The sequence below is a fragment of the Phyllobacterium trifolii genome (genome assembly GCF_014192095.1).
In the GTDB taxonomy this organism is placed as follows: domain Bacteria; phylum Pseudomonadota; class Alphaproteobacteria; order Rhizobiales; family Rhizobiaceae; genus Phyllobacterium; species Phyllobacterium trifolii.
Genome location: NZ_JACHXN010000027.1, coordinates 1 through 56144 on the forward strand (window position 1 = coordinate 1; position 56144 = coordinate 56144).

Here is a 56144-nt window from a genome sequence, read left to right on the forward strand (position 1 = left end):
CGCTCATAAACGGCTCATCGGCTCATCCGCCGGCATGAGCCTTAACCCCGGAAAATTCCAGCTCCGGGTGGCCTAAAGACGGGTAGCACGTCAAAACCAAACATGCACTAACAGTAACCCTGGATCACCCGATGGGGGCAGACCACCAGCAATCCGGTTTGAAAGAAGTTTGACACATCGTATGCCGTTTATAAGAATAATGATACGGCGATAAGAATATTGACACGGTCAAATATCAGCGAGAGTCGGACTTATGCCTAAGCTTCGGAAGAGCGCGAAGAAGTTCTGGGGGCGACGCTAATTGCAGCCACGGCATTCTCACGGTCGCCTATGCCACTATAGGCGCGGCGCCATCGTTCCAGTATCAGGTCTGTCGCGACCAAGGTTCCACACGGTGAATTCGTGGACTTATTATCACCCTTCTAGTAATTCGCAAATTGAAAAATTTCGGCTTCATTTGTTCCGAATAAAACGCATAGAAATCGTTTTACCTCATTGTGGCGGATGCTCGGGGACGGAATCGATATAAAAAATCCGGAATTTATTTACTTCAGGCATTGCCTTTCTCAAACTTCCGGAAAATCATTGTTGAGGAATTAGATTGGCGAAGAAGGAATTGATAATGAATCCACTAGATAACTTATACCTATCAAACACTACTCTGGCTTGTTTCCATGGCTTTGGTGATCTTATTGAGGCGTGCGGTGAAGAGTACCGTGGTACACAGTCGGCGACAGAACACTTCATAGTTATAGACGATACAATTGAATTTGCTAAGGGATGTTTCCGTTGCCTTTTAGAGGATCCATCTTGTGAGGTCGATCTAAGATTGATGCCCCATACATCGACCATAGCTCTCAAAGTGTTTTTAGGCGCAGTAAACTGGGTTGGAGAAGTGCTCCTGGAAAAAACAGTTGGGTTCATCCAGAGCGCCAGTCAGTATAAAGATGAGGCTAAGCCGAGCCCTAATCATATCAAGCGTCACAAGGAATTTCTTGTACGCCTGTATCGATTTGTCGACCAAGCCATTGACTATCACACCAAAGCCCAAGGCCTTGAGAAAGATCGGTTGGAGCGTGAAATAGTGAGGATGATAATGGACCGCTTGGCGGATAACAGACCTTCACCGTAAATCGGCAACATGACTCATCAAGCAAGCTGAAAATGTAATCGTTGCAACAAACGCTCGCCGTTGAGCGAATCGAAAACTAAATGGAGGAAAAATTGAGTAATATGAAAACGATTGCAAAAACGACCCACAATCTACTCGAAATAGCGGATGCTTATCCGTCCCGTGTATGGTGGAAGTTGGCAGAGCCGGATCAAGATAAAATCCGGGATCTGTTGAACGCTTGCCATGTAATGTTAGCTGACTATGACACATACACAATTGATGACGCCCCGTTTTCGCGTCGCGCCTTGTATTTCAACGAGCGACGCGATGGATTGCGATAAGGCGGTGTCAGACCAACGAGAGAGCACTTGATTAGTGGGCGTAAGTCGCGGACACCGAGCCACCTTTGCCGCCGAGAAAGGTTCATGCTTTGCTGGGCCTGCGACGGTCGCAATCATCTAATTAGCTATCTGCCATGACATTCAGCTGAACGCTCGCGCAACACTCTCCGCAGCGTCGATGACTTTGACACCTTGGCCTTTATGAAAAGCGTCGTTGTCCGACAATCCGTCAAGTTCCGCGTGTCGTTGCATAAGGATTTGTACGCCTCCCACGCGTCACTACCGAGTCGGTCAAACAGGTCTGGTGCAAGTGAAGGCGGCAGCTGATTGCAAGCAACTTACCACACAACACGTTGCGCATGGACCCATTCCCGTATTATTGCAAGATCGGATATTTCTCCGCAGAGCATCACGTCGATGGCTGATTTGCCGCCGAAGCGGCGTTGGGTTTGCGCATCCAGGAATAGCTGCGGGCTGGTTCCTTTAACAGATAGCGCAAACCCATGTAGATTCCGATCAGGTGAGCCATCCTCATCCGCAGATCACGATCGGTCCTGCCGATGGTCCCTTCCTTCCAGCGTGCCCATGTGCGGGCGGACATGCCGCCAAGCAAGATGCACGCCTCCGCATCGGTAAGATTCCACACTTTTAAAAGGTTGACCGTCGCACGCGCCAAGGCATCCGCGTCAGTCGCATGCATACTATTTTGCGCGCGGCGACTAGCGCACATGCCTTCCCTGCCTAATATGTCTCGCCATCTTGATCGGGACCAGGTTCGCCCAGGGCGTAAAAGTTCACGAAGGTGCGCGCAAAGGCCCTGGCTGGCGCGTGCACCCAAAGATCCAACGTTAAATGGCCAGTCTGATTTCCAGTGCCGGGGTCAACAAGTGTACCAAGTAGGCACGGCACTGTCCGCCGGGAGAGGACCCAATTCTCCAGCTTCGGAAAGGTAGCTAGTTCCTTCTGATCTGGAAAAATTCCGTCACGTATGTTTTCCAGATCTTTCAAAAGCCTCTTTAGCCATTCGATGTCTGAATCGATGTCGCCTGGTACGTGATGCTTTTTACGGATGGTAATGGCGCTGTTCAATTGTTTCATCTCCGGAATTTTCGGAGGCGATCGTGCATGCTCGAATAACTGGAATGGCTGGCTTCAAGACTTGAATTTGGAGTTTGTCCCTATCGCACCATTGATCGCGAACTCCCTTCCGCTCAAGCGCTATCTGAAGGCGATGGCTCCAAGGCATGGTGATCTTTGGCCAGCAGTACTTGAGTGTATACTGAACGGCTTCGCGCCGATCACAAGGGTCGATGGCGTCCGACCTACCATCGACAGCCTCCACGTTAGCAACTTTGATGAATGGACTGTGTATTTAAATTCTGCTCAACCCCTCACAGCAAGTTCCACGCTTCCATTGAGGGTACGTGATGTTTGCTTCTATCTCAATTACTCGAGAAGCAGGTTGTCCCACATGTTCCCGAACCTTAGTACGCTAGCAATGAACCTCACAGACGTCTACAACTTCAGTTGCGCATCATCATCTGTTCAAGAGATTTCAGACCGGCTCCTTATCGAAGGGGAACACGTCCACGCAAATCGCGTATATTTCGAATTACTTGAAGCCGGCATAAAGCCCTTACACCGCCATTATTTCTCCCGGTTAGAGGCCCAACAGCATTTCGGACTCTCGACATGTACGTGAAGAGTGAATCGGATTTTCGGTCCGAGAATCGATTTTCTGTTTCTTCATGAATCAAATTTTTTTCAAATCGAGATTTTACAGGTGGTTAGCTGAATCGTTTTGAACTGATTGCATAAGATGGCAGGAACCTCTGCCGCCGCAATGGTATCGCCAGCTGACCTGCTATAAGATATGGCTGGAGCCGTCGTGCTCCTTGTTTTTACGCAATTCCGGACAGAAAATCACTGGAATTGTTCTGAGGGGCCCGGGGCATGGAGCGCCGTCTTGCAGCCGTTTTGATTGCTGATGTCGTCGGTTACAGCCATTTGAGCCAGATCGACGAGGAGGGAACGCGCGCCCGTTTTCAGGATGACCTCAGCGAAGTCTTCCAGCCAAAGATCGCCGAGTATAATGGACGTCTGGTCAAGACAATGGGTGACGGCCTGCTAGTCGAGTTCCAGAGCGTGGTCGCCGCATTGCGTTGTGCCGTCGAGGTGCAGCGCGAAAAGGCTGAACGCAATGCTGCCGCTCCACAGGAAAAGCGTCTGGTTTTTCGCATTGGTGTCAATCTCGGGGACATCATGGTCGAGGGCGAGGATATTCACGGCGACGGTGTCAATATTGCCGACCGGATACAAACGCTCGCGGAACCTGGCGGCATTGCGATTTCAGGAACGACCTACGATCAGGTGAAATCGAAGCTCCCGGTTGGCTATGTCTCGCTCGGCGAGCAAAGAGTTAAAAACATCGCCGAGCCGATCCGGATATATCGCGTCGTGCTCGACCCTGCCGGAGCGGGCAAGACAGTCGGCGCACGCAGACGCTTGCGCCGATGGCGCGTGCCGGCCGTCGCAGCCCTTGTTTTGATGGTGCTCGGTGCAGGATTGCTGTGGTGGAGACCTGCGCAATTGTTCCAGCCTGCGTCACTTGTCGAGCGATTTGCCTATCCGCTGCCGGACAAGCCTTCGGTGGCAGTGCTGCCCTTCATCAACGTGAGCGGTGACACGGATCATGACCACCTTGCGGCGGGGCTGACAGACGATCTCATCACCGAACTCTCAAAGGTGTCGGGCCTGTTCGTGATCGCCCGTCATTCGGTTTTCGCCATCCACGATACGGCCGGAAAGATTCAGGATGTGGCGGCGGAACTCGGCGTCCATTACGTTCTCGAGGGGACATTGCAGCGTGCAGATTCCCGGCTGCGCATCAACGTCAAGCTGATCGATGCGCTTACCGGTCTTTCCTTGTGGGCTGAGCGATATGATCGCCAATATGCCGACCTTTTCGCGGTTCAGGACGACGTCATCGGCAAGATCATCTCTGCGCTTGAAGTCAAGCTTAGCGAAGGCGAGCGCGACCAGCTGGCGCGCATTCCGACCGAGAATCTCGAGGCCTATGATTATTATCTTCGCGCGGAACAGGAAGGCTTTTATTACAGTGACGTCGAGACTTACCGGAGAACGCTGTCATACTACCAGAAGGCACTCGATCTCGATCCGAGTTTTGCCAATGCTCATGCCGGGATCGCCCGCGTGGCGGTGGATGTCTGGCGCAACGATTACAACTATCTCTGGTCCGCAGCGGTAGCACGAAAGATTGCCTATGACGCGGCGGGGCAGGCGCTGAAACTGGACCCAAACAACGCTCGTGCCCATACGGTGCTCGCGCTTCTTCAACTGGTCGATGGGCGCGAAGTTGAAGCGAGAGATTCTGCCAACAGGGCGGTTGCGGCACAGCCGAACGACGCGGAGATTGTCGGCAATCTTGCCCTCATCCTGGCACAGACCGGGAGCCACGCGCAGGCGGTTACCGAGATGGAAAAGGCGTTGCGGCTCGATCCCACGCCGCCACCAAGCCTTCAGTTGCTTGCCGGCATTGTTTTTTACACCGCGCGCGACAGCGAACGGGCGGTTCCCCTGATGGAGACCGCGCGCGACGCTCTTCCCAAAGCAGAGCCCGCACGTGAATATCTTGCTGCAGCCTATGTGGATCGCGGCGACCAAACACTTGCATCCCGGGAAACGGGAAAATTGCTGGAACTGTTTCCAGACAGCAATCTGACATATTACGGCTATCTCTATGATTATTGGCGGGAAGACGATCTGCGCCATCATATGGACGGGCTGCGCGCTGCCGGGGTGCCCGAGTGGCCGTTTGGCTTTGAAGCCAATCCAGCCGACCAGATCGGCGAGGCGGAATTGAGGGCGATGGTCAACGACAAGACCTGGACGGGCAAGCACAAGAACGGCACCGAGTTCATCCAGTATTTCGACACGGCAGGCAACACCGCATACCGCAGCGCCAATACGAATATAACCGGCTTGATCGAAGTTCGCGGCAATCGCCTATGCGAGCGATTCGGGGGGTATTTCCTGGATCGGATGGTCTGCGGCTATGTTTACCGCAATACGGCGCCGGAGCAGCGCGACGCGAAATATGTTCATGTCACGCCACGCGCCTTGATGTATTTTTCCATTACCCCTTGAGGTACCTGTCAGTTCGCGGGGGCCTTCTGCCAATCCGTCTGCAACTTCTCTGCAACGAGCGTGTGCTCCACATCCGACCAGTGCTTACGCGAGTCGGTGAGCTTGGTCGGGTTCTTTTCAAACCCATCCGCGGCTCCCGGATCATAGCTTATGTACAGTTTGCCTTCGATGATCCGCCAGGCTTTTGGGTCGACATTGGTCGTGACCGTCCCGAACGAAACGCCGTCTGCGCAATAGCCGCCATATTGCGGGGCATATTTTGCAGGTTCTGCGATGAAGAGGGCGCGATTTTCTGCGCTCGCAAACTGCCATGTCGCGCCAAGCCAGCGGTATGAGTACTTATCGGATCCCTGGACGGCCTGGTTCTGCGTGAAATAGGCGACCGGGTCATAGCCCTTGATTGCCACATCGCCAAAATAGCCGGTGTTGACGAGTTCTTCGGCCCCGGCAGGCGGCGTGAAGGAGAGCAGCATTACGGCCGCAGCCATAGATGCAGCAATTTGAAACTTGCGTTTCAAGCGGTGTTCCAGCATTTCAGTTTCTCCCTTAGTTCCGGTGCGGTGTTACCGGCGACCAGCAGTCATTTGCGCTTGGTGCACTCGGTAAAAAGCCATTGGCCAACCAGATCGGCCTTCTGGCATTCAGCGCCCGCCTTCATTAGCAGGGCAGCCGCATCCCAATGTTCCCGCCATCCAGCCTGGGTGAGTGGCGTATAACCGTTGCGTTCTTTTGGTTCGACTTCAGCCTTGTTGGTCAATAGAAATGCGACCACATCGGCATGGCCCTCTTCGGCCGCAGCGTGCAGAGGTGTCATGTGATAGAAGTTCTTTTCGTCATTGACTGCTGCGCCCTTCTCGACCAGCAACTTTACCGTATCGAGATTTCCGCCATAGGCAGCAGCATGCAAAGCCGTCAGCCCGCCTTTGTTGCGAATTTCGATGTTCGAGCCGCGTTCGAGCAGAAGTGCCACCACGTCCGGCTTTCCGGCCAGCGAGGCGATAAGGAGAACCGGCTCGCCGGCATCATCCGGTTGCGCGATGTCGGCGCCCTGATCCAGCAATTGTTTAACGGTCGCGACATCGCCGTTTTTGGCCGCGTCATGCAGCGGCCCCGCCAGCGCGGACGAGACCCCCAACATTCCCCCGATAAATGCAACGCAAAAAAAGTTCACCGAACGTCCCCCGTCTCAGCATCCATGAGCGGAACGCGGGAAAGTATCACATTGGGCCTTGGACCGGAATTAACCCGTAGGGATTAGGATGTGTTGATATTCACGCCATGACGGCCTGCAAACGGCATTTTTCTGCGATACGGTGCTCACGTACTATAAGTACGCTCCGCTCCGCTTCTCGAAAACCACCGTTTTCGCCTCGTCATGATCGCGAATTTCGACACATCCGGCATTCAACTTGCATGCGCGCTGATAATGGCATCGGCTTCTTTTCCATAAAGTTCTTCGAAATGATCGAAGTTCTTCGAAAATGTACCAATGCCCTGTGTAGCGGAGCGCAGCGAGCGCGCCAGTTCGTCGAGCGCGCTGCCGGGAATGAGCGCGCGGAAGACATCCCATCCCTTGGCGGTGTCGTCCCGATCGAAGCCCAGAACCTGCCCCTTGAAAGCGGAGACGATCGGCACGAGACTGCCGGAGTAAATGGAGGGGATGTGGATCTCCACACGGAAGATCGGCTGCATCAGCACGGCGGACGCCTGGGCCAGCGCGTCCCGCACCCCCATTTTCCCCGCTGCCCGGAATGCGAATTCGGAACTGTCGACGGAATGATGCTGGCCGTCGGTCAATGTCACGCCGACATCGATGACCCGAAGACCCAGCGGGCCTTTTTCCATCGCTTCGCGAGCTCCGGCCTCGACTGCGGGAATGAAATTGCGCGGAACAGCACCACCCTTGACCGTTTCGCCGAAGCTGAAGCCTTCGCCGCGTTCATTCGGGTGTATGCTTAGTTTCACATCGGCAAATTGTCCGGCACCGCCGGTCTGCTTGCGGTGACGGTAGTGAACATCCGATGTTTTCGAGATCGTCTCACGGTAAACCGGGCTTGGTTGCCGGTCGGTTACGTTGACATGAAAGACTTCCGCCAGGGTCTTGCAGAGATCGCGCAAATGTACCGGCCCCTGAACGCAGATCAGTTGGGCGCCGGTCCCTTCCTCCTGCGTGACCTTGAGGCCGTGATCGGTCTCCGCGAGCTTTGCCAGCGTTTCGGAGAGCTTCGTTTCGTCCCGTTCGCTGTCGGGTACCAATATGCGTTCCAGCATGGGGGTAGGCGGCTTTGTCCATGCCGGTGATGCGACAGCAGTGTCGGCTGTCAGCAGCGACGGAACAGGCAAATGATCGGATTTTACCGTGGCGAAAACGTCGCCGGGGAGTATCGCCGTTGTAACAGGTTTGCCGGTCCCGGTATCCTGCACTGGTCCCAAACGCGAGCCGGCAAGCAGAGATCCCTGCTTGAGGCCATCGCCGAGAGCACGCACAAGCACCGTTTTGCCGACGTTCTGGCGGTGATAGGCGTGGAAGCTCACGCCGACCAACGCCGCCTCTTTGAGGCTGACGGCCGCTGCAAGGCGCGCGCGAAGGACATCATTTTGCGGGGCTTCGTGACGCAGGGCCTTCATCAGGCGCATGATGCCGTTGCTATGGCTTGCGGCCCCGACAAGAACGGGGATGATACGATTTTCCCGCAGGACGCGCGAAGAGATGGCATAAATGGCATCGCTGGCTGGCTCGCGGTCTTCGATAAGTTCCTCCAGCAGCCAGTCGTCGAATTCGGAGAGAGATTCGAGAAGTTCCGCCCGTGCTTCATGCTCGCGCTCCACAACATCGGTGGGAATTTCGACAAGGGCCGATGTCTGGCCCTCGCGGTAGCGCCAGGCACGCTCCGAAATAAGGTCGCAGCTGCCGACGATATTGTCGCCTTCGCGGATGGGGATCTGCCGCAGTAGCAACGTGTGGCTGGCAAAGTCCTGAAGCGAGGCTATGACGTCTCGGAGTCGGCCCCTCGGTTCGTCCATCCGGTTCACGAACACGATACACGGTGTTCCCGAAGCTTCGATCACTCGCAGATAGGGAGCCGCAAGTACAGCTTCCTCGGGGTTTGGCGACACACACAGGATGCAGGCGTCACTGGCCAAAAGTGCATGCTGGGCGTGGACGAGAGCCTCACCCGAGCCAGGCGCATCCAGCGCACACCATGCTTCGTTGCCGAACTCGAATTCCGTCAGGCCCAATCCGTATGGAGAGATGGATTTTTTTGATGCACCTTCCAGTGCGGCCAGTTTTTCCACGAGCGTGGATTTCCCGGCCTGCGAGGGACCGAGTACCGTAAAGCAGCGCATGGCGTTCCTCCCTGCCACGAACAATCTCTACCATCAGGATGCCCCAGACTGGCGCAAAGCGCTAGAGCGGCTTTGTCTTATGGAGCCAGTTTAAAGCTCGATTGTTTTCGCGCCAACGTGGATCGATCGCCCGGCGCCCCAACCGAACAGAGCCGCTCCAAGCCCGAGAAGGACGAATAGCACAGCTGTGGCGGCAAAACTCCCCGTGAGGCTGTGAATGAGCCCGACCAGAAGCGGACCCGTCGCGGCAAGCATGTAGCCGATGCATTGCGCCATGCCGGAAAGATGCGAGGCCACATGTGCATTCGGCGATCGCAAAACGATAATAGTCATCGCTATGGCAATCAGTCCGCCTTGACCAAGCCCTTGGACGACAGCCCACACCCAGACTGTTGACAGCGGAGCGAACAGAAAACCGAGCAGACCGATGACCGCCAGCGCAACGAGCGTCAGATTGAGGAACCGTTGGTCCCTGCAGCGCACTGCGATCGACGGAACGAGGAGGCAGGCAAAGACCTGCGCCATGACCGACACGGATACCACGACGCCCGCTGTGACGCCGTCGAGCCCGCGCTCGCGCAGAATCGGCGATAGCCAGCCGAAGACGCAGTAAGCCAAAGCCGATTGCAGTCCCATAAACAAGGTGACCTGCCAGGCAAGGCGATCGCGCCAGAGACCTTCAACCCTGAAGCCGGCATGTTTTGTGCGGACTTTCCTGAAGAAGGCATGCGGGAACCAGATCACCGCGACGAGTATCGCCGGTATCGCCCATGCACCAAGCGCCAGGGACCAGTTGCCGCCGAGCACGCGCTGCAAGGGCAGGGTGAAACCGGCTGCGCTGGCTGCTCCTGCACAAAGTGCCATAGTGTAAAGGCCGGTCATCATGCCGGTTCTCGAGGCGAAGTCGCGTTTCACAAGGCCCGGAAGCAGAACATTGCCGACAGCGATACAGGAACCGGCAAGGGCAGTCCCGAAGAATAGCAATGGCAGCGAGCCGAAGCCGCGCAACGCGGTACCCAATGCAAGAAGCAGCAGCACGGCCAGCAGCGTTCGTTCCGCGCCGATGCGCTGTGCCAGCCTTGGCGCGAGCGGGGCGAAGACGCCAAGGCAGACGACGGGCAGGGTTGTCAGAACGCCGGCGCCGAAAGAGGACAGCCCCGTCTGTTCGATGATCTCCGGCAAAAGCGCAGACGCACTGGAGAAGACCGGACGAAGATTGAAGGCGATGAGGACGAGGCTCAACCCCGTGACGATCTGCGCGGCACGGCTTGCAAAAACCGGAGGCCTGGGCTTTGGAACGCTGTCGGCTTCGGCATCGATCAATTGTTCGCTGGCGATATCCTGTGGTCCGGAGCTGGGGGATATATGCTGGTTCATGATGCGAGAAGCCGATCGAGTTCAAGAAGAATGGGAGCCATGAAAGCCCGGGTGGTGAGAGTTGCTTTCTCCGGATCGCCCGAGGCGATGGCATCGATGATCGCGGAATGAGCAGCCATGTCGGGTTCGGGGAGTTCGCCGGTCACCGTGGCCTTGATGATTTCCTGGGTCGAAGTCGAGAAGAACTCGTAGACCTCAATGAGTGCGCTGTTTCCGGAAGCGGCAACAACCGCCTTGTGAAATGCAAGGTCCTGTTCGACATAGCGATCATGATCGGCGGGGTTGTACTCGCCGCGATCGCTAAGCATTTGCCGAAGTTCTGCGACGACCTCCGGTGTATGGCGTGTTGCCGCAAGGCGTGCGGCCTCTACTTCGAGCGCACAACGCGTCTCGACCTGATCCCGAAGCCCGGTCCGCCGGATTCGGAGCAGACTGTCCTCCGCATCGATCGCCGAGCGGACATAGGTGCCAGAGCCCTGTCTGGTTTCAAGGATGCCCTGGGAAACGAGGACGCGAACAGCTTCCCGCACGGTGCCGCGACTGACCCCCAGCATGTCGGCAAGCGTCGCTTCATTCGGAATGCGCTCTCCTATCTGCCAGCGGCTGACGGTGATTTCAGCGCGAATATTCTGAATCGCGGTGTCTGCAAGATTGGTCCGCACGGCGGGCTGCATGAGGATAATTCCTAAAGTCATCTGATGACTTAATGAATAATCTTGACGTTTAGCTTTGTCAACCGAACGACATATCACTGCCTAAGGCGCGAAAGACTTGCCTCATCCGGCGGATTGCACTAGCCAGTATGGAGATATTTTTTAGCCAGGAATTACACACCAGCATGACTCTCGTTGATACGCGTACGCCGGAACCCAAGCGTTTTGTTTCAGGTGCCACAGGTGATTGGGAGATCGTCGTCGGCATGGAAGTCCATGCGCAGGTCACCTCGAATTCGAAATTGTTTTCCGGTGCGTCGACCACTTTCGGCGCTGAACCGAACGAGAATGTCTCGCTGGTCGATGCCGCCATGCCGGGGATGCTGCCGGTAATCAACGAATGGTGCGTGCGCCAGGCAATCCGTACAGGGCTCGGGCTCAAGGCGCAGATCAACCTGAAGTCGGTTTTCGACCGCAAGAATTATTTCTATCCCGACCTGCCACAGGGTTACCAGATATCCCAGTTCAAGCAGCCTATCGTCGGTGAAGGCAAGATGATCATCTCGGTCGGCCCCGATAAAAAGGGCGAGTTCGAGGATATCGAAATCGGCATCGAGCGTCTGCATCTGGAACAGGATGCCGGCAAATCACTGCACGACCAGAATCCGACGATGTCCTATGTGGATCTGAACCGGTCCGGCGTGGCGCTGATGGAGATCGTCTCGAAGCCGGATATGCGTTCTTCCGATGAAGCGAAGGCGTACCTCACCAAGCTGCGGACCATCGTACGCTATCTCGGCACGTGCGACGGCAATATGGATGAGGGCTCGATGCGCGCTGACGTCAATGTCTCGGTGCGCAAGCCCGGTGGTGAATTCGGCACACGCTGCGAGATCAAAAACGTAAACTCGATCCGCTTTGTCGGCCAAGCTATTGAATATGAGGCGCGCCGCCAGATCGCCGTCCTTGAAGATGGCGGCTCCATCGATCAGGAAACACGGCTCTTCGATCCGGTAAAGGGCGAGACACGCTCGATGCGCTCCAAGGAAGAGGCGCATGACTATCGCTACTTCCCCGATCCCGATTTGCTTCCGCTGGAATTCGAACTGTCCTATGTCGAAGAGCTGAAGGCTGACCTGCCGGAACTGCCGGACGATAAGAAGGCGCGCCTTGTCTCGGAGCTGGGGCTCTCGGTCTATGATGCATCTATACTCGTCACAGAAAAGGCGATTGCCGATTATTATGAGGCTGTCGCCAAGGGCCGCGATGGCAAGCTTTCCGCCAACTGGGTGATCAATGATCTGCTTGGGGCACTGAACAAGGCAGGCAAGGGCATAGAGGAATCGCCTGTGTCGCCGGAACAGCTCGGCGCTGTGATCGATTTGATCAAGGAAGGTACGATTTCCGGCAAGATCGCCAAGGATCTTTTCGAGATCGTCTGGAACGAAGGTGGCGATCCCCGCGAACTCGTGGAAAGCCGCGGCATGAAGCAGGTCACGGATACCGGTGCCATCGAAAAAGCCATCGATGATGTCATCGCCGCCAACCCTGACAAGGTGGATCAGGCCAAGGCAAAGCCAAGCCTTGCCGGCTGGTTCGTCGGACAGGTGATGAAATCGACAGGCGGCAAGGCCAATCCTCAGGTTCTCAGCGACATGGTCAAGGCAAAACTCGGGATAACCGAATAGATGTGGGTTCGCAGCGCAACGAAGGAAGATCTGGATGCGGTGCGCGACATGCTCGCCCTGACCTGGCACGCGACCTATGACGATGTTTACGGCGTCGAAAAAGTGAAGGCGATCACTGATCGCTATCATTCGCTTGATGCGTTGAAGAAGCAGTTGGCAAAACCTTATTCGGAATTCATCATCGCCGATGATGGCGCCGATATCATGGGAATGGCCTATGCGTCACAGAAGGATCACAAGCTTTCGATCCTCAACCAGCTCTATGTGCATCCGGAACATCAGAAGAAGGGTGTGGGTTCGTTGCTGCTGGCGGAAATGGAGAGCGCCTTTCCCGGTGTCTACGCGCTGCAGCTCGAAGTTATCGAATCGAATCAAAGAGCTCTGAGCTTTTATGAAAGCAGGGGATTCGAGCGTACCAATAACCGGATCGAAAACTGGGGTGAGCCGAATTCCGGTATTTCCGTGGTGGTGCTGGAGAAATCCCTGACTGGATTTGAGCTCGCACCGTGACAACAGAAGTTGATGTGACGTTTCGGCAGGCAACGATCGATGACCTGCGAGCGGTGATCTCGCTGTTTGCCGATGATGCGGTCGGAGGCCATGGCGATACAAACGATTCGTCGGCGTTGCCACTTTACGAAAGTGCCTTTGCCACGATCGAAGCCAGTCCAAACGATCTGCTCTTCGTCGGCGTTCTCAAGGATGAGGTGGTTGCCACCGCACAAGTGACCTTCATTACGTCGCTCACGGGTCGGGGAACGAAGCGCATGGCTATCGAAGCGGTGCAGACACGAACCGACATGCGCGGCAAGGGAATTGGCGCGAAGTTGATCCAGCATTGCCTTGATGTTGCGCGCGAGCGGGACATTGCGCTGGTGCAGTTGACATCGAACGCCAAGCGCCAGGACGCGCACCGTTTTTACGAGCGGCTTGGTTTCGAGAAGAGCCACGCGGGATTCAAAATGCGCTTGGCTCCAGCGTCAACTTGACCCTTGCTATCGGGCAGTGATACGGCCATAAACCCATGAGTTGCTAATGGCAACATTCCAAGCAGGATTGCTATGAAGACCTTCATGACCCAGTTTTTCACGTGGTGGAATGGACCGACACTCGGTACCCGCTTCTTCACATGGCGCAAAGGCACGAAAGTTGGCGAAGATCAGTTCGGCAACGTCTATTACGAGGGCACCTTCGATTCGGAAGGGCGCAAGCGACGCTGGGTAATCTACAACGGCTATGCGGAAGCTTCGGCTATTCCTGCCGGCTGGCACGGCTGGATACACCACAGGGTTGACACTGCGCCGTCGCAGGAAAACTATAAGCCGTATCCTTGGGAAAAGAATCACCAGGCGAATCTCACCGGTTCTGCCGCTGCCTATCGACCGCAGGGTTCGATTGCGCATGGCGATAACCGGCCGACTGTGACCGGCGATTACGATGCCTGGACACCGGGCGCCTAGTCGGATCTTCTTCTGCCACATTTGCTCTTTATCGACAGGCTGGAATCGAAATCCTCTTGTGCGCGCTTAACCGGAAATGACATGATCAGTCGGAAATTTCGCTCTCTTGCCGTCGGGCTGATCACTGCTGGTCTATGCAGTGCTGTCTCCGGCGCATCAGCCCAATCGACCGAGAAGATTTCAAATCCGATTGCCGTCTTTTCCGGCCTCGACAAGATCACCGGACGAATCACCACCTTCGACGTCTACATCAACGAGACGGTGCAATTCGGCGCGCTGCAATTGACGCCGCATGTCTGCTACACACGTCCCGATACGGAGACGCCGAAGACTGATACGTTTGTCGAAGTCGATGAGATCACGCTGGACCGCAAAATCCGCAAGATCTTTTCCGGCTGGATGTTTGCCGATAGCCCCGGCCTCAATGCGGTCGAGCACCCGGTGTACGATGTGTGGCTGAAGGCCTGCAAACAGAAGTCGGACGTTCCAGCCCCGGATGCCGCCCAGACGGGCGGAACCCAGAACTAATTTCAGCAAAGCTGATAGCCTACATTGGCTTCGAGCAGTTGATCATCCAGGGTGTGCCATAGCGGTCGACGAACATGGCAAACCGTGTGGCCCAGGATGTTTCTCCGATCGGCATCATGATGCTGGTCGCGCCTTCAGAGAGTTCGGCAAACACACGGTCTGCTTCATCAGGTTTATCCGTGTTGATGCTTACGGTCATGCCCTGTGCCTTCTGAAAATAAGGCGGCGGTGCATCTGATCCCATCAGCATGGTATCTCCGACTTTCATGCTGACATGCATGATATTTTTGGCCAGTTCCGGCGCCGACGTGTTGCCTTCGGGCATCTCGTCATAGCGGACCATGAACTCGATCTTTCCGCCCAGCACTTTCTCGTAGAATTTGAAGGCTTCCTCACATTGACCGTCGAAGTTCAAATAAGCATTGAGTCTCACGAAAGTTCTCCTTGTGGCTTTGGGTTGTTCCGTTTCAAGGACGAACGGAATTGCAGCTCCCCGACATTCTTCTCAGGAATGTTTTGAACATTGGTCGGGTTCCAACAAAGGAGCATACGACCGGATCTGCGACGGTTTTTAGAATTCAGCCGGCTGTGCCAAGGCATTTTCCAGCATCTTCTGGTATTGGCGCCGGGGCACCTCAACTGCGCCGAAGGTTTCCAGATGATTGGTGGTGAACTGGGTGTCGAGCAGCGTAAAATTTTTTTCGATCAGATGACCGACCAGATGGACGAGGCAGACTTTCGACGCATCCCGCTCGCGCGAGAACATGCTTTCGCCAAAAAATGCCGATCCCAGCGCGATGCCGTAAAGGCCGCCGACAAGGTTTCCGTCACGCCAGGCTTCGACGGTGTGGCAATAGCCAAGGTCGAACAGCTTGCCATAGGCTTCGCGGATCGGGCGATTGATCCATGTGCGGGCGCGTTCGCCGCTGCCGCTGGCACAGCCGGTAATAACGCCCGTGAAATCGGTATCGTAGCGAATATCGAAACGGCCTTGGCGCACTGTCTTGCGCAGGCTGCGCGAAACGTGGAAATTCTCGAAGGGGAGGACTCCGCGCTTTTCCGGACGTACCCAGAAAATTTCCGGATTGTCCGCCTCTTCGGCCATGGGAAAAACCCCGGTTGCATAGGCGCGCAGCAACAATTCGGGGTCTATTCTGAATGCTTCTTGCGGGTTCTTACCCGTCATGCCTTATTCTTCTGCAGCGTCTGCTGCGTCACCAGCCAGATAATGTTCCAGCCAATGGATATCATAATCGCCATTGGCAATGTCAGGATTGTTGATCAGATCCTGAAACAGCGGCAGCGTCGTCTTGATACCGTCGACAACGAACTCGTCGAGCGCCCGGCGCAACCGCATCATGCATTCGACGCGGTTACGGCCGTGAACGATGAGCTTACCGATGAGGCTGTCATAATAGGGCGGAATCTTGTAGCCCGTATAGACGCCTGAATCGACGCGAATGCCAAGGCCCCCCGGCGTATGCCAGTGGGTAATCGTACCCGGTGAGGGCGTAAACGTCCGCGGATCTTCCGCATTGATGCGGCATTCGATGGCATGACCGGAGAAGCGAATATCCTCCTGCGTTACCGATAGTCCACCGCCGGAGGCAACGCGGATCTGCTCGTGCACAAGATCGATGCCGGTTATCGCTTCGGTTACGGGATGTTCGACCTGGAGGCGGGTATTCATTTCGATGAAATAAAACTCACCATTCTCGTAAAGGAACTCGATGGTGCCGGCGCCGCGATAACCCATATCGGCCATGGCATTGGCGCAGATCATGCCGATGCGCTCGCGCTCATCGGAATTGAGGGCAGGCGAGTTGGCTTCTTCCCAGACCTTCTGGTGCCGGCGCTGCAGCGAGCAGTCGCGCTCACCGAGATGGACGGCCTTGCCAAAGCCATCGCCCATGACCTGAACTTCGATGTGGCGCGGCTGCTGGAGGTATTTTTCGATATAGACGGCATCGTCGCCAAAGGCTGCACCCGCCTCGGTGCGGGCGGTTGACAGGGCAACCGAAAGCTCGTCTTCGTTCATCGCGACCTTCATGCCGCGGCCACCGCCGCCGGCCGAGGCCTTGATGATGACCGGGTAACCGATTTCGGCACAGATGCGCGCCGCTTCCCTATCATCAGTTACACCGCCATCGGAACCCGGAACGACCGGGATGCCAAGGCGTTTTGCGGTGCGCTTGGCTTCGATCTTGTCGCCCATGATGCGGATATGCGCGGCAGTCGGGCCGATGAATGTAATGTTGTGCGCTTCGAGGATTTCGGCGAACTTGGCGTTCTCCGACAGGAAACCGTAACCTGGATGGATCGCATCAGCGCCGGTGATTTCGCAGGCCGCAACGATCTGATGGATATTCAGATAGCTATCTCGGGAAGGAGGCGGTCCAATACAGACACTTTCGTCGGCTAGCCGCACATGCATGGCGTCGGCGTCGGCAGTCGAGTGGACCGCGACGGTCTGGATGCCGAGCTCCTTGCAGGCGCGCAGGACGCGCAGGGCAATCTCGCCGCGATTGGCTATGAGTATTTTCTGAAACATCATGCTCTCGCTACTCGATCACAACCAGAAACTCACCATATTCGACGGGTTGGCTGTCTGTGACGAGAATGGCGGTAACCGTACCAGAACGTGGAGACGGTATCTGGTTCATCGTTTTCATGGCCTCGATGATCAGAAGCGTCTGGCCTTCCTTGACCTGTGTTCCGACCTCGATAAAGGCGCGGGCACCAGGCGCGGGGGAAAGATACACGGTTCCGACCATCGGCGAAGGGACGGCATTCTTCGAGGGATCAGCGACAGCAGACGCGACCGGGATAACCGTTGCCGCCGGAGCGGGAGCCGCGCCCGCCGGGGCTTGGGCATAGACCGGAGCTGCGGCCTGCACCGTTATCTGCCGCGATACGCGAATCCGAAGGTCGCCCTGCTCGATCTCGATATCCGTGAGGTCGGTCTCGTTGAGGATCTCCGCGAGATCGCGGATCATGACCTTGTCGATCCCGGTGGTTCTGTTAGCCATGCTTTTTCAAGCCCCTTATACCTGTTTGGCGGTCCGCTATTGCGACGCTGCCAGCTTGACGAGTGCGCGCAGGCCCATCACGTAGCCATCAACCCCGAAGCCACATATCACCCCTTTAGCCAAAGGGGAAACGTAGGAGTGATGGCGAAATGACTCGCGCGCGTGAATGTTGGAAAGATGAACCTCCACCAGCGTGACGGCGGCAGCGCGGATGGCATCATGCAATGCGATGGATGTATGCGTGTAGGCGGCAGGATTGATCAAAACCAATGCCTTTTGCTCGCCTGCCTCCTGAATCCAGCTGACCAGATCACCCTCGTGATTGGACTGGCGAAATACGATGTCGACGCCCAGATTTTCACTTTCGGCACGGCACAGACCTTCGATATCGCTCAACGTCGCGGCGCCGTATATTCCCGGCTCACGCTTACCAAGCATATTCAGGTTGGGGCCGTTGAGGATAAAGATCTGCTGCTTCATGATTTACCGGACGGTTTCGCGAAATCGTGGTCCCATATAGACGGCTTATCGGCAAGCGAAAAGCCCGCAAAGCACCCTTATTGCTTGTCTACAAAGGGTTTTGCCAAGCAAAAGTAAATATTCAGGCTATTTGTTGCGAATATGGCTGATCTTTTCCGCAAGGACATCCGCACCAAGTGCGCCGGGCACCACTTCATTGCCCACGACATAGGATGGGGTTCCGGTAATGCTCAGGCTGTTTGCCAGTTCGAAGTTTTCATTGAAAGCCTTTGTGACTTCGGGAGAGAGCATTTTCTCGCGCATTTGGGCTTCGTTTGCGCCCAGCTTGACCGCGATGGCCATCGCCGACGCTTCGGTTGCGCGTCCTTCGCCACCGAGGAGATCACGGTGGAACTCGAGATATTTGTCCGGCATGAGCGCTTTGAACGCCTTGGCGACGATATGCGCGCGCGTGGAATCCGCACCGAGGATGGGGAATTCCTTCATCACGAAGCGCAGGTTTGGATCGCTTTTCAGGAGGGCATCCATGTCCGGCAGAGCTTTTTTGCAATAACCGCAATTATAGTCGAAGAATTCAACGATCGTGACATCGCCTTTCGGATTGCCGAAAACCGCATCCATCGGCGACTGAAAGATCTTGTCCCGATTTTCGCTGATGACCTCAGTCGAAGCTTCCTTTTGCGCGGCTTCCTGCTTGGCATTGAGAGCGGTCTGGACCTCGATCATGACCTCGGGATTATTGATCAGATAATTCCGCACAATCCCTTCGATTTCAGCTCTGTCAGTCGTGGACGCGGTGGTTGACGACATCTCCGGCGCAGCACTGGCGACAACGACATCAGACCGGCCGGCCTGATAGCCAAGAGCGAGGGCGGCAACGCCAACAATGCCGGCGGCGGCACCGATCAGGGCGACTTTTGTCATGATGAACTGTCCTTTTTCAAATTCTGTCGGAACGCGTGTTGCCGCGTCTCACTTGCGCTTTGCATTGATGATATCTTGAGCCTGTATCCACTCGGGCGTGCCGTTTTTCAAGCCGCGCTGTGCACGAATGGCAAAGATTTGTGCGTCCTGGATCTTGCCTGAGTAATATTTCTGTTCTGCACTGGCGAGATCGGACCTGACCATGTCGCCCGTCTGGGCATAAGCCTGGGCCAAATAGCCATAACCTGACGGATATTCGCGATCGCTGGCAATTCCAGCCTTGATTTCCTTTATGGAGGCCTTGAGATTATCCGGCGTGCCCGACAGCATGAGAGCCCGCCCATAGCTCATGCGGATCAAACTGGATTTGCGCGGATCGAGCGCATTTGCCTTCTGAAAGGCTTTTGCCGCGTCGCTCGCCTTGTTCTGCTTCAACAGGATCTCGCCTCTGATCTCCTGGAAATAGGGGTTCTTTGGTTGTTCCTTGATCAGCACATCGATCTTTGAAAGTGCAGACTGCGACGAGCCGTTAAGATAGGTCGCGATGGCATCGCCGTAGCGCGCGCCGATATTGCGCGGATCCTTGCGGAAGGTCTGCAACACGCTTGCACCACCGCCAGTATAGGCCGCAATCTTGCCTCGCATCATGTCATGACGTTGCTGCAGCGCCGGACTATCAGGCTTGTCATAATAGGGACTGGCGTGAGCGAGAACTTCAAGGTTTGCGATACGTTCCCGGGGCATCGGATGGCTGATGCGGTAGGGGTCGACGCTGGTTCCCGTCAATGCGAGCGCATTGGAGAAGCGCTCGAACGTCGTGAGCATTCCCTTGGCTGATTGTCCCGTGTTGGCGAGATAGGTGATGGCTGAACGGTCCGCGGCCATTTCCTCGGAGCGTTGATAGTTGAGAAGGTTGCGCATGGCGGCTTCGGGACCACCCATGGCGACGCCCATACCCGCTTTCGACAGGCCGCTTGCTCCACCAGCGGCGCCACCGACAACGGCGCCGATACCGAGCAGGCTTGTAACAACGGCCAGAGTCTTGGCAGCGGCCAGTTGTTCGCGCAGCTTGAATTCGTGGCCGCCGGCAAGATGGCCGGTCTCATGTGCGAGAACGCCGATAATTTCATTGGGCGTCTGCGCCTGGAGCAGGGCGCCCGTATTGATGAAAATACGCCTGCCGTCGACGAAGGCATTGAAGCTGTTGTTGTTGACCAGAACGATTCTGATCGCGTTTCTGGAAAGACCAGCGGTTTTGATGATCGGGGTCGCATAGTCGGTGACCAGCGCCTCGATTTCGGCATCCCGTACGATCGGCACCGATGAAGACTGGGCAGCCGCAATGGCGGTTTGTGCCAAGCACAGCGCGCTTGCGGCCCCTGCAACAATCGCACCACGTACAAAATTTGCTATTGGTCGAAATAAACCAGTCATTTGAAACGCTACCATATCGTATTCGTACCGAAATCGATGTTTGAAGGAAAGTGAGCTTATTAGAACTCCTTGAATTGTAAAAAGCCAACCATAAGCTCAACAAAGAAAAACCGGCACGTGTGCCGGTTTTTCAAAATCACTTTCTAAAGTTCAGCGCTTTTCAAAAAAAGCCTTTTTTCTGCCACCAGCCCTTTTTGACCGGTTCGCTTTCGGACTTCTTCTCTTTGCCTGTCGATGTGACGACAGGCGTGCTGACTTCAACCACTTTCGGCGCTGGTGCCGGTTTGGATTCTACTGCGGACTCAACCTTTGCCTCGACCGGCTCAACAGTGGCCGCTGGCTCGGAGGTCTCAGTTGCAACGGGCGCATCGGCCTTTTTCGCCGATTTACGCGGGGCGCGTTTCGGCTTTACAGGGGCCTCGGGTTCCGCTTCGGCTAGAACTTCAGCAACGGCGATCTCGGCTGCTTCGATTCCTGCCTTGGAGCGTGATCTGCGTTTTGCCGGCTTCTTTGCAAGGATTTCTTCGATTGCCACAGGGTCTTGGGCAGCAAGCACGTCAGCCGTCACTGGCACCGAAGCAGCTTCAGCTGCATCTGCGATCGCCTCAATCGTCTTCGGCTTGGAGAAGTCGGGCAACGGGATCGACACGAAGACAGGCTCGGCATCCGGCACCGTCTTGGCGGTTACGCGATTTTCCGCATCATCGCCATCGTCGAAGCGCTTGTTCTTGCGCCCGCCGCGGCGTCCCCGGCGGCGCTTCTTGCGCCGTTCGTTTTCCTCTTCGCGCGCTTTGGTTGCAGCCGCATCTTCACCTTCGACGGCTGGCTGGTCGGTGTCATCGTCATCGCTGATGACCTGCTGGCCATGCTCGGCACCTGCCGATTCCTGGCGATCGCGACCGCCGCGCCGCCGCCGCTTGCGCTTGCGCTTGCGCGATGCGTCGTCATTGTCGGCGCTCCGTGCGGTCTCGCTGGTCTGCACCTCGGCGGCGTCATCATCCGTATCTTCGATAACCGGATCGCTTTCGTCGAAATCATCGGCGATGCCTAGCGTTGGCGTCTCAGTCAGCGGAACGATCGGGCCAAGGGCTATCGAGCCCTTGTCGATGGCGAAGTGCTGGGCGCCAACGCTGTCATCGGCTTCAATGCTGATGGTCAGGCCGAAACGCGCTTCGAGATCGGCGAGATTCTGGCGCTTGTGGTTGAGAACATAGAGCGCAGTCGCGACAGTCGTGCGAACGATGATGTTGTTCTGCGAATGACGCAGCAGATATTCCTCGATCGAACGCATGACGTGCAGCGCGACAGAGGAGGCGGAGCGTACGTGTCCCGTGCCACCACAAACGGCGCAAACCTGGGTCGTTGATTCGAGAACGCTGGCGCGGATGCGCTGACGCGACATTTCAAGCAGGCCGAAATGGGAGATGCGGCCGACCTGGATGCGGGCGCGATCATCCTTCAGACAATCCTTCATCCGCTTTTCGACCGCCCGGTTGTTGCGGTTTTCTTCCATGTCGATGAAGTCGATGACAATCAGGCCGGCAAGATCGCGCAGACGCAGCTGACGTGCGATTTCATCCGCTGCTTCAAGATTTGTCTGCAACGCAGTGTCTTCAATGGAATGTTCGCGTGTCGAGCGTCCGGAGTTGACGTCTATCGCGACCAGCGCCTCGGTCTGGTTGATGATGATATAGCCGCCGGACTTCAACGTCACTTGCGGCTGCAGCATGCGATCGAGTTGTGCCTCGATGCCGTTGCGCGCGAAGATCGGCGTCAGTTCGCGGTAGGGCTGAACGACTTTCGCGTGGCTCGGCATGAGCATGCGCATGAAGTCCTTGGCCTCGCGATAGCCTTCTTCACCGGCAACAGCGATCTCGGTGATGTCCTTGTTGTAAAGGTCGCGGATCGAACGCTTGATCAGGCTGCCTTCCTCATAAACGAGAGTCGGTGCGGACGATGCAAGTGTAAGGCTGCGGACATTCTCCCACAGCCGCATCAGATATTCGTAGTCGCGCTTGACTTCCGGCTTGGTGCGCATGGCGCCAGCGGTGCGCAGGATCACGCCCATGCCTTTCGGCACTTCAAGATCCTTAACGATGTCCTTCAGGCGCTTGCGATCTTGGATGCTGGTGATCTTGCGCGAAATACCGCCGCCACGTGCGGTGTTTGGCATCAAGACAGAGTACCGGCCGGCGAGCGAGAGATAGGTCGTGAGAGCTGCACCCTTGTTGCCGCGTTCTTCCTTGACGACCTGAACGAGCAGAATCTGACGGCGCTTGATGACGTCCTGGATATTGTACTGACGGCGCTGGAACCGCTGATGCGTCGGAACTTCTTCCATTGCATCTTCGGCGCCAACCGATTCGACTTCATCGAGTTCGTCGTGGACCTCGTCTTTGTCCTCGTTCGAGCGACTCCGCGATCTCCTCGAATTGCTTTCGCCGCCATCCTCAGATACCGGCCTTTCATCATCGCTTTCTGTGGCTTCGTCTGCAGCGCCGGTATTGACGGCTTCCGAAATCACATCCGCTTCAATGGCGGCTGCCATCGTCTGGCTACCACCTTCCGGTGTGGAGTCGTCGTCGCTTGATTCTGGCGAAGCAGCCTGTGCGGAGGTTTCGCCTTCGTCATCGGAAGTAGCGGCGTCTTCGTCGGAAGCATCAAGCTTGGGTGCGTCGTCTTCCTGCCGTGGACCACGGCGGCCGCGGCGGCGATTACGCGTACCGCGATCATTGCGATCGCGGCTACGCTGTTCGCTGACGTTCTCCTCGTGATCCTCGTCCTGGCTTGCAGCTTCCGCCTCGGCATCGATCAGGGCCTGCCGATCGGCGACCGGGATCTGGTAGTAATCAGGATGAATTTCGCTGAAAGCGAGAAAGCCATGGCGATTACCGCCATACTCAACGAATGCAGCCTGAAGGGAAGGTTCTACGCGCGTCACCCGCGCCAGGTAGATATTGCCTTTGATTTGTTTCTTATGTTCAGATTCAAAGTCAAATTCTTCAATTCGATTGCCGCGAACCACGACAACCCGTGTTTCCTCCTGGTGGGAGGCGTCTATTAGCATTTTGTCCGACATTATACTTCTTCTCCCCGGCCGAAACGCTGCCAACGCGAGACAGCCAGGAAACCTGCAAGGTTTCTGGCGCCGCATCTTCACATTTGCCGGATATATTAAAGTTCGCAGAAACAGACAGACACGGCGACACGCGGAGTTGCCCTCGGGCAGCCGCGGCTTGCAAGCCGGTTTTAACTACGTCTGTAACAAACATTCCCTGTTCCTGACGAAACGACCTCTACGAATGGCACGCTTCTCAGCTGTGCCGACACTGTTAATACCCCCGAAAGGGCTGGCTCGATGCGCCTTGGCTGCGCGATCTGCCGTTCACAAAAAGCGTTGCCGACAATCCCTGTCGGCTCGCGCTAAATTCTTTTTTTGGTTACCCACAGCGAATTCGCCGATGCCGCTCCATGTCCCTGTCTTCATTGTCAGCCGGTCATTTACCGTGACATCAAAGAGCCCGATTCTGGACGGCAGAAAAGTAACCCACCTTTGCTTTTAGGAGGTGCGCCGCGTTATGACAAGGCCTTCTTCATAATCGTGTCATCCGCGCATTACACACATGGCATTCCATAAGATAATATTAACCATGCTTCCCTACCTATTGCTTATACATAGTGTGTCCCTGGCAGGGTTCCAATGTGAGCCATGTCTGATACAACGATGGAGAGGGGAAGCCCGTCCATCGGCGGGCCAAGCGAGATGAGCGTGATCTGTCGGATATTCATGGCTGCCGTATTTGGCCTTCTTGTCTTTGTGCAGGCAGGCAAGCCCTCTCATGCAGCAGGTGAGCTGGCCGCATTGACTTATCAAGCCGCCGGAGACGAGCTGCGCACGCGCGTCGTCATCAACTTCGACCGCGAGCCTGATGTATCGACAATGCTGCTTGATCAGCCGCACCGGCTGGCAATCGACATTCCCAAAGCGGTTTTTGCCTTTGACAAGAAATCCGTGGAGCCCCGCGGGCTGATAACAGATGTGCGCTACGGATTGATCGACGATCAGCGTTCGCGCCTCATCTTTACACTCAAGGGGCCCTTTGTGGTCGAGCAGCTCAACGTCATCAAGAATGACAATAGTCCTGGTTACCGGCTGGTGGCGGATTTCGTCGCTTCGTCGGACCGAGCATTTGCGGAAGCATTGAAGACACAAAATGCGACCACTGCTTCAACGAATGCCGCTCCAAAGGGCGATCGGCTCGCAACCGCGGCGCCAGATGAGGCAAGCAAGGGGCCGAAACCATTTACTATCGTCATCGATCCTGGTCACGGCGGTATCGACAGTGGCGCGGAAAGCGCAAGCGGCATTATGGAAAAGAACGTGACCTTGATGTTTGCCCAACAATTGCGGGACGAGCTCGCCAAGCTGCCGGGTCTGCGCGTGGAGATGACCCGCAGTGACGACACTTTCTTGCGGCTGACCGAACGGGTTCGTATCGCCCGCCAATACGAGGCAAACCTTTTCATTTCGATTCATGCGGATACGATCAATCGCGGCAATATACGTGGCGCTACAGTCTATACTGTTTCGGACAAGGCGTCGGACGCGGAATCGCGTGCCATGGCCGATCGTGAAAACCGTTCCGATGCGGTGGCGGGCATCGCCTACGATAACGAGACACCGGAAATCGCCGATATTCTCATGGACCTGACGCGGCGTGAAACCCACACGTTCTCCTTGAGCTTTGCTAAAACTGTGGTGAAATCACTCAAGAAAGACGTCAACATGATCAACAACCCGCATCGTTTTGCAGGGTTTCAAGTGCTTCGCGCGCCGGATGTGCCGTCCGTGCTGGTCGAGATTGGCTATCTTTCCAACGCAGAAGACGAAAAGCTCATGCTTGATCCGGTGTGGCGAACTCATGTAGCGGAAAGACTTGCCTCGGCTGTCGGCGAGTTTGCCAACATGAAGACGGCAGGAGCGCTGAACTAGATCGGGTTTTGTCTAAATGCTGCCGAACGACGACGACCTCGAGAATTTCGCATCCCATGGTGCTGCGCCCTTGCCAGTCACTAGCGATCAAGGTTACGTGGATCACGATGGCGCGCGGATCTGGTTCGCCACATACGGCGCCGGATCGCCCGTAATCCTGCTGCATGGTGGCCTCGGCCATAGCGGCAATTGGGGTTATCAGGTTCCAATGGTGGTCGGCTCGGGCCGTCGCGTCATAGTTATTGATAGCCGGGGTCATGGTCGCAGCACGCGCGATTTGCGGCCGTTTACCTATGAGTTGATGGCGTCCGATGTTCTCGCCGTGATGGATGCACTGCACCTCGAAAAGGCAGCCGTCGTGGGCTGGAGCGACGGCGCGTGCATAGCTTTGGTCCTTGCCATGCAAGCCCCCACGCGAATTGCTGGTGTATTCTTCTTTGGTTGCAACATGGATCCCAGCGGCACAAAGGAAATCATACCCAGCCCGGCTATCGACCGATGTTTCAGCCGTCACGCCAAGGACTACGCCGAGCTGTCGGCCACGCCGGATCAATTCATGGCGTTTGTCGATGCGGTTGGCCTGATGATGAAAACCGAGCCCAACTATACTGCGAGCGATTTGGCCGGCATCCATACGCCTGTCGCGGTCGTACGAAGCGAGCATGATGAGTTTATCAAGCTCGAACACGCCAAATATCTCGCCGGGAGTATTCCGGGGGCGGAGTTGTTCCTCTTGCCTGGCGTGAGCCATTTCGCACCGCTGCAAAGACCAGAGCAATTCAACAGCGTAATGCAGGCCTTCCTCGACAAGGTTCTAGCCTGAGGAACGAGAATGCTCGCGTTATGGCTCAACCAGACCGCGGCAGTTAGTTGCCGTTTGCGTAATTTACGCAAAGTTTTTTACATACGGGAACATAAGTATTGCGCTGCAGCATGACGATTTGAAACGAATAGCTATTTTATGCACTGGTGAAGGAACCTTTTACCAATCCATTGGTTTCATTCAAATAGAAGTCAAAATCCGATACAAATAGTGATTTGTTAAATCGGTTTAGTTCTCGTACATAGTGTGCAGTGCAACGGAATATAAATCCGATTGCGGTAAGGATTGCTCGCGTAAAGAGCGGCTTTAATAGAGGGTGTTCGAAGAATGATAACAATAACCAAAGACACATCATCATCAAATGAAACAAATGTATTGAAGATGGCACAAGTGGCCACTGTCAAGACCATCGTCAAGGCGACCAAGAAGCTAAGCGAGCCTTGCGACAAGCGCACGATTTCCCAGATTTTGCGGGAATCCAATGGTGGTTTCAGCTTCCGTCGCTGAAACCAAGTCGAATTCAGATCATAACATACTGTCAGAGCGGAATATTATCATGCTTCTTCCAAGGATTTTCGAGATCCTTGTTGCGTAACATGCGAAGCGCCCTTGAAATCCGCTTGCGGGTTGAATGGGGCATGATGACTTCATCGACATAGCCCCGCTCTGCAGCGACAAATGGTGAAAGAAAACGATCCTCGTAGCGCTTTGTATGCGCTGCGATCTTTTCCGTGTCGCCAATATCCTTGCGGTAGATGATTTCCACCGCCCCCTTGGCGCCCATTACCGCGATTTGAGCCGAGGGCCATGCATAATTGATATCGCCGCGCAAATGCTTTGACGCCATGACGTCATAGGCGCCGCCATAAGCTTTGCGGGTGATCAGGGTGATCTTCGGCACGGTTGCCTCGGCATAGGCAAAGAGCAGCTTGGCGCCGTGCTTGATCAAGCCGCCATATTCCTGTGCTGTCCCCGGAAGAAAGCCTGGAACGTCGACAAAGGTCACGATCGGGATATTGAAACAATCGCAGAAGCGGACGAAGCGCGCTGCCTTGCGGGAGGCGTCACTGTCGAGAACGCCCGCAAGAACCATGGGTTGGTTGCCGACGATGCCGACAGTACTGCCTTCGATGCGGCCAAACCCGACAACGATGTTTCTCGCAAAATTCTCCTGGATCTCGAAGAAATCGGCCTCATCGACGGTTTTACGGATCAGCTCCTTGATATCGTAGGGCTTGTTGGCATTGTCCGGCACCAGCCGATCCAATGAGTAGTCCATTTCGTCAATCGACTGATAGCACTCGACCGCGGGAATTTCGGCCGTATTGGACGACGGCAGGAAATCGATCAGCCGGCGCATCTGCAGGAGTGCGGCGACATCGTTGTCATAGGCACCATCGGCAATCGAGGATTTGGTCGTATGGATCGATGCGCCTCCGAGCTGCTCCGCCGTCACCGTTTCATTGGTTACAGTCTTCACGACGTCGGGGCCGGTGACGAACATATAGGACGTATCGCGCACCATGAAGATGAAGTCGGTCATGGCAGGCGAGTAGACGTCGCCGCCAGCGCAAGGCCCCATGATGACGGAGATTTGCGGGATGACGCCGGAGGCGAGCACGTTGCGCTGGAAAATCTCCGCATAGCCGCCGAGAGCTGCCACGCCTTCCTGAATACGGGCACCGCCGGCGTCGTAGAGTCCTATGACCGGGGCACGATTGCGCAGCGCCATGTCCTGGATTTTTTGAACCTTCTCCGCATGGGCTTCGGAAAGTGATCCGCCGAAAACCGTAAAATCCTTGGCGAAGACGAAGACCGTGCGACCATTGATGGTGCCCCATCCGGTAACAACGCCATCGCCGGCGAACTTCGTATCTTCCATGCCGAAATCGGTCGAGCGGTGTTCGACGAACATGTCGAACTCCTCGAATGAACCTTCGTCGAGAAAAATGTCGATGCGCTCGCGTGCTGTAAGCTTGCCGCGCTTATGCTGCGCGTCAATCCGCACCTTCCCACCGCCTTCGCGCGCAATGTTCCTGCGGCGCTCAAGCTCGATTAGCACATCCTTCATGGCGTCCTCCTCTTTTGTCGTTTGATAACAGGAGAGCGCAGCGCGGGGAAGGAATTTGTCTGGCGTACCCGAGCGCCGCAAGCGGTGCACGGGTACGCGTCTAAGTTGTATTCGTGAGCTAAGGTTTTACCAGGTGCCGGTGTTCGGCATCGACAGCCAGGGCTCCTGTTGCGGTAGTGCCGGGCCCTTCTGGATAAGCTCGATCGAGATTCCATCCGGCGAGCGGATGAAGGCCATGTTGCCATCGCGCGGCGGCCGGTTGATCACGACGCCTTTGTCCGCCAGGTTTTGGCAAGTCTCGTAGATATTGTCGACGACGTAGGCAAGGTGTCCGAAATTGCGCCCGCCGGTATATTCCTCCGGGTCCCAATTATAGGTCAATTCGAGCTCAGGAGCCCGTTCCGCGGCCGATCTTGCCTTGTCTTCCGACGCCGCGAGAAAGATCAGGGTGAAGCGTCCCTTCTCATTTTCGGTGCGGCGAACCTCTTCCAAGCCAAATTTGTTGCAATAGAAGTCCAGGGACTCATCGATGTCCCGGACACGGACCATTGTGTGAAGATAGCGCATCTTTTGCCTTTGATTTCTTTCATGGGGTTGAAAGTCGGCGGCAACCGGCAATGTTGCACGGATTGAACGCCGTCCAGTTTTCGTAACACTTCCTGTTTAGCTCCACAAACTTGTGATGTAGCCGAGAGCAACATCGTTGAGGATAAACACGCGTTTCGCGTGTGGTTTTCAACAAAACATGCAGATGATACTTGCTCTTCGGCGTTGGACAGGTGTTATTCTTCAAGCAGAGAATCAGTACCTCGCTGGAGAGGAGGGGCTTCGCTTCATGTCTGACCGAACAGTATCAGCCCGGCCGTCCCTCGCCGACGAAGGCATAAGCGACAGTTTGGACCTTATCGAAGTTTCGGGCGCAATAAAATGGTTTGACGTGGCCAAGGGATACGGGTTTATCGTTCCCGACAATTCTGATCTACCTGACATCCTTCTCCATGTTACCTGCCTGCGCCGGGACGGCTTCCAGACGGCTCTGGAAGGAGCCCGTGTCGTTTGCGAAGTCAAGCAGGGCGAACGCGGCATGCAATGCTTCCGCGTCAAATCCATGGACAACGCGACCGCTGTTCATCCGACCGAAATGCCACCCGTCCGCACGCACGTGACGGTAACACCCTCGAGCGGGCTTGAGCGTGTCCTGGTCAAGTGGTTCAACCGTACGAAGGGCTTCGGCTTCCTGACCCGCGGCGAGGGGACCGAGGATATTTTCATTCACATGGAAACGCTTCGGCATTTCGGTTTGACCGAATTGCGTCCAGGTCAGGTTGTCTTGATCCGCTTCGGCCACGGCGAGAAGGGCCTGATGGCCTCGGAAATTCATCCCGACATTGGTACCCAGCTGCCGTCTTCCCACTAGGGTATGTTGATATTCAGGCCATGACAGTCTGCAAACGGCACTTTTCTGTGCTTCCGGTGCTCACGTACTTCAAGTACGCTCCGCTCGAAAATCGCCGTTTCGCCTCGTCACGATCGCGAATCTCAACGCACCCTGGAGCAATTGATGTATCGCCTGAAATCAGTTTTCGCCGTCGTTGTTTTTCTGCTGTTTTCAGCAATTCCTGCTCTGGCGCTCGATCAGACGCCGATGCATCTGCCCATCGACCACACGGCCCTGACGATCAATAGTGCCAAGGGCGACATTCCGTTCCAGGTAGAAATTGCCGATACCGACGAAGAGCGCGAGCGCGGTTTGATGTTCCGCACTGATCTGAAAGACAACAGCGCCATGCTGTTTGTTTTCGACGACGCCCGTCTTGTAACCATGTGGATGGAGAACACGCCCTCCGCGCTAGACATGCTCTTTCTGGACGATAATGGCCGTATTTCCGCTATTCGCGAAAATGCGGTGCCATTTTCCCGCTCAATCATTTCGTCTGGCGGTCCGGTGCGTCTCGTTGTCGAGGTCAAAGCCGGCACCGCGAAGCGTCTCGGCTTGACAATTGGCGACAAGGTGCGGCATCCCGCTATCGAGGCGATTGCGCACTAACGGATCCAACCATGCAGTTTTTCGACAATGACGGATTGAAGCTTGCTTATCTGGATGAGGGCGAGGGCGAGCCAATCCTGCTCATCCATGGCTTTGCTTCGTCCTCGCTTTACAACTGGGTCCAACCCGGCTGGATGCAAAAACTGACGTCTGCCGGGTACCGCGCCATCGCAATTGACAATCGCGGTCATGGCCAATCGGACAAGCCGCACGACAAGGCCGTCTATACGCCGACGCTCATGGCGGGCGACGCAGCCGCGCTGCTTGATCATCTCGGCATTCCGACGGCGCATGTCATAGGTTATTCCATGGGCGCGCGCATCGGTGCGTTCCTGGCGCTCGAACATCCCGCTCGCGTGCATGATCTTGTTTTTGGCGGTCTCGGCATTGGCATGGTCGAAGGTGCCGGAGACTGGTCGCCTATCGCTGAAGCGCTTATGTCCGCCGATCCGGAGGCGATTACGCATCCGCGCGGAAAAATGTTCCGGATGTTTGCCGACAAGACCAAGAGCGACAAAATCGCGTTGGCTGCCTGCGTTATCACCTCCAAGGAAGAAATCAGCGCAGAAAACATGGCCCGGATTACTCAGCCAACGCTCGTCGCTGTCGGCACCAAAGACGATATTGGCGGAAACCCGCAGGATCTTGCGGCGCTAATGCCCCATGGTGAGGCGATCGATATTCCTGGCCGGGACCATATGCTCGCGGTCGGCGACAAGGTGTTCAAGCAGGCCGTTCTGGATTTCCTCAAACGCCACAGCATTTAACGAAGCGCGAGCTTCCGGACGTTCGTTCCTTGCAGGACAAGGCCGCATAAGCTAAGGCAATCTTGGAATGGCGGGCCTGACATCAGCCAAATCAATCGCAAGTTCAAAATTTCTTGCGCAATCGATCTGGAAATCAACGTGTCAAGCAACCAATTTTGCCTTATGCTCGTTGTTTGAGAAATATTATTGGCCGAATGCCTGGAGTAGGAAATGTCCGCAAGCAGTCCGATAAAGATGACCGGATCGGTCAAGCAGATGGATCCGATCTGGCTCGCAATCCGCGCCGAAGCCGACGAGGCTATCCGTAACGAACCGCTTTTGGCGACGTTCCTCTATACGACAATTCTCAACCATCAATCGCTTGAAGAAGCGGTCATTCATCGCATTTCGCAGCGGCTTGACCACCCCGATGTGGAATCGGAATTGCTGCGTCAGACTTTTACGGCGATGGTCGAGGCAACACCGTCCTGGTCGCAGATCCTGCGTGTCGATATCCAGGCCGTCTATGATCGTGACCCGGCCTGCGACCGTTTCATCGAACCCGTGCTTTATTTCAAGGGTTTCCAGGCAATCCAGACTCATCGGCTTGCCCATTGGCTATGGAAGGAAGGGCGGAGAGATTTTGCGCTCTACCTGCAAAGCCGTTCCTCCTCGGTTTTCCAGACCGATATCCACCCGCAGGTTCCCATGGGACAGGGAGTTTTCTTCGATCACGCCACCGGCATTGTCGTCGGTATGACCGCGGTCATCGAAGACAACGTCTCGATCCTTCAGGGCGTCACGCTTGGTGGTACGGGCAAGGAAACCGGCGACCGGCATCCAAAGATCCGTCATGGCGTTCTTATCGGCGCCGGCGCCAATATTCTCGGTAACATTGAGATTGGCCACTGCTCGAAAGTTGCCTCAGGCTCGGTTGTGCTAAAACCTGTTCCGCATAATGTCACGGTTGCCGGCGTTCCTGCTCGTATTGTGGGTGAAACAGGCTGCGCCGAGCCCTCGCGCGCCATGGACCAGTTGGTCACAAATTTCGATTGAAACTGAAGCTTCACGGCCCTCCACGTTTGGACGCGATTTCAATCAAGCCTTTACAGGAATGAGTTTGGCGTGCCAAAAGCGCGTCAAATTCATACGACAGGAGAAATTCCGTGAAACCCGAAGAACTGAAGAAACTCGACAGCTATTTCAAGCGGACATTCAGAAATACGGAACTCACTGTAAAGGCTCGTCCACGCAAGGATGATTCCGCCGAACTCTATCTCGGCGACGAGTTTCTTGGTTTGATCTACAAGGATGAGGACGAGGGTGAACTCTCCTACAATTTCTCGATGGCGATCCTCGAGATGGATCTCTAAGTCTCATGATCGAGTGACGCTCGCGTCCTTTTGCCCTTTGAGATGGGTTTCGGCAAATGTTCGTATTTGCTGATCGAGCTTTTGCCAGTCTCCAAGCATTTCCCTTGGAAAGCGGTAGGTTAGCTGCAAATCCTCACCAAGAAATATATCCCGCTGGCACGATGCAAGGTTGCTTTTCGTGGTTTCCTTGTCAAGACAGCGGGCAACGAACGGCGTGTGTCCTGCCTGTTCCGTCGAAACCATCAGCTCCTCATTTACAAAGCCGCTGTCGGCTCGAAACTTCTGTATCGTTAATCCAGCTGGACCCTTCGAGCCGGGACCCTCGGTCAACGTGCTATAGATCGGACCGTATCGCCCGGACATATCCTGCGAGGTAGCGCGCGGCTCGAAGGTCAGGAATAGCAGCCGCTTTTCCGGCCCCGCACCATTGAAATCCGACAGGAACGCCGGCTGGTAACCCAGCATGTCCGGCCAATGCAGATATAGATCGACGCGTTCGGCATCTCCGTTTCGTCGCTGCCTGTCGAAGCGGATCGTGTTTGCCGGAAGCTCAAGCACATTGTTGCCAATGACGATCTCCCGAGGCGTTGTGTCTTCCGTATGACCGCCAAGCGAGATCGTGTGGCCGAGATAGTGACCGGCGATAGCCAAAAACAGCGATAGGAGCGCCAGCGTTGCGATGGGATAAAAGACGCGTCGCAGGAATGCCCTGCCGAAAACCGGTTCAATTCGTTGTGCTTGATACTGCATGACTTTCGGACCAACCGTGTTGAGTGCACTCAACTTAACGCGACATGTGCTGATTTATGGTTAATCGAAAGTGAAGGTGGCCTCGCCAAGCCTCCCGCCCTTCGCTAAGCTCGCCATGCGAATCCAAGGAGAAATTATGCCGATTTTCATACTTGACGGGCACTCACCGGAATTTGAGCATCGGACGTCAAATTGGATAGCGCCGGACGCTACCATTGTCGGCAAGGTATTCCTGGGTGAAAACGCCAATATCTGGTTTGGCGTAGTACTGCGCGGCGACAACGAGTTGATTCGCATCGGTCGCGACACCAACGTTCAGGAACATACCGCCATGCACACGGATATGGGCTATCCGCTGACAGTTGGCGAAGGCTGCACGATTGGACATCGCGCCATGCTGCATGGCTGCACCATTGGCGATAATTCGCTGGTCGGCATTGGCGCTATCGTCCTGAATGGTGCAAGAATCGGCAAGAATTCCTTTGTTGGCGCGGGCGCACTCGTTACCGAGCGCAAGGAGTTTCCGGACAATTCATTGATCGTCGGTTCACCGGCGCGAGTCATTCGGACGCTGGACGATGCAGCGATCGAGGGCCTCAGGCTTTCGGCGGCTCATTATGTCGAGAATGGCAGACGCTTCATGCGGGGCCTGGAGATAGACTGACAGCAAAAAAACCGGCCCGATACGGGCCGATTTTGGGTATCGAAGTCCCTATTTGATACTGCCGACCAGGAGCTGGCGGTCGTCATTGATCGAGACCCATGCGCCGGTATTGTTCGCCGCTTGACGCTTCAAATAGTCGTAGTTGGTTTCGTTCCACGGCTTTATGCGCAGTTCAAGGTTGTCGAGAATATAGTCGCCTCGATCCGTGCGGACGGTGAGAACCGCATGGCCTTCGCCATTCATTTGACGAACGACAGTAATCAGGAGATCACTGATCGGCACGCCGCTCTCGTTCAGTAGTTTCCGCTTCAGAAGCACGTAGTCTTCGCAATCGCCGACGGTCGTCGGATATGACCAGACTTCCGCCTTGCCCCAGATGTCCATATCTGTCGCGGGTTGGACCTGTGCGTTCACCTGACTGTTGATTTGAACCATGAGGTTCCAGATCTTCGGTGTTAAGTGTGCAGGGCTGTCATCGCTGCTCTTTATATTGCATTCGTTTCTATAGGACTGGCAAAATTCGTAATGTCCGATCGGCTGAGACGTACGCCCGCCTGTCTTCATGAATGCCATGTTTGAATCGGCTTGTGCGGTCATGCACATCAAAAAGAACGCCGCTCCAAGCAAGATTGTATTTTTTATCATTTCCCGTCGTCTCCCCGGTTGAGGCGACAATGGCAGAGAGAGTTTGACCGAGCGGAAATGTCGATGAGTAAATATGAATCAAGTTAGTAGCAAAAAATAAACTAATTAGACTATAACTAAGTATTAATATATATTACTATTTTATTTAAATGCGATATATATTGTATTCAATGAAGTTTAATACGATTAAGCATTCATTTATTCGAATATTGATTGCTTTACGATGGTTTAATGCCTGATCGCTGATAAGCGATACCTTGCCGAAATTCGGCGGCAATTTTGTCAAAAAAATATCCGAGATGTAAAGCGCCCGCATAAAAATCAACGAAAACGGGCTCAAAATTTACGCTATACGCCTTCTTCGGACCGTGTCTTGCTCGCAAATTCGTCAGTTGCAGCAATAATGGCTTCACTCATGCCGGGATCGCTAGGTGAATGACCGGCGTTATCCACAATAACCAGCTTGCCGTCTTTCCAGACCTGCGAGAGTTCCCACGCTGTAACAAGTGGTGCTTCAAGGTCGAGACGGCCTTGCACCATGACACCAGGGATACCGTTGAGCATATGCGCCTGTCTCAAAAGGATACCTTCTTCCAGCCATCCACTATGATGAAAATAATGCGTCACAATGCGCGCCCGGGCCATCCGGTAGGAGGGTTCCGCCCATTTCGCTGATGGCTTGCTATTCGGGTCGATGGAGATCGACGCGGATTCCCAATCGTGCCAGTCCTGTGCTGCCTTGGCGCGTATTGCCGGATCGGGATTTCCAAGAAGTTCGTAATAGGCAGCGACCAGATCCTCCCGCTGATCAGCAGGTACGCCGTTGCGGAAGCGCGTCCATTGCTCGGGGAAAAGTGGTGCGATGCCTCGATAGAGCCAATCAATCTCGCAGCGGCGGGTCGTGGTAACGCCTGCGGCGACGAGGGCTGCCACGTTCTGACGGTTTTGTATGGCATAGGCGAGGCCCAACGTGCATCCCCAGGAAACACCGAACACGAGCCATTTATCAACACCGAGATGCCGGCGCAGAAGTTCGAGATCGCGCAACAGGTGACTGGTAGTATTGACCGAGAGATCAGTGGCCGGATCACTGGCATGCGGTAAACTTTGTCCGCAACCGCGCTGGTCGAAGGCGATTATTCTGTAAGCCGCAGGATCAAAATAGCACGATAATCGAGTAGAATGTCCGGAGCCTGGTCCGCCGTGAAGGATAATGGCAGGCGCGCCGTCCGGACTGCCTGACACCGCCCAATACATGCGGTTGCCATCGCCGACATCAAGCATGCCGGTTTCGAAGGGTTCGATTTCTGGATAAAGATTTGACATATCAGGACCGAATTAAATGCCCTATTTTTGGAATCGCAGAAGAAACACGGTTCATCGGCGATCTGCGTGAACGCCGTATGACAAAAAAAATTGCTACGATAAGAACCGGCTCAGCCTTCGAAGGCAATATCGATCGCTTCGCGGCTTTGCACTATCGCGAATTCGATTGCGATGCCTTCTTCGAAATGACGCACGACACGGCCACGCATGGAACCGAGAATAACCTGGCTGTTCAGGGCAGGGCGCATGCGCAATTCAACGGCGGCTCCCGATATGGAAAGATCGAGGATACGGCAAGGATATTGCCTGCCATCGGCCATCGACAGCGTCGTGATGGGATTGCGCGGCGCAACGCGTTGGTGACGCCGGTCTTCCGGCATGTCCAGTTCATGTTTATTGGCGAGCCACGTGAGTTGTGCGGCGATCTTGTTCTTCTTGCGATCCGATGCGGTCAGCGAAACTTGAAACCCGCCATTGACCATGCGCTCGATAGTGCCTTCAACGCGGCCGATATGGTCAATGTAGGCAACGACCCGCTCGCCATTGTTCGCCATCACATCTGTGGTGATGATGACATCGCCGGGCGACATTTCATCGATCTGGCACACATGCTCGGTACGATCCTCCAGCATGAAGCGACCATATAGTTGCACTTTCACGCTATAGTACTTGCCCGCGGCGGCAAGATTGGGGCTCGAAACGTCACGGTATAATTGCATGAAGGCTGTCCAGATATGGGAATCGACAGTAGCTGATGGCAAAAGGTTACGTCACAAGTCTTAACGCGAAGGTAACGATGCTGGCTGTTGCTTAGAAATTGCTAACCTAACTGCTGATTTTTCCGCCATCGAATACGACCAGATGCCCGACCTTGCGGCTGATGATCGTCCGCGTGGCGGGCAAGGTTGTGGATGCCATATTCTCCGGAACTGTAAGAATGGAATCACTGGGCAAACTGCGCGCCGGGTAACGCGGGTCGATGATCGAAATCGATTGGAGGCGGTTTTCGACGATAGGATCGGATTCGAGCCAGAAAGGCCTTCCCAGTGAAATGATCATCCCTATGAGATGCCGTTCATTGGCCTCGCTGGCGAGTGGCAAAAGAATCAATTCGAACAGGGCTCTGCGGCCACGAGTACTCTTACCTTCGTACGTCAGCTGAACGACGGACTTGTTCGTCATACTGTTCTTGGTGAGGCGTACGATATTGCTTCGGTCCTTTATCTGCCAGAGTGAGCCAAACGACGCGCTCCTCAATTCCCGGCCATAAACCGAGCATATGCGGGTTCCGGCGAGGCGGAAGCGCGGCTCGCCCGGTCCGATTGCCTGGACGATAAAGGTATCGGCGAGATATTTCCTGATCGAAGCGGGTGCAATCTCCCGGCGCTCCGGCGCGGCGCGGGCGCCGCGCAGCCTGTTCCAATAGGCAAAAAGCTCGCTTGTTCCATCATGCCGCATAGGGTTCATCTGCTTTCGGCGCTCAACGCGATTCTTCTTGTCATCCGGACTCTGTCACTGACAAACTGCTGGCGCCACCATAGATGGCGTAGTCTCCACCGCGGCAGCCGATTAAGGTTAACAAGTGGTTTCGATTGAGCCGCGAGCCGCGCTGTGAGACAGTGCTTTCACTAGAGTTTGCATGATCAACTATCCTGAAATTCGAGGCCGCCCAGACCCACTGAGCGGCCTTTTTTCTGTTCATGGGGCTTTGCACCCGAGACCCGAACCAGATAGCGTTCGTCATCAGCAACAAAGGCCATGAACAAGAATGAACGATCCAGCGGATATCCGGAACCGGTCCACAAGGGGCGAGCCGATCTTCAATATTCCGGGTGTCGTATTGGTCATCATGGGCCTATGCGGCATTGTCTTCGTTCTGGAGACCTATGTCCTGAGCGATGAGCAGAACAATGAATTTCTTTTGAATTTCGCTTTCATTCCGGCCCGTTTTTCAGAATATGGCGGGTTCACGTCACCGGCCGCCTGGCTGACAACCGTGACCTACTCACTGATGCATGGGAGCATCGCCCATACAGCGCTTAATATGATCTGGCTGGCTGCCTTCGGGTCGCCACTGGCGGCGCGGATCGGACCGCTGCGGACGACCCTGTTCTGGATCGTAACGTCGATCGCAGCTGTGATGACGCATTTTGCAGTCTATCCGGACAGTATCGCACCTTTGGTGGGTGCGTCAGGCGCGATTTCCGGCATGATGGGTGCGGCGGCGCGCTTCGGTTTCCGCCGCTCCCCCTTGCGCAATTCGGCAGCCTTTGTCGGCGATATCCTGCCTATCGGGGTGGCGCTTCGCATGCGAACCGTCCTGACCTTCCTCGGCGTGTGGTTTGTCACCAATATTCTAACCGGAATGCTCTCCGTCGGCGTCGATAGTTCTGCGACAATTGCCTGGGAAGCGCATATTGGCGGCTTCCTTGTCGGCTTCCTGGGTATTTCCTTGTTCGACAGGCGTGACAATGGTCGAATGGATCCGGAATTGATGGTATAGTTGCAAAATAGTTGCAATAGGCAGCGCATACGCGCACCATGAATTAGATCATCGGATGTATCCGGGGGATGATACGGTGGTCGAGAAGCCAATGTGCAAGGAGGATGTACATGACTGTCAAACTGATTCTCGAACGAAAAGGCTATGACGTATTCAGCACGACGCCGGAGACGACGCTCGGCGATGCAATTACGATCCTCGCAAAGCACAAGATCGGTGCAATTGTCGTTTGTGACGGAAACAATGCCATCAAGGGCATTTTGTCCGAGCGCGACGTTGTCAGGCAAATTGCCGCCCATGGAGCCGATGCCTTATGGAAGCCGATTTCGGAAAGCATGACCATGAAGGTCAAGGTCTGCAGTGAGAAGCACACGATTAATCAGGTCATGGAAATCATGACGCAAGGCCGGTTTCGCCACCTGCCCGTGGAAAAGGATGGGCATTTGCACGGAATTGTCTCGATCGGTGACGTCGTCAAACTTCGTATTGAAGAAGTGGAGCGCGAGTCGGAAGAGATTCGCAGCTATATCGCCACTGCCTGAAACGGTTCAAAAAACGAGTTTTTGCATGCGCTCCAGTTCGCCGACGCGCGCCATGGTTTCTTCATAACCGAGTTTGATCGCCTCGTCGGCACGATGGAATTCAGCGAGACCAACATGACCGATCTTCGGCATCAGCATGATGTCAGGCGGATCGCCTGCCATACGTGCACGTGAAATCCGGTCCTGGATTATGTTGAACGATTCCATCATGACACCGGTGATGCCCAGCCGCTTGGAATAGGAAGGGTGGGCGCGAACTGCTTCGCCATCGACTGAGCCGGGATTTGGAGCTTCCGCTGCATGCTTGATGACAGCGGCACGGCCAAACTGGTCATAGTGCAGGTTGACGGCGACAACCAGCGGATGCTCGTAAGACCGGCAGACCGCGACGGGAACCGGGTTTACCAGCGCACCATCGACGAGTGTCCTGCCATTGCATTCGACAGGTTCGAACACGCCGGGCAAGGCATAGGAAGCCCGCATCGCGGTTATCAGGCTGCCTCGTGTCAACCAGATTTCATGACCGGTATTGATCTCGGTGCATACGGCAATAAAGCGCTTTGGCAGATCTTCAATAGCCAGTTCTTCCAGGTGCTCGCGCAAGCGGCGATCGAGTTTCATGCCGCCGAAAAGGCCGTTGCCCCGAAAACGCAGATCGAGCAGGCTGAAAAGGCCTCGCTTGGTCAGGCTGCGGGCAAAATCCTCAAGCTGATCAAGCTTGCCGCCCAGATAGCAACCGCCAACAAGGGCGCCGATCGATGTTCCGGCAATCATGGAAATTTCTATGCCAGCCTCATCAAGGGCACGCAGTACGCCGATATGCGCCCAACCGCGGGCAGCGCCGCCACCAAGCGCAAGCGCAATGGGCGTCTTGCGGTCGCGAGGCACTTCCGGCGTGATTACTGGCACGTCCGGAGTGTTATCGATACCGATCGGTTCTGCCGCGCGCATCCGGCGCGATGCCCATTCGAGCATGACATATACTCCTGAAACACTGCTCTTTCATTATTCCTTTGTATTGGTATCCAAAGGATGAATATTGCGGATTTGTGACCCATTAGCCAACCAATGAAATGGGATTACAAAAGACGATGATGGCGGTTGCGAGGCATGAAGGTTTTCCTGACCATTATTGTCCGTATGGCTAGGTCGTGAATGCGTTATGGTGTCGAAATGGTGTGAGGCCATCTTTTCGGATACAAGGAGCTGTAGTGGTTTCATGGCCCAGGAAGGCTCTACTTTGTCTCTAACTGCATTACCAATGATGATGTTCCATTCGTCGTGACGATCTGACGATAAAAGCACGAGCGGCGTCCGGTGTGGCAGGTCGGGCCATCGCCGGCGACAGTTACTTTCAGCCACAAAGCATCCTGATCGCAGTCGGTGCGCATTTCGACTACCGTCTGTAAATTTCCGGATGTCTCGCCCTTTTTCCAGAGGGACTTACGTGAGCGCGACCAATAATGTGCGATGCCGGTTTCCAGCGTCAATTTCAGCGCATCGGCATTCATGTGCGCGACCATCAGCAATTGGCCGTCCCTGGCATCTGTAACGACCGCCGCTACCAATCCAGACGCATCGAAGCGCGGTGCAAACACCGCGCCTTCTTCATTGTCATGTTTGTCGCTCAGGGAAGCGGAGAACAAATCGTTCGGCATAATACCAATTCTGGAAACTACCGGCCCCTGACGAGTGTCATGAACCGTACCTGCTCGTTGATTTCAGTCTTGAACGATCCGGTAAAGGTCGTCGTGGTGGTCGTCGAACCGGCTTTGCGGATGCCGCGCATAGCCATGCACATGTGCTCGGCCTCGATCATGACCGCAACACCGCGCGGGCGCAGCGACTCCTGGATTGCATTGGCGATCTGTGCCGTCATGCTTTCCTGCGTCTGCAGCCGATGCGCAAACATGTCGACCACGCGAGCGATTTTCGACAAGCCAACGACCTTCTCGCCATCGGGCAGGTAGGCCACATGCGCCTTGCCGATGATCGGCACCATATGATGTTCGCAGTGCGAGAAGAACGGAATATCCTGAATGAGGATCATGTCCTCGTATCCGGCGACTTCCTCGAAGGTACGGCCAAGCACGTCGGCCGGGTCCTGCGCATAACCGGAGAATAATTCCTTGTACGTGTTGGCCACTCGTTGCGGCGTATCCAGCAGACCTTCGCGGTCGGGATTGTCGCCGGCCCAAAGCAGTAGCGTACGAACGGCTGCTTCGGCTTCTTCCTGGGTGGGGCGTCGATTGTTGTCCTGCTTGGCGGCTGCCGATTGCAGGACTTTGATTATAGCATCCATCGCGATCTCCCGTAGCCGCCCTCAAAGGAGCGACGAGTTAAACGGCAATACACGATAGTCGCTCCATCGGAACGGACGGTGTATTGAAGGCAAGCTGGAAGGCGTTTCCAGCCACGACCAACACAATAACGCATCGCGAAAATTTAATACATGCGACTTTGTGCTGGTGCGCTCCAATACTATATAGAGATTGAAATCGGGATTCATAGGGTCAAAGCGATGCACAATGACGCGTTTGCAGTGAACACTGTGTCGAAAAACGGGCATTCATTATGATCAATGACGTCTACAACACGCGTATCCTTGAATTTGCCGGAAACATCCAGCGGCTCGGGCGTCTCGAGGAGCCGGATGCATCGGCCACCGCTCATTCAAAACTTTGTGGCTCGACCGTTACCGTCGATCTGAAGGTGGAGGATGGCGTCGTTTCAGATTTTGCCCATGATGTGAAGGCTTGTGCGTTGGGGCAGGCTTCGTCGTCGATCATGGCGCGGCATGTCATCGGCGCAACGGCACAGGAACTGCGCGACGTCAGGGACCGAATGTTCAAGATGCTGAAGGAAAACGGTACGCCGCCAGAAGGCAGGTTCGAAGATCTGAAGTTTCTTGAGCCGGTGCGCGACTATAAAGCGCGCCACAATTCCACGATGCTGACCTTTGACGCAGTGGTGGATTGCCTTGACCAGATCGAGAAGAAAAACGCCGAAGCCGCAGCCTAAAATCGATGTGTGAAAAACCAGCTCATGATTATACGCCGAAGATTGTCAGCAAATATTCGCGTAACTGGCAAGGATCCTGGCGGAAAACGCCAGGACGCTTGTTAGGAACAGGGCTGATCAGGTTCTACCAGCTCACCTTGTCCGGATTTGTCGGAAATTCCTGCCGCCATATTCCTACCTGCTCGGAATATACTTACGAATCCGTCGCCCGCTATGGCCTGTGGACTGGAGGCTGGATGGGTCTCTTCCGTTTTGTCCGCTGCGGGCCGGGCGGTACACATGGGCTGGATCCGGTCCCGACCGTACTGGATGGGCGGTTTGTATGGTATATGCCCTGGCGCTTTTGGAGCCTTCATCGCCCTCAGACTTGAACTTTAGAGCCTCGGGCGACAATATTGACGCGTTCTGCCGGAGGGAATTCGTGGACAAGGTCGAGGGGTTTGGCGAGGCCGATGCCTTTCCATCGGACGATGCCGAAACCCGATGGATTTGGCCCGAATTCACCCGGCCCTTTAGGTTTCCGGCTGGCGGCCAACCACTTTGTCAGGCGGTGTCGTCCGATGGACAGGCATCGGCCTAGCCGCCTTCCGCGTGGATTGTCTCGCCATCCGCGAAACAGAACTGCGCCGATATTATCGCCCGAGGCTCTAAGTACTTTACGCCGGACAAAACAGCATTTAGAAGTGCGCCCGCCGGAGCGGTTTCCGGCAAGCTGGATACCACCCGCAATCGTTGGCGGGACTGGATAGGAGAAAATCGATGTCACAAACAGTTGCCAAAACTGTATCCATGCAATTCCCCGATGGCTCGAAGCGCGAATATGACGCTGCCATGACCGGCGCGGAACTTGCTGAATCCATTTCCAAATCACTTGCCAAAAAAGCTGTCGCCTATGCGGTGGATGGCACCGTGCGCGATCTATCCGATCCGCTGCAGGGTTCCGGCTCGATCGAAATCCTGACGCGGGAAGATCCGCGCGCGCTGGAATTGATCCGGCATGATTGTGCCCATGTTCTCGCCGAGGCTGTGCAGGAGTTGTTTCCCGGAACACAGGTCACTATCGGCCCTGTTATCGAGAATGGCTTTTACTACGATTTCGCCAAGAACGAACCGTTCACGCCGGATGACCTGCCGGTGATCGAGAAGAAGATGCGGGAGATCATTGCCCGCAACAAGCCGTTCACAAAGGAAATCTGGTCACGCGAGAAAGCGCGCAAGGTTTTCGCCGAGAAGGGCGAGGCCTATAAGGTGGAGCTCGTCGATGCCATTCCCGAAGGTCAGGATCTGAAGATCTATCGCCAAGGCGATTGGTACGATCTTTGCCGCGGACCGCACATGGTGTCGACCGGCCAGATTGGCAATTCCTTCAAGTTGATGAAGGTTGCAGGAGCCTACTGGCGCGGCGACAGCAACAATCCGATGCTGAGCCGCATTTATGGGACGGCTTTCAACAATGATGCCGATCTGAACTCCTATCTGCACATGCTGGAAGAGGCGGAAAAGCGTGATCACCGCCGTCTCGGCCGCGAAATGGATCTGTTCCACTTCCAGGAAGAGGGCCCGGGCGTCGTATTCTGGCATCCGAAAGGCTGGAAAATGTTCCAGAGCCTCGTCAGCTACATGCGGCGCCGGCTGGACAGCCATGGTTACAGCGAAGTCAATGCGCCGCAGGTGCTCGACAAATCGCTGTGGGAGACGTCCGGTCATTGGGGCTGGTACCGTGATAATATGTTCAAGGTCACGGTCGCCGGTGACGAGACCGACGATGAGCGTGTGTTCGCGCTGAAGCCCATGAACTGTCCCGGCCATGTCATGATCTTCAAGCATGGTCTGAAATCATACCGCGATCTGCCGGTGAAGCTGGCAGAATTCGGCAATGTGCATCGCTACGAGCCTTCGGGCGCGTTGCATGGACTGATGCGCGTGCGTGGCTTCACGCAGGACGATGCACATATTTTCTGCACAGACGAGCAGATGGCGGCGGAATGCCTGCGCATCAACGATCTGATCCTCACGACCTATGCCGATTTCGGATTTGAAGGCATCACAGTGAAACTATCGACGCGTCCCGACAAGCGCGTCGGTTCGGATGAGTTGTGGGATCGCGCCGAAGAAGTGATGGGCAAGGTGCTCAAAACGATCGAGGAACAGTCTGGCGGCAAGATCAAGACATCGATCAATCCGGGCGAGGGTGCTTTCTACGGTCCCAAGTTCGAATATGTGCTACGTGATGCTATCGGGCGCGATTGGCAATGCGGCACGACGCAGGTGGATTTCAACCTGCCGGAGCGTTTTGGCGCTTTCTACATCGACTCCGCGTCGGAGAAGAAGCAGCCGGTGATGATCCATCGCGCTATTTGCGGTTCGATGGAACGTTTTCTCGGCATCCTGATCGAAAACTATTCGGGTCACATGCCGCTATGGTTTGCGCCGGTGCAGGTTGTGGTTGCAACGATCACCTCCGAAGCCGATGAATATGGCAAGCTGGTCGCCAAGGAGCTGAAGGCAGCCGGTCTGCAAGTCATCACCGACTTCCGCAACGAGAAGATCAACTACAAGGTGCGCGAGCATTCCTTGCAGAAGGTTCCGGTCATACTTGTTTGCGGCATGCGTGAAGCCGAGGAGCGTTCAGTCAATATGCGCCGCCTCGGTTCGCAGAACCAGACCTCATTGAAGCTGGATGATGCAATCCAGCAGCTTAGAAGCGAAGCGACCCCGCCGGACCTGTTGCGCGCGGCGGCCGAGTGATCTAAGCGAACATGAAATATGACAGCGTGGTGGCTTCATCACGCTGTCATATAGTGTTGAGAAAATTCAGGCCGTTCCAATATTTTGCGGAGTCCACGTGCAGTTTCCAGAGCTTTCTTATGCCAACGACACGCAGACCCGCCTGACCCAATGGCTCATCCGCTCGATCGAAGGCCTTTCCGGTCGCAATTATTATGCCGGGCTCTATAATACGTGGCGGAGCGACATCGTCCCAGCGGGTATCGACGTTTTTTGTCGCATGATGGATCTGATCAACATCCGTCTCGATGTTCAGGACCAGTGGCCACCGCAAAATCTGCCTGATACGCCATTGGTGATCATCGCCAACCATCCTTTTGGCATCGGCGACGGCATTGCGTCTCTTGCATTGGCCGAGCAACTCGGCCGGCCGTTCCGCGTTCTCATCAACAATGATCTGATGAAGGTACCGGAAATTCGCCCTTATGCGCTTCCTGTCTGTTTCGACGAAACGAAGGAAGCCATGACGATGAATATGGCGACCCGTCACGAGGCTGTGCGGCTTTTGAAGCAGGGCGTGACGATCGTCGTCTTTCCGGCCGGCGGTGTTGCGACAGCACCCAAGGGCTTTGGCCGGGCAGAGGATTTGCCGTGGAAGATTTTTCCGGCAAAGCTAGTGCAACAAGCCAAGGCCTCGGTAATCCCGGTCTATTTTGGCGGACAGAACGGGCGCTTCTTCCACCTTGCGAGCAAAGTTTCGATGACCTTGCGCATTTCGCTGTTGATACGCGAATTTCGCAGATTGTCCGGTAAGGAGATCAATGTGCGGATCGGCCGGGTTATCGGCTGGGACGAATTGAAGCCGCTGGAAGACCGCAAGCTATTGCTCGAATATCTTTACAATGCGGTTTTCTCGCTGGAGCACAGAGCCTATTAATCAATCAAGTGGCTCTTCGCCCTCGGCCGGTTGGTTCGTCGTTGCTGGTGAGCTTGCAGCTTCGGATGCGATCACTTCAACATCCTGATTGCGGCCTGCAACGACCTTGTAATCGCGCTGGTAGATGCGGTCCTTGTTCTTGGCGATGATGACATACTCGCCTTCCGCCAAGACGATCGAAGCAAAGGCGCCAACGCTTTCCCGCACGATATCGCCGGATGTGGTCAGGACGGACCAGGCAGTGTCCGCCAGCGCCTCACCGCCAGCCTCGCGCACGAGCTTCATCGTCAGCAATGCGGCGCGGTGTTCCACATTGGCTTCGGTGATCTTGCCGGCCTCGACACGGATATCCGAGCGGATCACCGCGTTTGCGGTGCCGTAGTTGGAGACGATCTGGTAGGTGCCGGTATTGAGGCGCACCACGCTGTCGGGTTTGACGTCCGGGATGATCAGCGCACGTTCACCGCTCTGGTCGGCGTGATCTTCATAGATGGAAAATCGCAGCTGATCCGGCGGTATGCGCCCGCCGCCTGAAAGGGTCGCGTTGAGTTTCACGCCGCCGGCATCGAGGATCATCGTTTCCGTGCGCTTGGCGCGGGTCATGGTGATGCGCTTCGTCGCGCCTGCACGGCCGAAAGCCACATGTACCAGATAGCTGCCGGGAGCAAGGTTGAACGAAGTCGTTCCGCCCTTGGCAGTCGCCAGCAATGCCAGCTTGCCGTCGCCGCTCGGCTCAGGCGAGAATACACGCCAGACGAGACCGCGCGGGATTGCTTGGCCCTTATCGGAAAGCTTGGCTGACAGCACGAGTTCCGGTTCGTTGGCAAACGGGTTGTTCTCGGGAGCCTTCGGATTGGCGTACCCTTTAAGGTTGGGGATGTTGGGAATATCGAGCGCCGGGACTTCTGGTAATTCGGGCGCAAGTGCCTGCGCAAATGCGCCGGAGATGCTGGCGAACCCCATGGTTACAAGCAGCAGCGCACATTTTAGGGACTTGCCGCCCGTTGAAATAGACTGGAATACACCCATGAAACGGTTTGATCCGAAGCCGATGGCAATTTCAAGGCTTTTTCTTAGCGTGCTACCTTTACTTGGCGGATGAAACCACCACATTGTCCGCGCAAACAAGTATACGACTTAAATCAGGACCGCCGTTTTAAAACATGGATACATCCGCTCCCAATTCGATCATTGAATTCCTGTCAACCCGCAGTTCGACGCCTATCTCGGCCATTGGTCTTCCGGCGCCTTCGGATGATGAAATCCAGACCATGATTCGTATCGCCTCGCGGGTGCCTGATCATGGCCGGCTCACCCCTTGGCGCTTTATCCTCTACCGGGGAGAAGCGCGTGTTCAGATTGGCAAATATCTTGCGGATCTTGCCGAAGAGCGCGAAGGTCCGCTGACCGAGCAACGCCGCGATCAGGAACTCAAGCGCTTTGCCCGCGCGCCATTGGTAATCGGCGTGGTTTTCTCACCGGTCGAGCATCATATTCCGGAATGGGAGCAGTTCCTGTCTTCCGGTGCCGCGGCGATGAAGCTTTCTCTTGCGGCCAACGCGCTTGGATATGCCACTAACTGGATCAGCAACTGGTACGCGTCCGATGAAAAGGGCCGCGCACTGCTTGGGCTGGCGCCGCATGAGCGCGTAACCGGCTTCGTCCATATAGGTACTTGCGCCCAGAAGGTTCCGGAACGTCCGCGACCCGAGATCAAGGATATACTGTCGGAATATTCGGGCCCGTGGGAAGGCTAGGGCCCTAAATGTTTTACAGATACGAGGATGGCCACGGCCTGCCGCATGATCCGTTGAAGGCTATCGTTGCCCCGAGACCGATCGGATGGATTTCCAGCCGCTCGAAGGAAGGCAAGGTCAATCTCGCGCCATACTCCTTTTTCAACATGATCAGCACCAAGCCCTGTCTCATCATGTTTTGTTCCGAAGGCCACAAGGACAGCGTCTCCTTTATCGAAGAGACGGGTGAGTTCGCCGCCAATCTGGTCAGCGCAAACCTTTCCGTTGCCATGAACGCAACGTCGGTGAATGCCCCTCGGGGCGTCAGCGAATTCGAATACTCCGGGCTGACGGCGGTCGACTGCACGATGATCAATGCGCCGCGTGTGGCTGAAGCCTTTTCGACGCTGGAATGCGTCGTGACTGAAATCCGCAATCCGAAAGATCGCCACGGTAACCCGGTGGCTTCGATTATGGTCATCGGCGAAGTGGTGGGCGTGCATATCAGCGAAGAAATCCTGACCGGCGGCCTCGTGGACATGACGAAGGCCCAGCCGGTTTCGCGCCTCGGCTATATGGATTTCGCCTCGGTTTCGCAAACGTTTCAGATGTTTCGCCCAAAGTGGGATGAATAGAGCGTCGGACACAATCTAGCCGGCTGAACGAGCAATAAGCCGCTCCGCCCGTCGCAGATGCGGACGGTCGACCATTTCGCCATCAATACCGATCACACCAGCAGCCGGATCAGCGGCAAACGCGTCGATTATCCTTCGGGCATGCGCTATGGACTCCGGTGACGGTGTAAATGCGTGATTGATGATCGGTATCTGCGCCGGATGAATGGCAAGCTTGGCGGTGAAGCCGTCGCGTTCAGCTTCAGTGCATTCACGCGCGAGCCCTTCCTCGTCGCGGTAGTTGATATAGACCGTGTCGATCGAGGCAACATCTGCCGCCGATGCGCCGAGGATCGTCACCGCCCGGGCCAGCCGGAAGACATCCGTATAACGCCCGGACTCGTCGCGGGCGGTGCGAGCGCCGATTGCCGCAGACAGGTCTTCCGCCCCCCAGCTCAAGCCGATAAGGCGGGTTGAGGCGCCAGGATAACTTGCCGCCGAGAGTGTCCCGATCGCAGTTTCGGTGATGATGGCGATTATCTGTGTCGAACCTTCCTCGACGCCTGCACGCGCTTCGTGGACATTGAGTTTGGCCGAGAGCCGCGTCACATCCTTTCCGCCGTTGGATTTTGGCAGGAGTATACCATGGGGCAGGGATGGCATGACGGCGGCTAGGTCGTCATCGGCAAGTCCACTGGCGAGGTCATTGATGCGAACGAACAGGCGCGGCGAGGGCCTGTCTCGGTTTGCAGCAAGAAACTCGGCGGCTATATTGCGAGCCGCTTCCTTGCGCTCTGCGCTCACCGAATCCTCAAGGTCGATCAGCAACAGGTCGGCCCCGCCCGTCAGGCCCTTCTCCAGCTTCTTTTCCGAATCGCCCGGAACGAACAAGAGCGAGCGCATCAGGCTGCGGCCTTCGATTTCATCATGGCTTGCCGTGTGCATTTCGCGACAAGTACACCGAATTGATTGAAAGCCCGGTGCTCGAATTCGACGATCCCCCGATCCGGCTTTGATTTGGATTTCCGTGCCGAGATCACCTGCGTTTCGACCCGTACGGTATCGCCATGAAATAGCGGGGCAGGGAATGTCACGTCGGTCATGCCAAGATTGGCAATCGTCGTGCCCACAGTTGTATCGTTGACCGAAATGCCAATCATCAGGCCAAGCGTAAACAGCGAATTCACCAAAGGCTTGCCCCATTCTGTCTTGCTGGCATATTCGAAATCGATATGCAGCGGCTGCGGATTGAGGGTCATGACCGAAAACAGCATGTTGTCGCTCTCGGTGACAGTCTTGCGCAGCGCGTGCTGGAACACATGTCCGATTTCAAAGTCTTCCAGATATAGCCCTGCCATGATGTCGCGCGTCTCCTCTTTTGCAGGAGTCTAGGTCGGCTTTGCCAAGATCGCAACATGCGCGTGCTGCCGCCTTGGTATGGTTAATCGACATGGTGAACCGTTCGTAAACCTTTTGCCACTAAAGTCTAATTTAACAAAGACTGTGGGGCGCAAGATAAATGTCGGTACAGCACTATCTGAAAATGATCGATAATGTTTCGGTTGCTCAGCGTTGCCACGCAGCAGCTGCGTTGGCTCATATTTACCTGCATTCCGACCTCGATTTCGACGAACGTTGTGCCACAGAGACTGTATTGACGCTGCTCCTGGACGATCCTTCGCCAAAAGTGCGGTTGGCGCTTGCCGACGTGTTCTCCACAAGCGCTCATGCCCCAATTCACATCGTTGCCGGTCTTGCCCGCGATCAGATAGAGATCGCCACCTATATGCTGGCGCGATCCGTGCTTCTCAGCGATGCCGATCTGATCGATTGTGTAGCCGGCGGAAGTGGCGACGCACAGAAAGTCATAGCGGCGAGGCCCAAGGTATCAATTGCGGTCAGCGCTGCAATCATTGAGATCGGCGAGACCATTGCCGTGCTGGAGCTTCTCGCCAATACCCAGGCGCAGATAGCTGACACCAGCTTTCGCCGCTTGATCGAGCGCCTTGGTCATGTGGCTGAAATTCGCGCGCTCCTTGTCGACAATGAGCGATTGCCTGCCGATTGCCGCCATGCCTTGGCAATCTGCATCGCCGAAGCGCTGTGCCAGATGGACATTGTTGTGGCATTGATGGGTGAGCGGCGGGCAAGGCGCGTTACGCAGGAAGCTTGCGTCAAGGCATCGATCAGCCTTGTGGCGGAGACCTCGGTTGAGGAATATCCGGCATTGATCGAGCACCTGCAGCTACGCGGTGACCTCACGACTGCATTCGTCATCCGGATCGTTGCGTGCGGAAAGATCGATTTCTTCGGTGCGATTCTTGTTATGCTCTCGGGCTATAGTCTGCCGCGCGTGCGAAGCCTTTTGATCGATGGCCGAGCCACGGCACTGTGTGCATTGTTCAGCGCTGCCGGCCTTCCTGCAAGTACGCATCAGCCGCTGCGAGTGGCGCTCAACAGTTGGCACGGCGTTGCCAATGGCAAACTGTCTATCGGTGCCCAGGAAATCGCGCGCAGAATGATCGAGCACGTCGTGCCGGCTACCAATGGTGCTGTTCCTGCCGCTGCCAATGACGACATGCTATCGCTACTCAAGAGGATCTATCTCGAGGCAATTCGGGAAGATGCGCGCGATCATGCAATGGCAATTGCTGCTGCGTAAGAGCCTGAACATAAATTCGCCAAGGCGGGCTGCAAATGGCGCTTTTCTGCGCTCCGATGCTCACGTACCCAACGTACGCTCCGCTTCGGTGCTCGGAAAAGCACCATTTTCGCCACCCCCTGTCGAATTTTCGGTCAGGCTCTGGCCCTTCCGCCGAACATTTCATTACAAAATCCATTCAGGCTTTGATCGCATAAATGCGCGCGCTGCCGGTGAAGTGGCGAAAAATTGCTTTTTTGCCGGGCTCGATTTCACCCGCCCATAAAATATTCGCCGGAACTTTCAACAAGTTCAGGGTGTTATACGGAATATCTCATCAGAAAAGCGCGGTAACCGTCCGGAATTCCTTGGAAAAGCCAATGCTCACCGCGTGATTTTTCATGATAGTGTACGGTACGATACGCGTGATTGGGAGGTCTGTATTATGTCCGATGATGGTTCCCCTGGTGAATTTGGCCCGCTTAGCCTGCACGTGCCCGAACCGGCGGTGCGGCCTGGCGGTGCGCCAGATTTTTCCAATGTGGAGCTTGATGAAGCCGGCGCGATACGACGTCCGGACGTGGACGCCAACCCCGAGGACATACGCGACCTGGCCTTCTCGATCATTCGGGTTTTAAACCGCGACGGTGAGGCCGTCGGCCCTTGGGCGGGTCTGTTGACCGACGATCAATTGATCGAGGGACTGCGCCATATGATGACGCTACGCGCCTTCGACGCGCGCATGCAGATCGCCCAGCGGCAAGGCAAAACCTCGTTCTATATGCAGCATCTGGGTGAAGAGGCCGTCAGCTGCGCCTTCCGCAAGGCGCTTGCGCCTGGTGACATGAATTTTCCGACCTACCGGCAGGCAGGCCTTTTGATCGCGGATGACTATCCGATGGTCGAGATGATGTGCCAGATCTACTCCAACGAGCGCGATCCACTTAAAGGCCGCCAGCTGCCGATCATGTATTCATCGAAAGAGCATGGCTTCTTTTCAATCTCGGGAAACCTTGCAACGCAATATATCCAGGCAGTGGGCTGGGCGATGGCATCGGCCATCAAGCACGACACCAAGATTGCGGCTGGATGGATTGGCGATGGGTCCACGGCAGAATCCGATTTCCATGCATCGCTGGTTTTCGCATCGACCTACAAAGCGCCGATCGTGCTGAACATTGTCAACAACCAATGGGCAATTTCTACTTTTCAGGGCATTGCACGGGGCGGTTCTGGCACATTTGCGGCGCGTGGTCTCGGATTTGGCATTCCGGCTTTGCGTGTCGATGGTAACGACTATCTGGCGGTTTTTGCGGTGGCAAAATGGGCGATCGAGCGCGCCCGGCGCAATCTCGGGCCCACGCTGATCGAGTATGTTACCTACCGCGCCGGCGCGCATTCCACTTCCGATGATCCATCGGCATACCGCCCTAAAACAGAATCGGATGCCTGGCCACTGGGTGACCCTGTCATCCGGCTGAAGAACCATCTGATCGGGCGCAATGTCTGGTCCGATGATCGTCACAAGCAGACGGAGGCGGAAATTCTCGACACTGTCGTTGCAGCACAAAAAGAAGCGGAGAGCTTCGGCACATTGCATGCGGGAGGCAAGCCATCCGCCCGCGACATGTTCGAGGGTGTCTACGAGGAAATGCCGCCGCATCTGCGTCGCCAGCGCCAGCAGGCAGGAGTCTGACAGATGCCGCGTAAAACTATGATTGAAGCCATTCGCGACGCGATGGATATCATGATGGAGCGCGACGAGAATGTCGTCGTTTTCGGTGAAGATGTGGGCTTTTTCGGTGGTGTTTTCCGCTGTACCCAGGGACTGCAGGCAAAATACGGCAAAACACGTTGCTTCGATGCGCCTATCAGTGAAGCGGGCATTGTCGGCGCGGCGATCGGCATGGCCGCGTACGGCCTGAAGCCCTGCATCGAGATCCAGTTCGCCGACTATGTCTATCCGGCCTATGACCAGATCGTCTCGGAGGCGGCACGCCTGCGCTACCGGTCCAATGGCGACTTTACCTGCCCGATCGTCGTGCGGATGCCGGTTGGCGGCGGTATTTTTGGTGGTCAGACGCACAGTCAAAGCCCTGAGGCACTGTTTACGCATGTTTCCGGGTTGAAAGTGGTTGTCCCTTCCAATCCGCATGACGCCAAGGGCTTGCTGATTTCGGCGATCGAAGATCCCGACCCGGTTATCTTCCTCGAACCCAAGCGCCTCTATAACGGGCCATTCGACGGTCACTACGATCGACCGGTAACGCCTTGGTCGAAGCACGATCTCGGCGAAGTTCCGGACGGTCATTATACGGTACCGCTTGGCAAGGCGATCAAGCGCCGCGAAGGTTCGAAGCTCACGATTCTTGCTTATGGCACAATGGTTTACGTGGCCGAAGCCGCTGCAGAGGAACATGGCATAGATGCAGAGATCATTGATCTCCGCACGCTTTTGCCGCTCGATCTCGAAGCCATCATCGAATCCGTTTCAAAGACCGGTCGGTGCGTCGTGGTGCACGAAGCAACGTTAACCTCGGGTTTTGGTGCAGAACTCGCGGCCTTGGTCCAGGAACATTGTTTCTACAAGCTCGAAGCGCCGGTCGCGCGGGTGACCGGGTGGGATACGCCTTATCCGCACGCGCAGGAATGGGATTATTTCCCGGGGCCGTTACGTCTTGGACGCGCGCTTGTCGAAACGCTGGAGGGATAGCGCTATGGGTGAGTATATCATCAAGCTGCCGGATGTCGGTGAAGGCGTTGCGGAAGCCGAACTCGTTGAATGGAATGTAAAAATTGGCGATCTGGTGCGCGAGGACACGGTCCTTGCCGCTGTGATGACCGACAAGGCTACGGTTGAGATTCCGTCGCCAGTCGACGGCGAAATCATCTGGCTTGGGGGGGGAATCGGTCAGATCCTTGCGATCGGATCGCCGTTGGTCCGCCTGAAGATTGAAGGTGAAGGTCACGTGGTCGAGGCCGCACCGGCCAAACCTGTGAAGGCTGAGGCACCAGCAGCAGAGGCGGAAAAAAAGGCCCACGCGCCGAAAGCTCCAGCCGAAAAACCGAAGCCAACAACGCCTCCAGCTGCGCAAAAAACTTCGCTTGTAACAAGTCCTTTTAGCGCCAACGCGCCGCGCGATGAAGGCGAGAAGCCGCTTGCGTCTCCAGCCGTTCGGTTGCGGGCAAAAGAAGCCGGCGTGGACCTTCGTCAGGTCAGCGGAACGGGTCCGGCCGGGCGCATTAGCCATGAAGATCTCGAAGCCTTCTTCGCGCGGGGCAAGCAAAAGCCCGGCATTACGGCACTTGCTCCCGACAATTCCGTCAAGGAAATCAAGGTCGTAGGCCTGCGCCGCAAGATCGCGGAGAAAATGGCGATTGCCAAATCGCACATTCCGCACATCACCTATGTCGAGGAAATCGATGTCTCGTCACTGGAGGAATTGCGCGCAACACTCAATGCCAACAAGCGCGCCGAGCAGTCAAAACTGACCATTTTGCCGTTTCTGATGCGGGCGATGGTGCGGGCAATTGCCGATCAGCCGCAGCTCAACGCGCTTTACGATGACGAAGCCAATGTTATCCACCAGCATGGCGGCGTCCACATCGGCATAGCGGCGCAGACGCCGAACGGCTTGGTGGTTCCGGTTGTCAAGCATGCCGAGGCGCGCACGCTGTGGGATTGCGCCGCCGAGGTCAATTTGCTGGCAGATGCGGCCAAAACCGGTACGGCAACGCGCGAGCAGCTGAGCGGATCGACGATCACGATCACGTCGCTGGGCAGCATGGGCGGTGTGGTGACGACGCCGGTGATCAATTACCCGGAGGTGGCGATCATTGGCGTCAACAAGATCATGACCCGGCCGATGTGGGATGGAACGAACTTTATCCCCCGCAAGATGATGAACCTGTCGTCGAGTTTCGACCATCGCGTCATCGACGGCTGGGATGCCGCTGTTTTCATTCAACGAATCAAGACGCTGCTCGAAACGCCGGCGCTGATTTTTGTGGAAGGTTGAGCGATGAAGGACATCTCCTGCAAACTGCTGGTCATCGGCGCTGGTCCCGGCGGCTATATCTGCGCCATTCGGGCTGGCCAGCTGAATGTCGATACAGTCATTGTCGAAGCGGCAAAGGTTGGCGGCACCTGCCTGATGGTGGGGTGCATCCCTTCCAAAGCGCTGATTCACGCCGCGCAAGAGTTTGAAAAGGTTGCGCATTTCGCCGCCAATCGTACGCCTCTCGGTATTTCCGTAAGTGAACCGGCGATCGACTTTCCGAAAACCATCGCCTGGAAAGACGGGATTGTCAGCCGCCTGAACAACGGCGTCGCCGGGCTGCTCAAGAAGGCCAATGTCAAGATCGTCACCGGCAAGGCCAGGTTTCGCGACGGCAAGACCGTCGAGGTCGAAACGTTGACGGGCCAGCAGATTATCAGGGCAGAAAACGTAGTGATTGCAACGGGTTCGGCTCCTGTCGACATTCCATCGCTGCCGTTTGGCGGCAATGTCATTTCCTCGACCGAGGCGCTGGCTCTACAGAAAATCCCCGAGAAACTGGTCGTTGTCGGAGGCGGCTATATCGGTCTCGAACTCGGGACAGCCTTTGCCAAACTCGGCTCCAAAGTGACGGTTGTCGAGGCATTGCCCAAAATCCTGCCGCAATATGATTCGGAGCTGACCCGGCCAATCGTCAAGCATATCAATGAGTTAGGTATCACGATACTGACCGGCGCCAAGGCCAAGGGCATGAGCACAAAGGGTGATGCGCTGCTGATCGAAACCGCGGACGGCAAGGACGAGAGAATCCCGGCTGACAAAGTGCTGGTAACCGTCGGTCGCAAGCCGGTGACGACCGGCTGGGGTCTTGAGGAAATCGACCTCGACATGGACGGAAAGTTCGTCAGAATCGATGATAAGTGTCGCGCCTCGATGCGCGGCGTTTATGCCATTGGCGACGTGACCGGCGAACCCATGCTCGCACACCGAGCCATGGCGCAGGGCGAAATGGTGGCGGAAATCATTGCCGGCGAAAACCGCAGCTGGGACAAACGTGCTATCGCGGCAGTGTGTTTTACCGATCCGGAGATTGTTTCTGTTGGCTTTTCTCCCGAAGAGGCAAAGGAAGCCGGACACGAAATCAAGATCGGCCTGTTTCCCTTTGCCGCCAATGGCCGCGCAATGACACAGGAAGGCGAGGAGGGTTTCGTCCGCGTCGTCGCCGCTGCCGGCAACCATCTTATCCTTGGAATCCAGGCGGTCGGGCAGGGTGTATCCGAGCTCTCGGCCTCCTTTGCCCTTGCCCTGGAGATGGGTGCACGACTGGAAGATATCGCCGGAACCATCCACGCCCACCCGACACAGAGCGAAGGTTTTCAGGAAGCCGCTCTCAAGGCGCTGGGACACGCGCTGCATATCTGAGCGCAACTCGGCGCAATCAAGT

55 protein-coding genes and 1 pseudogene are annotated in these 56144 nt (G+C 55.7%); 28 read left to right on the plus strand and 28 right to left on the minus strand.

What is annotated here, in order from left to right; translation table 11 throughout:
- Window positions 1–622 precede the first annotated feature (622 nt).
- Entirely contained in the window at window positions 623–1132 is a 510-nt protein-coding gene (locus tag FHS21_RS26380; protein WP_158482225.1) for a hypothetical protein, read from the plus strand.
- Window positions 1133–1793: 661 nt separating this feature from the next.
- Here FHS21_RS26380 and FHS21_RS26385 read toward each other — a convergent pair.
- Together FHS21_RS26385 and FHS21_RS26390 are read right to left on the minus strand one after the other, a co-directional pair.
- Window positions 1794–2185, minus strand: a pseudogene (locus FHS21_RS26385) (antitoxin Xre/MbcA/ParS toxin-binding domain-containing protein).
- A gap of 11 nt (window positions 2186–2196) precedes the next feature.
- Window positions 2197–2553, minus strand: a complete 357-nt coding sequence (locus FHS21_RS26390; protein WP_112531289.1) for a hypothetical protein — start codon at window positions 2551–2553, stop codon at window positions 2197–2199.
- An 855-nt stretch (window positions 2554–3408) separates the two neighbouring features.
- Between FHS21_RS26390 and FHS21_RS26395 the strand changes: the two genes are divergently transcribed.
- Window positions 3409–5622: an adenylate/guanylate cyclase domain-containing protein gene (locus tag FHS21_RS26395; RefSeq protein ID WP_112531290.1), complete on the plus strand. Its 2214-nt coding sequence runs from the start codon at window positions 3409–3411 to the stop codon at window positions 5620–5622.
- An 8-nt stretch (window positions 5623–5630) separates the two neighbouring features.
- Here the strand turns inward: FHS21_RS26395 and FHS21_RS26400 are convergent, their stop codons facing one another.
- From FHS21_RS26400 to FHS21_RS26420, 5 genes are all read right to left on the minus strand, one after another.
- The gene (locus tag FHS21_RS26400) at window positions 5631–6155 is read right to left on the minus strand and encodes a YHS domain-containing (seleno)protein (RefSeq protein ID WP_112531291.1); all 525 of its coding nucleotides are present in this window, start codon (window positions 6153–6155) and stop codon (window positions 5631–5633) included.
- A 47-nt stretch (window positions 6156–6202) separates the two neighbouring features.
- Window positions 6203–6760 carry an ankyrin repeat domain-containing protein gene (locus FHS21_RS26405; RefSeq protein WP_112531292.1) on the minus strand — a complete coding sequence of 186 codons (558 nt, stop codon included), beginning with the start codon at window positions 6758–6760 and terminating at the stop codon, window positions 6203–6205.
- A gap of 266 nt (window positions 6761–7026) precedes the next feature.
- Window positions 7027–8970: an elongation factor G gene (locus FHS21_RS26410; protein WP_112531293.1), complete on the minus strand. Its 1944-nt coding sequence runs from the start codon at window positions 8968–8970 to the stop codon at window positions 7027–7029.
- Between the two features lie 90 nt (window positions 8971–9060).
- Entirely contained in the window at window positions 9061–10347 is a 1287-nt protein-coding gene (locus FHS21_RS26415) for a CynX/NimT family MFS transporter (RefSeq protein WP_112531294.1), read from the minus strand.
- Window positions 10344–11021: a FadR/GntR family transcriptional regulator gene (locus FHS21_RS26420; RefSeq protein WP_112531295.1), complete on the minus strand. Its 678-nt coding sequence runs from the start codon at window positions 11019–11021 to the stop codon at window positions 10344–10346. Before FHS21_RS26420 ends, FHS21_RS26415 begins: the two co-directional genes overlap by 4 nt.
- A gap of 164 nt (window positions 11022–11185) precedes the next feature.
- Here FHS21_RS26420 and gatB point away from each other — a divergent pair, with 164 nt between their 5' ends.
- The 5 genes from gatB to FHS21_RS26445 all read left to right on the plus strand — a co-directional run bounded on the left by gatB (window position 11186) and on the right by FHS21_RS26445 (window position 14676).
- Window positions 11186–12688, plus strand: a complete 1503-nt coding sequence (gene gatB / locus FHS21_RS26425; protein ID WP_112531296.1) for an Asp-tRNA(Asn)/Glu-tRNA(Gln) amidotransferase subunit GatB — start codon at window positions 11186–11188, stop codon at window positions 12686–12688.
- Entirely contained in the window at window positions 12689–13198 is a 510-nt protein-coding gene (locus tag FHS21_RS26430; protein WP_112531297.1) for a GNAT family N-acetyltransferase, read from the plus strand.
- Complete coding sequence (locus FHS21_RS26435) at window positions 13195–13677, plus strand: GNAT family N-acetyltransferase (protein ID WP_112531298.1); 483 nt, start codon at window positions 13195–13197, stop codon at window positions 13675–13677. The genes FHS21_RS26430 and FHS21_RS26435 overlap by 4 nt, the downstream gene beginning before the upstream one ends.
- Before the next feature lie 72 nt (window positions 13678–13749).
- Window positions 13750–14148, plus strand: a complete 399-nt coding sequence (locus FHS21_RS26440) for an NADH:ubiquinone oxidoreductase subunit NDUFA12 (protein ID WP_112531299.1) — start codon at window positions 13750–13752, stop codon at window positions 14146–14148.
- Window positions 14149–14229: 81 nt separating this feature from the next.
- The gene (locus tag FHS21_RS26445; RefSeq protein ID WP_112531300.1) at window positions 14230–14676 is read left to right on the plus strand and encodes a DUF2155 domain-containing protein; all 447 of its coding nucleotides are present in this window, start codon (window positions 14230–14232) and stop codon (window positions 14674–14676) included.
- Between the two features lie 19 nt (window positions 14677–14695).
- Here FHS21_RS26445 and FHS21_RS26450 read toward each other — a convergent pair whose 3' ends face one another.
- From FHS21_RS26450 to FHS21_RS26485, 8 genes are all read right to left on the minus strand, one after another.
- Window positions 14696–15109: a VOC family protein gene (locus tag FHS21_RS26450; RefSeq protein ID WP_112531301.1), complete on the minus strand. Its 414-nt coding sequence runs from the start codon at window positions 15107–15109 to the stop codon at window positions 14696–14698.
- A 138-nt stretch (window positions 15110–15247) separates the two neighbouring features.
- Window positions 15248–15862, minus strand: a complete 615-nt coding sequence (gene aat / locus FHS21_RS26455) for a leucyl/phenylalanyl-tRNA--protein transferase (protein ID WP_112531302.1) — start codon at window positions 15860–15862, stop codon at window positions 15248–15250.
- Window positions 15863–15865: 3 nt separating this feature from the next.
- The gene (accC, locus tag FHS21_RS26460) at window positions 15866–17227 is read right to left on the minus strand and encodes an acetyl-CoA carboxylase biotin carboxylase subunit (RefSeq protein WP_112531303.1); all 1362 of its coding nucleotides are present in this window, start codon (window positions 17225–17227) and stop codon (window positions 15866–15868) included.
- Between the two features lie 10 nt (window positions 17228–17237).
- On the minus strand, window positions 17238–17705 hold the full coding sequence (gene accB / locus FHS21_RS26465; RefSeq protein ID WP_112531304.1) for an acetyl-CoA carboxylase biotin carboxyl carrier protein: 468 nt from the start codon (window positions 17703–17705) through the stop codon (window positions 17238–17240).
- 36 nt (window positions 17706–17741) lie between these two features.
- Entirely contained in the window at window positions 17742–18185 is a 444-nt protein-coding gene (gene aroQ / locus FHS21_RS26470) for a type II 3-dehydroquinate dehydratase (protein ID WP_112531305.1), read from the minus strand.
- Window positions 18186–18311: 126 nt separating this feature from the next.
- A complete protein-coding gene (locus FHS21_RS26475) occupies window positions 18312–19109 on the minus strand; it encodes a DsbA family protein (protein ID WP_112531306.1) in 798 nt (265 codons plus the stop codon).
- Between the two features lie 48 nt (window positions 19110–19157).
- Window positions 19158–20558, minus strand: coding sequence for a M48 family metalloprotease (locus FHS21_RS26480; protein WP_112531307.1), 1401 nt, complete (start codon window positions 20556–20558; stop codon window positions 19158–19160).
- 145 nt (window positions 20559–20703) lie between these two features.
- Window positions 20704–23622, minus strand: a complete 2919-nt coding sequence (locus FHS21_RS26485; RefSeq protein ID WP_183664859.1) for an Rne/Rng family ribonuclease — start codon at window positions 23620–23622, stop codon at window positions 20704–20706.
- Window positions 23623–24330: 708 nt separating this feature from the next.
- On the opposite strand from FHS21_RS26485, the gene FHS21_RS26490 reads away from it, so the two are divergent.
- Window positions 24331–25536, plus strand: coding sequence for an N-acetylmuramoyl-L-alanine amidase (locus FHS21_RS26490; RefSeq protein ID WP_376772217.1), 1206 nt, complete (start codon window positions 24331–24333; stop codon window positions 25534–25536).
- A gap of 16 nt (window positions 25537–25552) precedes the next feature.
- The gene (locus tag FHS21_RS26495) at window positions 25553–26359 is read left to right on the plus strand and encodes an alpha/beta fold hydrolase (protein WP_112531310.1); all 807 of its coding nucleotides are present in this window, start codon (window positions 25553–25555) and stop codon (window positions 26357–26359) included.
- A gap of 538 nt (window positions 26360–26897) precedes the next feature.
- Here the strand turns inward: FHS21_RS26495 and FHS21_RS26500 are convergent.
- Both FHS21_RS26500 and FHS21_RS26505 read right to left on the minus strand, forming a co-directional pair.
- Window positions 26898–28430, minus strand: coding sequence for an acyl-CoA carboxylase subunit beta (locus FHS21_RS26500; RefSeq protein WP_112531312.1), 1533 nt, complete (start codon window positions 28428–28430; stop codon window positions 26898–26900).
- 126 nt (window positions 28431–28556) lie between these two features.
- Window positions 28557–28997, minus strand: a complete 441-nt coding sequence (locus FHS21_RS26505) for a VOC family protein (protein WP_112531313.1) — start codon at window positions 28995–28997, stop codon at window positions 28557–28559.
- A 268-nt stretch (window positions 28998–29265) separates the two neighbouring features.
- Here FHS21_RS26505 and FHS21_RS26510 point away from each other — a divergent pair, with 268 nt between their 5' ends.
- The 5 genes from FHS21_RS26510 (at window position 29266) to FHS21_RS26530 (ending at window position 32596) form a co-directional block, all read left to right on the plus strand.
- Entirely contained in the window at window positions 29266–29847 is a 582-nt protein-coding gene (locus FHS21_RS26510; RefSeq protein ID WP_112531349.1) for a cold-shock protein, read from the plus strand.
- A gap of 144 nt (window positions 29848–29991) precedes the next feature.
- Window positions 29992–30477 (plus strand): DUF192 domain-containing protein, encoded by a 486-nt coding sequence (locus FHS21_RS26515; protein ID WP_112531314.1) that lies wholly within the window; start codon window positions 29992–29994, stop codon window positions 30475–30477.
- 11 nt (window positions 30478–30488) lie between these two features.
- Complete coding sequence (locus FHS21_RS26520) at window positions 30489–31244, plus strand: alpha/beta fold hydrolase (protein WP_112531315.1); 756 nt, start codon at window positions 30489–30491, stop codon at window positions 31242–31244.
- A gap of 210 nt (window positions 31245–31454) precedes the next feature.
- Window positions 31455–32279 (plus strand): serine O-acetyltransferase, encoded by an 825-nt coding sequence (gene cysE, locus FHS21_RS26525; RefSeq protein WP_112531316.1) that lies wholly within the window; start codon window positions 31455–31457, stop codon window positions 32277–32279.
- Between the two features lie 110 nt (window positions 32280–32389).
- A complete protein-coding gene (locus FHS21_RS26530) occupies window positions 32390–32596 on the plus strand; it encodes a DUF3126 family protein (RefSeq protein WP_099999261.1) in 207 nt (68 codons plus the stop codon).
- 3 nt (window positions 32597–32599) lie between these two features.
- Here FHS21_RS26530 and FHS21_RS26535 read toward each other — a convergent pair whose 3' ends face one another.
- A complete protein-coding gene (locus FHS21_RS26535; RefSeq protein ID WP_183664861.1) occupies window positions 32600–33346 on the minus strand; it encodes a hypothetical protein in 747 nt (248 codons plus the stop codon).
- 136 nt (window positions 33347–33482) lie between these two features.
- On the opposite strand from FHS21_RS26535, the gene FHS21_RS26540 reads away from it, so the two are divergent.
- Window positions 33483–34010, plus strand: a complete 528-nt coding sequence (locus FHS21_RS26540; RefSeq protein ID WP_112531318.1) for a gamma carbonic anhydrase family protein — start codon at window positions 33483–33485, stop codon at window positions 34008–34010.
- 48 nt (window positions 34011–34058) lie between these two features.
- On the opposite strand, the gene FHS21_RS26545 is transcribed toward FHS21_RS26540, so the two are convergent.
- From FHS21_RS26545 to FHS21_RS26560, 4 genes are all read right to left on the minus strand, one after another.
- Window positions 34059–34655, minus strand: a complete 597-nt coding sequence (locus FHS21_RS26545) for a transglutaminase-like cysteine peptidase (RefSeq protein WP_112531319.1) — start codon at window positions 34653–34655, stop codon at window positions 34059–34061.
- 348 nt (window positions 34656–35003) lie between these two features.
- Window positions 35004–35981 (minus strand): prolyl aminopeptidase, encoded by a 978-nt coding sequence (pip, locus tag FHS21_RS26550; RefSeq protein WP_112531320.1) that lies wholly within the window; start codon window positions 35979–35981, stop codon window positions 35004–35006.
- A gap of 110 nt (window positions 35982–36091) precedes the next feature.
- Window positions 36092–36700: a PilZ domain-containing protein gene (locus FHS21_RS26555; RefSeq protein WP_112531321.1), complete on the minus strand. Its 609-nt coding sequence runs from the start codon at window positions 36698–36700 to the stop codon at window positions 36092–36094.
- Between the two features lie 106 nt (window positions 36701–36806).
- Window positions 36807–37448, minus strand: a complete 642-nt coding sequence (locus tag FHS21_RS26560; protein WP_112531322.1) for a PAS domain-containing protein — start codon at window positions 37446–37448, stop codon at window positions 36807–36809.
- A gap of 301 nt (window positions 37449–37749) precedes the next feature.
- Between FHS21_RS26560 and FHS21_RS26565 the strand changes: the two genes are divergently transcribed.
- Window positions 37750–38484: a rhomboid family intramembrane serine protease gene (locus FHS21_RS26565; RefSeq protein ID WP_183664863.1), complete on the plus strand. Its 735-nt coding sequence runs from the start codon at window positions 37750–37752 to the stop codon at window positions 38482–38484.
- A 110-nt stretch (window positions 38485–38594) separates the two neighbouring features.
- Window positions 38595–39026 carry a CBS domain-containing protein gene (locus FHS21_RS26570; RefSeq protein ID WP_112531324.1) on the plus strand — a complete coding sequence of 144 codons (432 nt, stop codon included), beginning with the start codon at window positions 38595–38597 and terminating at the stop codon, window positions 39024–39026.
- A gap of 6 nt (window positions 39027–39032) precedes the next feature.
- Here the strand turns inward: FHS21_RS26570 and FHS21_RS26575 are convergent, their stop codons facing one another.
- From FHS21_RS26575 to folE, 3 genes are all read right to left on the minus strand, one after another.
- Entirely contained in the window at window positions 39033–40001 is a 969-nt protein-coding gene (locus FHS21_RS26575) for a patatin family protein (protein WP_183664864.1), read from the minus strand.
- A 260-nt stretch (window positions 40002–40261) separates the two neighbouring features.
- Window positions 40262–40684, minus strand: coding sequence for a phosphoribosyl-AMP cyclohydrolase (hisI, locus tag FHS21_RS26580; RefSeq protein WP_112531325.1), 423 nt, complete (start codon window positions 40682–40684; stop codon window positions 40262–40264).
- A gap of 17 nt (window positions 40685–40701) precedes the next feature.
- Complete coding sequence (gene folE / locus FHS21_RS26585) at window positions 40702–41328, minus strand: GTP cyclohydrolase I FolE (protein ID WP_112531326.1); 627 nt, start codon at window positions 41326–41328, stop codon at window positions 40702–40704.
- 272 nt (window positions 41329–41600) lie between these two features.
- Between folE and FHS21_RS26590 the strand changes: the two genes are divergently transcribed.
- The 4 genes from FHS21_RS26590 to FHS21_RS26605 all read left to right on the plus strand — a co-directional run bounded on the left by FHS21_RS26590 (window position 41601) and on the right by FHS21_RS26605 (window position 45711).
- Entirely contained in the window at window positions 41601–42047 is a 447-nt protein-coding gene (locus tag FHS21_RS26590) for an iron-sulfur cluster assembly scaffold protein (RefSeq protein ID WP_112531327.1), read from the plus strand.
- Window positions 42048–42052: 5 nt separating this feature from the next.
- Window positions 42053–42418 (plus strand): membrane protein insertion efficiency factor YidD, encoded by a 366-nt coding sequence (gene yidD / locus FHS21_RS26595; protein WP_183664867.1) that lies wholly within the window; start codon window positions 42053–42055, stop codon window positions 42416–42418.
- 388 nt (window positions 42419–42806) lie between these two features.
- Window positions 42807–44795, plus strand: a complete 1989-nt coding sequence (gene thrS, locus FHS21_RS26600) for a threonine--tRNA ligase (RefSeq protein ID WP_112531329.1) — start codon at window positions 42807–42809, stop codon at window positions 44793–44795.
- Between the two features lie 97 nt (window positions 44796–44892).
- Complete coding sequence (locus FHS21_RS26605; protein ID WP_112531330.1) at window positions 44893–45711, plus strand: lysophospholipid acyltransferase family protein; 819 nt, start codon at window positions 44893–44895, stop codon at window positions 45709–45711.
- Here the strand turns inward: FHS21_RS26605 and FHS21_RS26610 are convergent, their stop codons facing one another.
- The gene (locus FHS21_RS26610) at window positions 45712–46674 is read right to left on the minus strand and encodes an RgsD C-terminal domain-containing protein (protein ID WP_246411228.1); all 963 of its coding nucleotides are present in this window, start codon (window positions 46672–46674) and stop codon (window positions 45712–45714) included.
- 200 nt (window positions 46675–46874) lie between these two features.
- Between FHS21_RS26610 and FHS21_RS26615 the strand changes: the two genes are divergently transcribed.
- Together FHS21_RS26615 and FHS21_RS26620 are read left to right on the plus strand one after the other, a co-directional pair.
- A complete protein-coding gene (locus tag FHS21_RS26615) occupies window positions 46875–47468 on the plus strand; it encodes a nitroreductase family protein (RefSeq protein WP_112531332.1) in 594 nt (197 codons plus the stop codon).
- Window positions 47469–47476: 8 nt separating this feature from the next.
- A complete protein-coding gene (locus FHS21_RS26620; RefSeq protein ID WP_112531333.1) occupies window positions 47477–48082 on the plus strand; it encodes a flavin reductase family protein in 606 nt (201 codons plus the stop codon).
- 15 nt (window positions 48083–48097) lie between these two features.
- Here FHS21_RS26620 and FHS21_RS26625 read toward each other — a convergent pair whose 3' ends face one another.
- Together FHS21_RS26625 and FHS21_RS26630 are read right to left on the minus strand one after the other, a co-directional pair.
- Window positions 48098–48964: an HpcH/HpaI aldolase/citrate lyase family protein gene (locus FHS21_RS26625; protein WP_112531334.1), complete on the minus strand. Its 867-nt coding sequence runs from the start codon at window positions 48962–48964 to the stop codon at window positions 48098–48100.
- Complete coding sequence (locus FHS21_RS26630; RefSeq protein ID WP_112531335.1) at window positions 48964–49419, minus strand: MaoC family dehydratase; 456 nt, start codon at window positions 49417–49419, stop codon at window positions 48964–48966. The genes FHS21_RS26625 and FHS21_RS26630 overlap by 1 nt, the downstream gene beginning before the upstream one ends.
- Before the next feature lie 161 nt (window positions 49420–49580).
- On the opposite strand from FHS21_RS26630, the gene FHS21_RS26635 reads away from it, so the two are divergent.
- The 5 genes from FHS21_RS26635 (at window position 49581) to lpdA (ending at window position 56122) form a co-directional block, all read left to right on the plus strand.
- Window positions 49581–50723 carry a DUF2336 domain-containing protein gene (locus FHS21_RS26635; protein WP_112551866.1) on the plus strand — a complete coding sequence of 381 codons (1143 nt, stop codon included), beginning with the start codon at window positions 49581–49583 and terminating at the stop codon, window positions 50721–50723.
- Between the two features lie 424 nt (window positions 50724–51147).
- On the plus strand, window positions 51148–52398 hold the full coding sequence (locus FHS21_RS26640) for a 3-methyl-2-oxobutanoate dehydrogenase (2-methylpropanoyl-transferring) subunit alpha (RefSeq protein ID WP_112531338.1): 1251 nt from the start codon (window positions 51148–51150) through the stop codon (window positions 52396–52398).
- Between the two features lie 3 nt (window positions 52399–52401).
- Complete coding sequence (locus FHS21_RS26645) at window positions 52402–53415, plus strand: alpha-ketoacid dehydrogenase subunit beta (protein WP_112531339.1); 1014 nt, start codon at window positions 52402–52404, stop codon at window positions 53413–53415.
- 4 nt (window positions 53416–53419) lie between these two features.
- A complete protein-coding gene (locus FHS21_RS26650; protein ID WP_183664868.1) occupies window positions 53420–54721 on the plus strand; it encodes a dihydrolipoamide acetyltransferase family protein in 1302 nt (433 codons plus the stop codon).
- A 3-nt stretch (window positions 54722–54724) separates the two neighbouring features.
- Window positions 54725–56122: a dihydrolipoyl dehydrogenase gene (lpdA, locus tag FHS21_RS26655; protein WP_112531341.1), complete on the plus strand. Its 1398-nt coding sequence runs from the start codon at window positions 54725–54727 to the stop codon at window positions 56120–56122.
- Window positions 56123–56144: the final 22 nt, after the last annotated feature.

Bases quoted from the DNA above. Each gene is read 5' to 3' on its own strand.
- FHS21_RS26380 (WP_158482225.1), top strand. From the start codon at position 623: ATGAATCCACTAGATAACTTATACCTATCAAACACTACTCTGGCTTGT.
- FHS21_RS26390 (WP_112531289.1), bottom strand. From the start codon at position 2,553: ATGAAACAATTGAACAGCGCCATTACCATCCGTAAAAAGCATCACGTA.
- FHS21_RS26395 (WP_112531290.1), top strand. From the start codon at position 3,409: ATGGAGCGCCGTCTTGCAGCCGTTTTGATTGCTGATGTCGTCGGTTAC.
- FHS21_RS26400 (WP_112531291.1), bottom strand. From the start codon at position 6,155: ATGCTGGAACACCGCTTGAAACGCAAGTTTCAAATTGCTGCATCTATG.
- FHS21_RS26405 (WP_112531292.1), bottom strand. From the start codon at position 6,760: ATGTTGGGGGTCTCGTCCGCGCTGGCGGGGCCGCTGCATGACGCGGCC.
- FHS21_RS26410 (WP_112531293.1), bottom strand. From the start codon at position 8,970: ATGCGCTGCTTTACGGTACTCGGTCCCTCGCAGGCCGGGAAATCCACG.
- FHS21_RS26415 (WP_112531294.1), bottom strand. From the start codon at position 10,347: ATGAACCAGCATATATCCCCCAGCTCCGGACCACAGGATATCGCCAGC.
- FHS21_RS26420 (WP_112531295.1), bottom strand. From the start codon at position 11,021: ATGCAGCCCGCCGTGCGGACCAATCTTGCAGACACCGCGATTCAGAAT.
- gatB (WP_112531296.1), top strand. From the start codon at position 11,186: ATGACTCTCGTTGATACGCGTACGCCGGAACCCAAGCGTTTTGTTTCA.
- FHS21_RS26430 (WP_112531297.1), top strand. From the start codon at position 12,689: ATGTGGGTTCGCAGCGCAACGAAGGAAGATCTGGATGCGGTGCGCGAC.
- FHS21_RS26440 (WP_112531299.1), top strand. From the start codon at position 13,750: ATGAAGACCTTCATGACCCAGTTTTTCACGTGGTGGAATGGACCGACA.
- FHS21_RS26445 (WP_112531300.1), top strand. From the start codon at position 14,230: ATGATCAGTCGGAAATTTCGCTCTCTTGCCGTCGGGCTGATCACTGCT.
- aat (WP_112531302.1), bottom strand. From the start codon at position 15,862: ATGACGGGTAAGAACCCGCAAGAAGCATTCAGAATAGACCCCGAATTG.
- accC (WP_112531303.1), bottom strand. From the start codon at position 17,227: ATGTTTCAGAAAATACTCATAGCCAATCGCGGCGAGATTGCCCTGCGC.
- accB (WP_112531304.1), bottom strand. From the start codon at position 17,705: ATGGCTAACAGAACCACCGGGATCGACAAGGTCATGATCCGCGATCTC.
- aroQ (WP_112531305.1), bottom strand. From the start codon at position 18,185: ATGAAGCAGCAGATCTTTATCCTCAACGGCCCCAACCTGAATATGCTT.
- FHS21_RS26475 (WP_112531306.1), bottom strand. From the start codon at position 19,109: ATGACAAAAGTCGCCCTGATCGGTGCCGCCGCCGGCATTGTTGGCGTT.
- FHS21_RS26480 (WP_112531307.1), bottom strand. From the start codon at position 20,558: ATGGTAGCGTTTCAAATGACTGGTTTATTTCGACCAATAGCAAATTTT.
- FHS21_RS26485 (WP_183664859.1), bottom strand. From the start codon at position 23,622: ATGTCGGACAAAATGCTAATAGACGCCTCCCACCAGGAGGAAACACGG.
- FHS21_RS26490 (WP_376772217.1), top strand. From the start codon at position 24,331: ATGGCTGCCGTATTTGGCCTTCTTGTCTTTGTGCAGGCAGGCAAGCCC.
- FHS21_RS26495 (WP_112531310.1), top strand. From the start codon at position 25,553: ATGCTGCCGAACGACGACGACCTCGAGAATTTCGCATCCCATGGTGCT.
- FHS21_RS26500 (WP_112531312.1), bottom strand. From the start codon at position 28,430: ATGAAGGATGTGCTAATCGAGCTTGAGCGCCGCAGGAACATTGCGCGC.
- FHS21_RS26505 (WP_112531313.1), bottom strand. From the start codon at position 28,997: ATGCGCTATCTTCACACAATGGTCCGTGTCCGGGACATCGATGAGTCC.
- FHS21_RS26510 (WP_112531349.1), top strand. From the start codon at position 29,266: ATGTCTGACCGAACAGTATCAGCCCGGCCGTCCCTCGCCGACGAAGGC.
- FHS21_RS26515 (WP_112531314.1), top strand. From the start codon at position 29,992: ATGTATCGCCTGAAATCAGTTTTCGCCGTCGTTGTTTTTCTGCTGTTT.
- FHS21_RS26520 (WP_112531315.1), top strand. From the start codon at position 30,489: ATGCAGTTTTTCGACAATGACGGATTGAAGCTTGCTTATCTGGATGAG.
- cysE (WP_112531316.1), top strand. From the start codon at position 31,455: ATGTCCGCAAGCAGTCCGATAAAGATGACCGGATCGGTCAAGCAGATG.
- FHS21_RS26535 (WP_183664861.1), bottom strand. From the start codon at position 33,346: ATGCAGTATCAAGCACAACGAATTGAACCGGTTTTCGGCAGGGCATTC.
- FHS21_RS26540 (WP_112531318.1), top strand. From the start codon at position 33,483: ATGCCGATTTTCATACTTGACGGGCACTCACCGGAATTTGAGCATCGG.
- FHS21_RS26545 (WP_112531319.1), bottom strand. From the start codon at position 34,655: ATGATAAAAAATACAATCTTGCTTGGAGCGGCGTTCTTTTTGATGTGC.
- pip (WP_112531320.1), bottom strand. From the start codon at position 35,981: ATGTCAAATCTTTATCCAGAAATCGAACCCTTCGAAACCGGCATGCTT.
- FHS21_RS26555 (WP_112531321.1), bottom strand. From the start codon at position 36,700: ATGCAATTATACCGTGACGTTTCGAGCCCCAATCTTGCCGCCGCGGGC.
- FHS21_RS26560 (WP_112531322.1), bottom strand. From the start codon at position 37,448: ATGAACCCTATGCGGCATGATGGAACAAGCGAGCTTTTTGCCTATTGG.
- FHS21_RS26565 (WP_183664863.1), top strand. From the start codon at position 37,750: ATGAACGATCCAGCGGATATCCGGAACCGGTCCACAAGGGGCGAGCCG.
- FHS21_RS26570 (WP_112531324.1), top strand. From the start codon at position 38,595: ATGACTGTCAAACTGATTCTCGAACGAAAAGGCTATGACGTATTCAGC.
- FHS21_RS26575 (WP_183664864.1), bottom strand. From the start codon at position 40,001: ATGCTCGAATGGGCATCGCGCCGGATGCGCGCGGCAGAACCGATCGGT.
- hisI (WP_112531325.1), bottom strand. From the start codon at position 40,684: ATGCCGAACGATTTGTTCTCCGCTTCCCTGAGCGACAAACATGACAAT.
- folE (WP_112531326.1), bottom strand. From the start codon at position 41,328: ATGGATGCTATAATCAAAGTCCTGCAATCGGCAGCCGCCAAGCAGGAC.
- FHS21_RS26590 (WP_112531327.1), top strand. From the start codon at position 41,601: ATGATCAATGACGTCTACAACACGCGTATCCTTGAATTTGCCGGAAAC.
- yidD (WP_183664867.1), top strand. From the start codon at position 42,053: ATGTGTGAAAAACCAGCTCATGATTATACGCCGAAGATTGTCAGCAAA.
- thrS (WP_112531329.1), top strand. From the start codon at position 42,807: ATGTCACAAACAGTTGCCAAAACTGTATCCATGCAATTCCCCGATGGC.
- FHS21_RS26610 (WP_246411228.1), bottom strand. From the start codon at position 46,674: ATGGGGTTCGCCAGCATCTCCGGCGCATTTGCGCAGGCACTTGCGCCC.
- FHS21_RS26615 (WP_112531332.1), top strand. From the start codon at position 46,875: ATGGATACATCCGCTCCCAATTCGATCATTGAATTCCTGTCAACCCGC.
- FHS21_RS26620 (WP_112531333.1), top strand. From the start codon at position 47,477: ATGTTTTACAGATACGAGGATGGCCACGGCCTGCCGCATGATCCGTTG.
- FHS21_RS26625 (WP_112531334.1), bottom strand. From the start codon at position 48,964: ATGCGCTCGCTCTTGTTCGTTCCGGGCGATTCGGAAAAGAAGCTGGAG.
- FHS21_RS26630 (WP_112531335.1), bottom strand. From the start codon at position 49,419: ATGGCAGGGCTATATCTGGAAGACTTTGAAATCGGACATGTGTTCCAG.
- FHS21_RS26635 (WP_112551866.1), top strand. From the start codon at position 49,581: ATGTCGGTACAGCACTATCTGAAAATGATCGATAATGTTTCGGTTGCT.
- FHS21_RS26640 (WP_112531338.1), top strand. From the start codon at position 51,148: ATGTCCGATGATGGTTCCCCTGGTGAATTTGGCCCGCTTAGCCTGCAC.
- FHS21_RS26645 (WP_112531339.1), top strand. From the start codon at position 52,402: ATGCCGCGTAAAACTATGATTGAAGCCATTCGCGACGCGATGGATATC.
- FHS21_RS26650 (WP_183664868.1), top strand. From the start codon at position 53,420: ATGGGTGAGTATATCATCAAGCTGCCGGATGTCGGTGAAGGCGTTGCG.
- lpdA (WP_112531341.1), top strand. From the start codon at position 54,725: ATGAAGGACATCTCCTGCAAACTGCTGGTCATCGGCGCTGGTCCCGGC.